Genomic DNA, 56,438 nt, shown 5'->3' with positions numbered 1-56,438 from the left:
TCGCCGGAGCCGGGGAAAACGCATGTGCCGTGCGTCACGTCGCTACGGATGCTCGGGCCCGGGCCGACGCGGTTCCCCGACCATGCGGATGTCGTCGGCGGCCCAGAGCACGAACCGTTCGACCGGCGCCACCTCGTGCCCCGGCGCGGGCCGGAACCGGAAGCGCTTGAGCAGCACGGCCAGGACCAACTGGGCCTCCACCATGGCCGGCCCGGCGCCCTCACAACCGCGCGGCCCCAGTCCGAAGGGCACGTAGGCGAGCCTCGGCCGCCCGGCCGCCTCCTCGGGGGTGAACCGCTCGGGGCGGAAGGCCTCGGGCTCGGGCCAGTAGGCGGGATTCATGTGGATGGCCCAGAACGGATAGAAGACGGTCGTGCCCGCCGGGATCTGGTACGCGCCGAGCCGCAGCGGCTCGGTCGTCTCCCGGGCGCCGTACGGGCCGGGCGGGTAGAGCCGCATCGACTCCTTGAGTACCAGCTCCAGATAGGTCAGGCGCCGCAGATCCGCGAAGCCGGGCGCCGCACGGTCGCCGACCACGTGGTCGAGCTCGGCGGCGACGCGGTCGGCGGCCGCGGGGTGCTGCCCGAGCAGATGCAGCGTCCAGGAGACGGCGACGCCGGTGGTGTGGTGGGCGGCCAGCAGCGTCACCATGACGGTGTCGCGGATCCGGGCGGGCTCCTCCCCGGCCTCGACGAGCGCGCCGATGAGGTCACTGCGGTCCGTACGGCCCCCGGAGCGGTGCGCGGCGATGACGCGGTCGACGGTGGCGCGCAGGTAGGCGAGGGAACCGGCGGCCGACGCCGCGCCCTCTTCGCGGGCCGGGCCCAGGTACGTCGTGAGGACGTCCTCGAAGGCGGCGGTGACCCGGTCCGGGTCCACGATGCCGGCGGCGGCGCCCCCGAGCGCGTACGCGCAGATCATCCGCAGCGACAGCGCGGTGAGGTCCTTCTGGAGCGCGACGGGCCCGTGCCCGGCCCGCTTCGCCCAGCGGTCCGCGAGCTCCGTCGCCAGCGTGGTGAAGTGAGCGAAGTGCCGTTCGTGGGAGGGCCGTCCGGCGAACACCGAGAGCAGCAGCCGCCGCCAGGGTCCGTGCTCCTCGGCGTCCAGCACCTGTAGGTTCCCGGCCTCGCACAGCGGCGCGAGGAACTCGAAGAGCCGCGCGGGCCGCTTGTCGACGTGCGCGGTGGCCTCCAGCAGCACGGGGTCGGCGACGGATACGGCGGTTCCCGCGCCGGGCAGCTGGAACCGTACGACGGGTCCGTACTCCTCATGCAGACGCAGCTGGTAGAGGTGCAGCCCACCCGCCGCCGCGACGGCCCCCACCCCTCCGTCGGCCTCCCGCTCGGGACCAGGGATACGCATGGCTGTGCCTCCTCGCTACGGCGTGGAGCGCCCACTCTGGCAGGCGGAGCCGACGCGGGTCAGCCGGTCGCCCTTGCGGGCGGAGCCCGGCCGTCAGCTCGCGACGAGGCCCGCGCGGAGCTTGGCGACGATCTTGGTGATGAGGCGGGAGACGTGCATCTGCGAGCAGCCCAGCACCTCGCCGATCTGGGTCTGCGTCTGCTCCTCGACGAAACGCAGGTGGATGATCCGGCGCTCACGGTCGTCGAGTTCGGCGATCAGCGGGGCCAGGGCGTGGAAGTCGTCGACGAGGTCGAAGCGGTCGTCGTCGACGCCGATGAAATCGGTCAGGGCCGACTCGGTGTCACCGTCGTTTCCGCTCAGGGCGGCATCCAGCGAGACGGAGGCGTACCCGTTCGAGGCCTTCTGCGCTTCGCTGACCTCGGCCGGGTCCAGCTGCATCAATTCGGCGAGTTCGCTGGTCGTGGGCGTACGGCCCAGGCGGGTGCGCAGTTCCTCGGTCGCCTTGGACAGTTCGATACGTGCTTCCTGGAGGCGCCGCGGCACGTGGACGGCCCAGCTGGTGTCGCGGAAGAACCGCTTGATCTCGCCGGTGATGTACGGGACGGCGAAGGTGGCGAACTCCACCTCACGGGTCAGCTCGAACCGGTCGATCGCCTTGATCAACCCGATCGTGCCGACCTGGACGATGTCCTCCATCTCCTGCGCGCCCCGGTGCTTGAACCGCGATGCCGCGTACCTCACCAGGGACAGGTTGATCTCGATCAGGCAGTTCCGCACGTACTGGTACTCGTGCGTGCCTTCCTCCAGCTCGCCGAGCCGGTCGAAGAAGCGCTTGGAGATCGCTCGCGCATCCCGCGGCGCCACCGACGCCGGATCCAGGTGGCACATACGCTCGACCAGGTCCTGCTCGGTCCGCGTCGTGGCCTGTTCCGTGGTCGTCACGGTGACCATGTGCCCCACCCCTACTTCGTCGTTGATTGTCCGGCTCATCGCGCTTGCCCGGCCGTCGGCCGTCCAAACACGAGGCCTGGGCCAGCGGGGGTGATTGTGATCAGCGCCTCGGTGTGAACGGCTCCACTCGGGACAATCGCTTTCTCCGGCACCCGCATAAGACACGGTCCCGCAAGGCACGGTCCCGCATAAGGCACGGTCCCGCGTAAGACGACACAGACTCGCATGAGCCACAGATGAGAAAGGCGCGCACAGACGTGACGAGCACCGTACGAGGCGTGGCTGGGGCGCTTGGCCTGGGGCGCCTGTGCAAGAGCGCCTTGGCCGCGACCGTCGCCTGGTGGATCGCCCACGATCTCCTGCACGCGAAGTCACCGGCGTTCGCACCGTTCTCCGCTGTGCTGATCATGAATGTGACGGTGTACCAGAGCAGGCCGTGCGCCGCGACCGTCGCCTTCGGGATCGCCCCATCGCTGCACGCGTTCGCAGGTCACGGCGTTCGCGTCGCCACCGGCGTTCTCGCGCTGTGCTGGTCCTGATCGGCTGTGGTCTCGGTGTGCTGGTGAACACGTGCGTCGCCCCGCCGCTGCGCTACCGCGGCGCCGAACAAGGTCTCCGCTCCCTCGCCTGCGAGATCGAGTCCCTGCTGAGCGACATGGCCCAAGGGCTGCGGCACCAGGACGTCAGCGCGCAGCCTGGCGGGCGAACGCGCCGCTCCGTCGGCTTCCACCGGCGTTCCACCGCTACCGGCGCGTCCTCAACGCGATGGAACGCGCCGTCTATCAACTCGTCTCACTCACGCGCAGCCTGCACCAGTGGCGCGAGAGCGAGGAGACCTACACCTACACGCCCGTCTTGCGGGCCTACGCCGACTTCGCGTCCAGCCTCCAGGACATCGCCGGCACCCTCTCCCGACTGGACGCCGATGTCCTGGAGAGCCAGGCCGAACAGGTCTGCCGCCAGTCCGCGACGGCCCAGCGAGCCCTCAAGGACGTCCTCGACGCGGCGCAGGAGCATCGGCTGCCGCTGGCAGACCCCTCCCGGCCCTACGGCGTACTCATCGTCGAGGCCACCCGCCTGATGGAAGAGTTCCAGTACACCGGCGACACGCTGAGAACCACCGCTGCCGGTCCGGAGTGAAGAGGTGGGCGGGCAGAGGGGCTCAAGCGCCATGGGCCCCGGCCCGCCTCCGGTGCCACCGGGCCGCGGCCGGTCCGGCGTATCCGGCGATTGATGTTCGGACGTGTGCTCCGTCTAGGGTGCGTCGGTCCCGCCGCTGCGGCGGCCCATCGACGCAGAGGAAAGCCGGTGATCTCCCAGGCTTCGGCGTCCGACCCGGCACCCGGGCGGAGCCCTGAGGTGGTCCCCGACCGGGATGTGGAGGCGGCCCGCATCACCGCGGTACGCCGCTACGACATCCTCGACACACCGCCCGACGGTGCGTTCGGCCGGGTCGCGGCGATGGCCGGCCGCCTCTTCGACGTGCCCGTGGCCACGGTCACGATCGTCGACAGCGACCGCATCTGGTTCAAGGCCGCCCACGGCCTCGACGGCGTCAAGGAGATCGGCCGCGATCCGGGCCTGTGCGGCTCGGCGATCCTGCGCGATGACGCACTGGTGATACCCGACACACTCAGCGACCCGGTGGCGGCGGGCAATCCGCTGGTCGCCGGAGAGATGGGGGTGCGCTTCTACGCGGCCGCATCCATCACCACTCCGGACGGCCACCGGCTGGGCACGGTCAACGTCCTCGACACCAAGCCGCGCTCGATCACCGAGGACGACATCGCCACCCTGTCCGACCTGGCCGCCATCGTCATGGACGAGATGGAACTGCGGCTGTCGGCACTGCGCGCGCTGCGCGACGAGCAGGAGCGGCGGGCGGCCGAGAGCCGGCACGCCGAGATGGAACGGGCGCGTGCCGAGGCGGAACGCGCGGCGCGGGAGCAGGCGGAGAAGGACAAAGCCGCCATCGCGGCGTTCGCCTCCACTCTCCAGCGCACACTGCTGCCGCCCGCGCTTCCCGTGGGGCCCGGCCTTGAACTCGCCTGCCACTACCACACGGCCTCCGTGCATGACGTCGGCGGCGACTTCTACGACGGCTTTCCCGTCGACGAGGACCGGTGGGCGTTCTTCCTCGGCGACGTGTGCGGCAAGGGCCCGGAAGCGGCGACCGTCACCGCTCTGGCCCGCCACACCCTGCGTGCCGCGGCGCAGATCGATCCGGACCCGGTCACCGTCCTGGGCACACTCAACACCGCCCTGCTCACCGACGTCGCCGCCGGCAGCCGCTTCTGCACCGCGCTCTTCGGCCTCCTGACACCACGGGAGGACGGAGGCTTCACCGTCACCGTCGCCACCGGCGGCCCCCCCCGGCCTACCATGTGCGCTCCGACGACAGCGGCTCCGCCTGGGTCAAGGCGGTACGCCCCAAGGGGGGCATGCTCATCGGCGCCTTCCCTGAGGCTCACTTCGCCCAGAGCACCTTCCGCCTGGCGCCCGGGGAGGGCCTGTTCTTCTACACCGACGGGCTGACCGAGGCCCGTACCGCCCAGGGCACCATGCTCGGTGAGGACGGCCTGACCGGTTTCCTCCACCAGCGCACCGGCCCCCCTGACCGCCACCGCCCTGGTGGACGACGCCGTCGCGCTACTGGCGTCGCTGACCGAGGGGGCCGGTGACGACGTGGCCCTGCTCACCCTGTCCGTACCCGACTCCGAAGCCGCACCCGAGGCCGGTGTCGTCGCCACCGCCTACACCGCCGCCACACCCGAACACCTCGGCCAGGAGTGATGACCGACGTGACCCACACGCTCCGCCTGACAGTTCAGCGTCCCGGCCCCCACGTCGCCATTGCCGCGGTCATCGGCGACGTGGACATGCGGACCGTCCCCTCGCTGCGCACCCAGGCCCTGGAGATCATCCAGCAAGGACCGCCTCATGTGGTCCTGGACCTGGCGCAGGTCGGTTTCTGCGATTCCTCCGGCCTCAGCGCTCTCATCGGGATCTGACACGCGGCCCGAGCGGCGGGCGGCTCCCTCAGCCTCGCCGGCGTACCCGAGCGCCTGATGCGCATGCTCGTCAGCACCGGCGTCGACTCACTTCTGGCCGGCCACGCCACAGTCGCCGACGCGGTCTCCGCCATTACGGGCGCCGTGGGCGCCACGAGCAGCCAATCCGTGTCCGCGAACGGATAAGCAAAACTTCCGTGCCGCCGAGTGAAGACCGTGAACGTAATTCTCGGTCTCTCTCGACGGCACGGAAGCAGGCTTCGTGCGTCGCGGCCGCCCACGGCGTCAGCCATCAGCGGTCGCGCTGAAAAGGGAATTCCCTCGGGCTGTGGTGCGGTCAGTTCCTGCCGATGTCCTTGCCGACGTCCTTGGCCTTCTCCTTGGCCTGGCGGGTGTCACCCTGCGTCTTCTCGGCTCGTCCTTCGGCGGTCAGGCGCTCGTTGCCCGTGACGCGACCGGCGGCTTCCTTGGCGGCGCCCTTGGCCTGCTCGGTCTTCGCCTTTGCCTTCTCGTTGGCGGTCATGTCCGCTCACGCCTCCTTGGCATCGCTGGCACCATTTATGTTCTGCCGTTCATCTGGCCGTTCTGGCGTCAGCCAAACGTCCCGCCCGCATTCGGTTTTTCCAGCGGCGCACCCCATAAAAAGAAGCTCCACTTCTCCGCGTTTGCGGGACTGACTTGAGAGCATCAGCTTGGCCAGGAGGTTGATATCGATGGTTCCCCTGCTTCTGGTTCTTCTTCTGGCCCTGATCCTCTTCGGCGCGGGTTTCGCCTTGAAGGCTTTGTGGTGGATCGCGGTCATCGTGCTGGTGGTGTGGCTGCTCGGCTTCGTGATCCGGCCCGCTGCGAGCGGCGGCCGCAAGGGACGCTGGTACCGGTGGTGAGCCACGCCGTCGACTGAGGACGGCATGGCGCGGCGTGGTGAGGGATAGGCGCCGCTGCCGCCAGAGAGGTGGACCCGGCCTTGGACGGCCGGGTCCCCCTCTCGTCATAGAGGACTCGCTCACAGGGCCGACGCGCGTGGGCGTGGGCGAGGACGTGGACAGGCGGTCGGCGCCCCGGCCCGGCCCGGTGTCGACCGCCGGCGGGAGGGGCGCCCCCCAACCTCCGACCCACGACCCGCGACCCCGACCGCGTCCCGGACACTGGGAAGCGCGCCACCGACTATCAGGGCAGTCGCGACGCGCCTGGATAACGCGCCTGGACCAAACCGTCGAAGCCGCTCCCCGACACCGCCCAGGAAGAACGCCGCTCCCCAACACCGCCCAGGAAGGACTGAGAGGACCACACCCATGAGTGAGCGGGTGCCCGTGAAAGTGCTGCTGCTGTTCGGTGGTCAGGCGGAGATCGTCGCCGATGTGCCGCCGGAGGAACGGTCCGAGCCGGCCCGGTATCCGGCGGTGGAGATCGCGGAGGCCGTCGGCCTGGAGCCCGAGGCGCTGCCCGGCCGGAAGCTCACCGCGTCCGTGGGTGTCGATGACCGCCTGTCGGACTGGCGGCTGACCGACCAGGAGCCGGGCCTCAGCTCCTGAGGCTGCAAAGAGCCCTGCTGGCTGAGCCGCGCATCCCAGGCCACGGGCCGCGGTCCGCAACGTCGTTGCGCGCGACAAACGCGGCGACGTCGACGGTCACCCCCGGGATACTGGTCACCCATGGATGAAGTCGAAGTCGTCGTCGCCCATTCCGAGCGCGCGACCCTGCACGTCGGCGACGTGTTCCTGAAGGTGGACGCCGACCAGGCGCGCATCGACGCCGAGGCGATGACTCTGGCGCCGGTCCCGACCCCGGAGGTCCTGTGGCGCAAGCCGTCCGTACTCGCCATCGCCGCGGTCCCGGGGACGGCGCTCGGCAGCCTGGGCAAACCGTCGACGGCGTCACCGGCGGCGTGGGTCGCGGCGGGCGCCGCCATTCGGAAGTTGCATGACGCGCCATTGCCGCCCTGGCCCGGCCGGGCCAGAAGGGGGCCCGACGAGCTGGCGGCGGATCTCGACGGCGAGTGCGAGGTGCGCGAAGGTGGCAGCGACGGACAGGCCCCGTACGTGAAAGAGCCGGCGTACGTCCTCGACGCGGCGAACGACTCGTTCACGGTGCTGTTCGAGGACGGCGACGGTTGGTCGGTGCGCGAGGGCGGCCCGATGTCGCTGTGGGGAGAGGCCGAGCAGTCGCTCGCGCTGTGGCACGCGGCGGGCTCGCCGGCCGTAACCGAGTTCGGGGTGAGCGTCGAGCCGGACCGCCAACGAATTTGGCTTGAAAACGCCGCCGACGGGCCCAGTTGGTGCCTGCCGGTCGCGCCTGGCTCGTGACGGAACGGCAGAATGCCCTCGCCTCGTGCGCGGGCTGTCGAGGCGCCTGCCGGGCGTAGCGTGTCCGTCCGAGCCGAGGCGCCGAACCCTATGAGACAGAGCGAACCGCCCCGCCCCGCACTGGGAGCGGGGCGGTTTCCATGATCACTGGGGATGGGGAATCTATGTGGACTCCGGGCAGCAGAGAGGCCCCCCGTTCGAATGAACGAGGGGCCTCACACGTGCTCTGACCTGCTATGCAGTTAGTGCCCCCGGCAGGATTCGAACCTGCGACACCCGCTTTAGGAGTGGGATCGAATCCCTGCCGGGGCGTGACTGACCGTTCTGCGTGGTGCTGTTTTGCCTGTTCAGACACTTGTTGCCTTCTCTGACGTGACAGCTTGATCTACCTGATGCTGCCCCGTCCGCTCACGCATCGCTCACGCACCACCAGCCCGAGGGTCAGCGCTTCCGCAGGTCCTCGTGAGGCACGAGAAGGGTGCTGCCTCCCGCCCATTTCGTTCCACACACGTGGCAGATCACGTACCAGTCGTCGCTTGGCGCGCTCTCGTCCATGTGCCCATGCTGGCCGGTCCCAGGGCACTCGTTGGTGATTTCTTCCTGACGCATTGCTTCTCCCCTGTGTCTGGTTGATCAGGCCGCGCCGTCGGCCGCGACAGCGGTGGAGCGGATCGAGTGGATGACGGACACCATCGCGTCCACTTCGGTATCAGGAAAGATCGCCTCGGGGCCGGTCGGCGCAAGCGCGGTGAACGGCGACTCATACAGCGCGTCGACGTCAATGGTGCCGTTACGCGCCAGATAGTCGATCAGCTCGTTGAGGAAGCGGAGCTGGTTGGCCGTGAACGTCTTGCCCTGCTGGAAGGTGTCGAAGGCCAAGGCCGCTGCTTCCCGCTCCAAGCCCGTCAGCGACCGCAGGAAAAGGCCGAGGCCGCCCTTGGCGTCCTTGATGTAGTCGATGTCTGCTGTGGTGCCGAGACCGGCCTCGACGAAGATTTGTTCCAACTGTGACAGGTCAGTGGCGGTGATTTGCTTGTTGCGACGGATCTTCTGGACGGCGAGCTGGTCCTGATGCGTGTTGAGGTAGATACGGATCTTCTGCTCGAAACGCGTGAGATCGGTGCCGATCTCCATGCCGCTGAGCGTGGCAGCGGTCAGCTCGCCGAGCTCGTCCTCAAAGTCGGTGTAGACAATGCTGCGCTTGGTCTTCTCGATCAGCCGGACGAGCCCGCGTAGGCGGCGGCGCATCGTCTCCAGCAGGGGAAGCGTCACGTCCTGCCACCACGCGTCGCCGGCCACTTCGTCGAGCAGGAGCTGCTGGGCCTTGATTGCAGGGATAGTCAGCTGGTCGAGCAGTGTGGACGCGATCTCCTGGACTTGGTCCCGCAGGCGAGTAAAGCTCGGGTCGCCATTCAGAACGGCGAGTTGGAGGCGAAGCGAAAGCAGGTCGAATCGCTTGGCCTCCTCCCCGGTGTCGTCCTTGTCGCGGAAGGCCGTCGGAAGTCCTGATAGGTGATCGACGACTTGGCTGTGCGCGTCAGGCGTGAATGCAAGCCACGCATCGAAGTCCGCGAAGGTTTCAATCTGCTCGCGGTGCGGACGGACCAGGAAGTTGTCCGGATTCATCGCCGTCACCTCGTCGTGCAGGCGTGTAGCGAGGTCCCAGCGCAAGCCCTCATCACTAACCGTGCCATCGGACTCTGGCCGTACGGCAGACTCCGTCGCCTCTTGGCCAGGGTCTTCTGCCCCGTCGAGGGCGAGGAGCAGGTCGGCGCGGCGTTCGAAGATCCGCTGGCTCAGGGAGGGGGCGACCCTGCCTTCAGCGCGCATCAGGTTCTGGTTGAAGAACTCGATGTTCTGGCACAGGTCAAAAACCAGGAAGCCGTCTTTGCTCCGGTTCGGGCCGAACAGGTCGGGTGCAAGGCGAGTGCCGCGACCGACCATCTGCCAGAACTTGGTCTTGGACCGCACCAGCTTGAAGAAGACCAGGTTGACGACCTCAGGCACATCGATGCCGGTGTCCAGCATGTCCACGGAGATGGCGATCTGGGGAAGTTCCGCAGCATCGGTGAACTTGTCGATGAGGCTCTGGGCGTACTCGGTGCGGTAGGTGATGACCTGAGCGAAGGCGCCCTTGAGGTGCGGGTAGTTCTTGTCGAACCGCTCTGCGATGAACTCCGCGTGGCGGTTGTTGGCGGCGAAGATGATGGTTTTGCCGAGCTTGTCGCCACCGTCGACCTTCAGGCCATGAGTCATGAGGGTCTGCAGGACCTTGTCGACGGTGTCGGCATTGAAGAGGTACTTGTTCAGTTCCTCTGTGGTGATCTCGTCAGGGATTTGCCCATCCTCGCTCCACTCCGTCTCGTCCCATTTCTCCTTGTCCTCGTCGGAGAGGTCGTCGTACTTGATGCCGCCCCTCTGGAACTTCAGCGGGACATCAACAGCACGCGGCGCCACCAGGTAGCCCTCAGCCACCGCCTCGTCCAGGCTGTAGACATCAGTGGGCACGCCATCCTCAAGCTCGAAGCGGCGATAGGTGTTCCGGTCGACCTCGTCCTTAGGCGTCGCTGTCAGGCCAACAAGGAGTGCGTCGAAGTAGTCGAAGATCGCACCATATCGCTGGTAGATCGAGCGGTGTGCCTCATCGATGACGATCAGGTCGAAAAAGCCAGGGCCGAAGGGACGGCGGCCCGCAGCGTCGGTCTGATCGATCAGATTCATCATCGTCGGATAGGTGGAGACGAATACCCGTGCGTTGGGGTCCTTCTCCTCCAGCAGGTTGACGACGGGGGCACCAGGCAGATGCTTCTTGAACTCGTTGGTGGCTTGCTTGACCAAGGCGGTGCGGTCAGCGAGGAAGAGGATGCGTTTGGCCCAGTTTGCGCGCATCATCAAGTCGCTCAGCGCGATTACGGTGCGGGTTTTTCCGGATCCAGTTGCCATCACGAGCAGGGCGTGGCGCAGTGAGTCCTTTTCAAAGGAGTCGGCAATCCGTCTTATTGCACGGGACTGGTAGTGGCGGCCGGCGATCTGCTCGTTGATCGGCATCTTGGCGAGGCTTCGGCGGCTGGCTCGCCGTTGGACCAAGAGACGAAGTTCATCCTTGGTGTAAAAGCCTTGCACCTGACGGGGAGGGTACCTGAGGTCATCGAACAAGTAGGTGCGGTAGCCGTTGGTGTAGAAGATCACCGGCCGCTGCTTGAACTGATCTTCCAGGGCCTTGGCGTAGACGGTCGCTTGATACTTGCCCTGCTGGGGGTCGCGGGTGGTTCGCTTGGCCTCAACGACGGCCAGAGGCTTGCCGTCGTCGTCCCACAGGACGTAGTCAACCTTGCCCTTGCCAGAGGGCGCGGCCGCGGGCGGCAACCCAGTGACCGGGTACTCGCGGTCCTTCGGCTGGTCCAGGTCCCAGCCAGCCTCCTTGAGAAGGAGGTCAATAATCAGGGTGCGGGTCTGGGCTTCGTTGTAGTCGTGTGTGTCCGGCTGTGCCTCGTTAGCGACCTTGGCTGCCTTGATCTGTGCGCGCAGCTCGGCGATCTCTGCATCGAGATCCTCGTTCTTCTTTCGCTCCGCGATCAGCGCGGCATCCTGCTCAGCGTGCTTCTCTGCCTGGGCCTTCAGCTCGGCCTGCTTGGCGATGCGCACCTCTGCGGGGACTGGCCGAGGTATCAGCGTTGTATCGAAGGCGAGTGTGGACGGAGGCAGCTTGGTCTGATCGCGGGTGTAGGTGCGGGCCATCCAGTACAGGACGTGGAAAAGCTCAGCGAGCGTGCGCACCGCGTCCTGAGGAGTGATGGGGGTCTTGCGGTGCACCGCGATGTTGCCTTGCCGACGGATCACATCCATTTTTGCCCGCACCGCTGGGCCGGCCACCCGTACTAACGTCGGCTCGGCAATCAGTGCGGCTAGATCACGTCGATACGGCAACCTAAGCGTGTCGTCGGCCTCGAACAGCCACGCCACCGCGAGTTCCAACACCCGGCGCACGTAAAATGCGGATGCCCTCGGGTCCGCGTATGCCAATCGCTCGGCGTGTATCGCCTCACGGTGCAGTTCTGGCCACTCGGCCTTGAGGAACTCAAAGTTGCTCACGGGGAGACCTTTCACGGGCGGGCGCGGTCGAAAACGGTGCGCTACGGCTCAGGGTGGCTCGACATTTAGGTGGCGCGCGGGAGGTCCCCGGAGGGAAGCTCGCTACGAAACGTGCGATTCCGCAGCGAGGCAAACAACGAGTCAAGCGCGTCTAGATGTGCAATATGTGAACCTTGAAGTTCACGACCTCGGGCAATTCGCCTCTCAAACTCCTCTTGGAATTGCATGGGCGGGCACGGAACATTGAGGGATCGAACATCATCAAAATTCAGGCCGGCCTTCACGGCTTGACGATTTCTGCCCAGGATCCTCTCGCGTCCCAGAGGGCTTTCCAGGAATGCCGACAAGAAATGTGGATTCAGCTTTGATGATCGGAGAATTGACAGGTGCTGATTGATGAATGCTTCGCCAAGTCCATCAGGGATTACGGCAGTGCGTCCAAGGTCTGCTGTAATGCTCAGCAACACGTCACCAGATTGGACTCGAGTGCGGCGAGCCTCTGCGGTATCGGGAGGGATGACGTACGCGACATCATCCATTAGAAGTTCCCCGTCGCGCACATTCTGAATTCGAAGAAAAAGACTCCCGGGATTATCTGTGTAGTGGGCAGCCCAGCCGCGCGATCCGCTAGTTAGAAACTCAAGCATTTCCCCAAGATGCTTCTGGGGCCACTTTTGAGAGATCTCTACCCGATTGCCGAACATCTCGGCAAAGATTGACTGCCTAAGATCGCTCAGGAGTTCTACCGCCTCGCGGCGCTTGCCTCGTAGTGCTTCGACGTGATCGAGAATTCGGACAACGCGGCGCTGCTCACTCACAGGCGGGAGGGGAATGTGAAAATTCATCAGATTCCCGATCGGAAAATTATCCGCCGTAGTTGCTCGAACCCATTGTAGAATAGTGCTAGACCGCTCTTTGATGAAATAGGCCAAGTAATTTGGATCCAGATCCTCGGAGCAGATCAGTGCCTTCATGTCCTGATTGATCGCTACAGGACGCTCGCTAATTGCTACTGGGACTGTGTGCTTCAATACGCCGGATCGAACGACGACGAGGACAGAATGTGCTGGAGCTAGCCTGGCTGTACTATTCTCCAATCCTGGCTTTGTAATGCGCACCTGGGAGTCGCTGATCTTCCAGCGTTTCATATCCTTAGGTGTAACCCAAGGGATATCTCCTCCATAAAATTCGGGATTACTGCGAGTTGGTGTCCCGCCGCCAATTGCGCGAGTGACGTGTCCAATTGGGACGGTAGGCCACTTGGTCATCCCAGCATCTCCCTCAGCTCATTCATCCCCTGTCGGATCTCTTTTTCAATCCGGTCCAGCTCGTCCATGATTTCATTCGGCGGGCGGTGCTTGACCTCCTCGTGGACGATCTCCTTGTACCGGTTGAGGCTCAGGTCATATCCCTGGGCGGCGATTTCGGCCTTGGAGACGCAGAAGCTTTGCTCGGTCCGGACTCGTTCCTGCTCGCTGCCATTGCGGCGTCGCCAACGGGCAAGTACGTCGGGCAGGTTGTTCTTGGCATGCTCGTCCTCGCTTAGCGCACCGTTGCTGACGAGGGGGCCAAGCTTGTCTTCTCCTAGCAGCGGTGCCCGCTTGTCGTCTAGGCTCCAGCCGTCTGCGGTGACCTCGTAGAACCAGACGTTGTCCGTGCCGCCGCTGTTGGTTTTGGTGAAGAACAGGATCGCTGTGGAGACTCCTGCGTACGGCTTGAAGACGCCAGCCGGTAGCTTGACCACGGCGTCCAACTTGTGGCCATCGACGAGCAGTTTCCGCAGCTCCTTGTGCGCTTTGCTGGAACCGAACAGCACCCCCTCCGGGACAATGACCGCGGCCCGGCCACCGGGCTTGAGTAGGCGCAGGAAGAGGGCGAGGAACAGCAGTTCGGTTTTCTTGGTCTTGACGACCTTCTGTAGGTCGGCTGCTGTCGCGTCGTAGTCGAGGCTGCCAGCGAAGGGTGGATTAGCGAGGATGAGGGAATACTGATCGGCCTCGGCCGATGCGTTCTCAGCAAGCGAATCGCGATAGCGGATGTCGGGATTTTCGACCGAGTGCAGCAGCATGTTCATACTGCCGATGCGGAGCATCGTCCTATCGAAGTCGAAGCCGTGGAACATTTCCTCGTTGAAGTGCTGCCTTCGAGTCGGCTCGAACAGTGCCTCTCGGTGCGTGCGCTCGACGTACTCGGCGGAGGCCACCAGGAAGCCGGCTGTTCCGCACGCTGGGTCGCAAATTTCATCACCGGGCTGTGGAGCCATCATCTCTACCATTAGTTGGATGATGTGCCGGGGGGTGCGGAACTGGCCGTTTTGCCCAGCCGTGGCGATCTTGCTGAGCATGTACTCGTATAGATCGCCCTTGGTGTCCTTGTCACCCATGTCGATGCCGTTGATCATGTCGACGGCCTTGGTGAGCAGGTTCGAGGTCGTGATGGTGAACCGTGCGTCCTTCATGTGGTGTGCATAGGTAGACTCTTCGCCACCCAGAGCGCGTAGCCAGGGGAAGACACCGTCGCGCACCCTGGTGAGCATGTTCTCGGGGGACTCGTTGATGAACACCGACCAGCGCAGGACTTGGGTGTCGTCCGAGTAGATCGGGTTTTCGACGGGCCGCCCAGTGCGATTGGCTCGGTTCTCCTTGGCCTGCTCCAGGATGTCGAGGCGCCGGATGAACATCAGGTAGGTGATCTGTTCGATGACCTCCAGCGGGTTGGAGATACCTCCTGACCAGAAGGCGTCCCACAGTCGGTCGATCTTGCTCTTCAGCTCACCTGTAATCACGGATGCAGGCTAGCGCAGCCCACTGATGAGGGCGGGACACTCGCAAGATCATGAGCGTATGGCAGGCCGGGATGCTACGTGAGCCCAAGACGAGCCGTTCCTTTGCAGCTGGCGCAGCGGGGCCTGTCAGCGCGGCAATCTTGAGGAGACGGATGCCAGCGGGCGTCGGCTGTCTCCAGCGAATCCGGGTGGTTCCTTGCAGGACTGCTCAGCGGATGGCACGGATCATCACGGTGAGGACTGGCGAGGCCGGTGACGGCTGGCTTTGCCCGATGTCCCCGTATCCCCACGACTTGTAGAGCGCGTGGACCTTTCCGTCCCCGGCAGCCGAGTTGACCATGAGCGTCACGTACGGCTCGTTGCGGGTGGCGAGGAGGGCGTCGTGGATGCGGCGGGCGGTACCCGTCTTCCGCCACGTCGGCCGGACGCCGATCTCCTTCAGGGCCACAGCCGGGCGCTCGGTGTACTTCTCGGCCGGTGTCGGGCTGGTGCGCTGCCAATAGCGGTCACCGTGCTCGATGGTGTTTCCGTAGGCGTAGCCAACTGGTTGTCCGTCCGCGTACGCGAGGACAGCCACGAACCCAGGCTCGGTGCCGTGTCGGTCCAGGCGTTCGCCGAAGGCGGTGACCGCGTAGTTCGGCAGGTGGAGGAGCGGGGCGCGCACTTCGGCGTACACGTCGAGGAGGTCCCCGCGGGCGGTGTCGAGGGTGGTGAACGTGCGCAGTTCAATGGCGGGCGCTGTGGTCATGCGGCCATCCTCCAGGTGGCGGTGTGCTCGGTCCAGGTCTGCACGGTGGAGCTGCCGGGCGCGGTGGCCCGTAGTGCGGCCCCGAACTCCTGCAGCATGCGCGTGACCCGGGCGTGCTGGGTGGCGGCTTCGGCGGGGACCTTCATCGCGGTGGCCGTGGCGGCGTCGGGGGCGCCTTGGGCGAGCTGGGCGTGTGCGAGCCGGGTGGTGGCGATGGCGCGGGACCGGATCATGTGGGGCCGGAGGGCAGACAGGCAGCGGTGTGCGTGGTACTCGGCGGTCGAGTAGTCGCCGAGCGCCAAGTTTGCGGAGAGGGCCAAGGAGTCCAGTTCGGCCTGGTCGTAGAAGGCGAGCATCCACACCGGCCGGAAGTCGGCGGAGTCGGCGCGCAGCATGGCGTCCTGCGCCTGCTCGAATGCACGGCGGGTGCTGGTGCGGTCCTGTGCCGTGCCTTGGATGGCGCCCTGGCGGGCCAGGCCGAGGGACGCGAACAGGGGGTCTCGGCGGATGAGGTGCAGGTTGCGGGCGACGTCGTTGGCGGCAAGCGCGTCGGCGGGACGGCCCATGTGGCGGTACATGGTGCCCGCGTGGCTCCAGATGCGGAACTTGATCGCCTGGTCGCCGGACATCTCGGCGAGGGCCTGGGCCTCGCGCATGTGCGCCTTGGCGACGTCGTAGCGTCGGCCGTCCATGGCGGCCCACATCGCGGAGGAGCGGAAGGCGGCTGCGGAGGCGTAGAGGTTGCTGCGTACGCGCTGGGTGGCGCTGCCGGCGTTCTGGAGGTTGAGTGCCTCGTCGGCGAGGGCGGCGGCTCGCTGCTCGATGCCGAGTTGTCCGCCGTGGCGGTGGTCGCTGGCGATGATCTCGGCGAAGCGCTTGTTGAGGCGGTTGACGTCGCTCATGCCGATACGGCGCGGCGATGCGGTGCCGGGAGCTGCTGCTGCTGCGGCCGCCGCTGCGATGCTGCCGACGAGGGTGCGGCGCTTCATGTCGGGGTCCTCCTGCTGCGGTGGGGCCGGGGTGGACGAAGGCCGGCTCCGTGGCACGAACCCTAAAGCGACGGCGGGTAGTCCGGTGACGTCCTCAAGTGCCTTGCGGGCAGCTGACTTTGGCCATGTGACCCGGCCCGCTTTCCATGCCCGGACCGATGAGCCGTCGAGTCCTCCAGGGCGCCCGGTCAACCGTTCAATGGCCCTGTTCACTGCCTCGGCGAGGCTGTTGGAGCTGTAGCCGTGTTCGGTCATCCACGCCTCAAGAACGGTGTTGCGGGTGGTGTCCATGCGGGCACGGTAGCCCGCGCGATCCCCACCCGCCAGGTAAAGGAGAGGCCAAAACGTCCTAGGCGAGTCCGTCCGCTGAGTGCCTGAACGCCCTAACCAACCTGTGTGGAAAGGGAGTTGTCTGGGTGTTGGTCGCCCGCCGCGCCCCACCGTGCGGGCGGCTGTTGACGGCCCGGCCCGCCCCTGAGGTTCCCCCGCGGGGGCGGGCCGGGCGCCGAGACGACACGAAGGCTCCACCCCAATGACGAGTCTGAGAACACCAGTTGAGGCCCTCTCCGTCGGCCACCCCACGTACAGCCAGACCTTCCCGTGCGAGCCGTCCACGGCCGAGATCGGTCGCGAACTCGTCCGAGATGTCCTCGGTGTGTGGCACCTCGATGACCTCGCCGATCGTGCGGCGCTGATCGTGACGGAGCTGATCGCGAACGCCTCCAGGCACACTCCGTGTCCCGAAATCCGCCTCACGGTTGGGAGGCCGAGCGCAGCACGACTGCGTGTCGGTGTCGTGGACCGGGAACCATCGCGTCTGCCCATACTCAGCCAGGCGGCTGACGACGACGAGTCGGGGCGCGGGCTGCTCCTCGTCGATGCTGTCGCCGACCGCTGGGGCTACGACCTGCACGGCTCGGACAGAGGCCCTTGGGGCAAAGAGGTCTGGGCGGAGCTCCGTACCGAGGGCGGCAAGTGAGCATCCCGGCCACGGCACCCTCGCCCCTTCCGGATCTCGCCCGACTCCGGCCCGCCAGCAGATGGCCATGGACTGCACCCTCTGCGCCTGGCCGCTCGGAACGAGCGGTCGACGGCTTGGCGAGATACGCCAACCGGGGCCTGCCGTTCCAGCGCCGGGCCTGCACTTCCAACTGCCAGGCCGCCAGATCGACCATCTCGACCAGCTGAGAAAGGGGACGTCCTTCCATGCAGTGGCCGTGGATCACCGGTGATTGCTGGCTCGGCTGCGGACGTACCGGAGTCCTGGTGATCTGGCTCGGCCCGGTGCAGTGGGACGGGCAGCACGCCCCCTTCTACGCGTGTGAGCCGTGCCTCGATCGCCTCAAGGCCCAGGCGCTCGTCTACTTCATGGAGCGGCGACCGGCATCCGCTTGATCAGCCTCCCGGCACACGACTTCCCGGCGTGAGGCAGGCACTTCGCGAGGACTTCCTACGCGGAGTACGTCCCCTCGCGCCGGGCGGCCAGGAGCCGTCGGGGAGCAGCCGTCTGGCAGCGCTCCCGTGGCGGCACCTGGTGGGCGCTCCAGCCCAGAAACACCACAACGATTACGAGGAGTTGAAGCATGACGCGCAGCACCGTAGTTCCCAGCCGCACCGAAGTACGCCCGCAGATCCCTGGGGCGTCGGACGGCTTCGACCTGGATGTCTCTCTCGTCGAGATCGCCGACCCGGCTGGCCTGGTCAACCTGACCGACGACAACTGCGGGTCCACCTGCGGCGCCTGCACCACCAACGTCGCCTGACCCGGACCCAGGTCACCCAGGGCTGGTGCCGCCGCGTCTCCGCGCGGCGGCACCAGCCGCCCGCCCCCTCACCCACGGAGGTACTTGGTGGTTGCTCCGCCTGCAGCGTTCCGCACCTGTTCCACTGTTCTCGTGCGCGCCGTGGCCCGGCCCGCGCTGCCGATTCCTCCATGCCCTGACCTCGATGACCGCTCGCCCAGTGGTTCGTCTGCCCGTGTGGCGTGGCTGCGCGCGGTCTGGGCGGACAGGGATGTCGCCGAGGCCCTCCGGTACTCCAGCCCGGTCCTGGCCGCGCAGGTAGGGGCTCTGTGTACGGCTGAGCATCCCGCCCGTCGGGATGTGCAGCGCGCGGCGCTGTCCGTGGCCCGCTACCTGCTGCGGGCCCAGCACCGGGCGACACCCTTCGGCCTGTTTGCCGGCGTGGCCACCGCGGCGTTCGGTCCGCAGCCGCGGGCCGACTGGGGCGAGGAGCATGTGGCCGTCGGCCGGGCAGGGGCGGAGTGGTTGGCGGCCCTGGTCGCACGGCTGGAGTCATGCCCGGTCCTCCTCGAACGGCTGCCCGTCGTCATCAACAACACCGTGACGTACCGGGGGGACCGGCTCATCGTGCCCTTCCAGCCCGACGTCCAGGACGACCGGACTCGCGCGGTCGAGGCGTCTTTGGCCCTGACTGGACCGGTGCGCGCGGTCCTGGCCGCGACCCGGGCGCCGATTCGGTTCGGCACCCTCGTGGACAAGCTCCAGGCGGAGTTCCCCGAGGCCGGTCCCGAGAAGGCTCGTCAACTGCTGGCGGAGCTGATCCGGCGGCGGGTACTGATCACGGGCCTGCACGCTCCGAGCACCGAGACCGATGCCCTCGGGTATCTGGTGGGCCAACTCGACGCGATCGACGCTGGCAGCCTCGCCCCGGTCGCCGAGACCGTACGCGAACTCCACGCCATCCGGGCGGGCCTGGAGGAGTGCGCCACGCACGGTGGCCGGGACAGCGTCGCGGCGCGGATGCGAGACCTCGTCCCGGGCCTGCGTCGCCACCCCGTCGCGCTCGACCTCCGCCTGGATGCGCGGCTCGTTCTGCCGGAAGCGGTCGCCCGAGAGATCGAGCGCGCCGCTCTCGTCCTGACCCGATTGAGCATCCGCCCGTACGGGACCGCCGCGTGGAACGACTACCACCAGCAGTTCTACGAGCGCTACGGCATCGGCACGATGGTGCCGCTCGCAGAGGTCGTCGCGGACAGCGGCACCGGCTATCCCGACGGCTACCCGGGCGCTCCGGCCGACGCACGCAGACCCCGCGTCTCCGCTCGGGATGACGCCCTCGTACGACTGGCTCAGGCCGCCGCGCTCGACGGCCGTGACGAAGTGATCCTCACGGACGAACTGATTGACGCCCTGGACATGGGTCCCGACGAGCCTCGGCTGCCGCCGCACCTGGAGATCGGGGTGCGAGTGCATGCGGCCAGTCTGGAGGAGTTGCAGCGCGGGCGGTTCCGGCTGGAGGTCGTGAGCGTGTCCCGTGGCGCCGGCGTCTCCACGGGCCGGTTCCTCAGCGTGCTGGCCCCCGCCGACCGGGATGCCCTGGGCGCAGAGCTTGCCGACCTCCCGGCCGCAGACGGCAACACCGTGCCCGCGCAGCTCTCTTTCCCGCCTCTGCTCCCCGAGAGCGTCCACGTCACTCGCGCCCCACAGGTCCTGCCCACTGTGATCAGCCTTCAGGAGCACCGCGTCCCGCAGGACACCGTCCTCACCCCGGAGGACTTCGCTGTGGGGTGTGACGGCCGGCGCATGTACCTCGCCGTCCCTGAGCGAGGCCACCGCGTGGAGGTCGTTGGAATGCACGCGCTGAACCTGCGCACCCACACCCCACCACTGGTGCGGTTCCTCACCGAACTGTCCCGCGCCCAGTGCGCGCAGGTCACCGTCTTCGACTGGGGCGCCGCCGCGGCGATGCCGTTTCTTCCACGTCTGCGGTACGGCCGGACAGTACTGGCACCGGCACGCTGGAGGCTGGAAGCGTCCGAACTGCCCGGCCATGCCCGCCCTCGGACCGAGTGGGATGCCGTGTTCAGCGACTGGCGTGCCCGGCGGAGGCTGCCGCGCCGCCTCCATCTCGTTGAAAACGATCGACGTCTCTTCCTTGACCTCGACGAGGCCGGCCACCGTGCGCTCCTGCGTCGACACCTCGACCATTCGCGCCTGGCCGTACTAGTCGAGGCCCCGGAACCAGAGGCGTACGGCTGGTGCGGCGGGCGAGCCCACGAGGTGGCAGTTCCGCTCAAGGCGACCCGACCGCCGACGTGGCCACCGCTGCCCGCCCCCAGCCGGACCCGTGCCCTGTCTGCGGCCCAGCTGCAGACGCCTGCCTCTTCCACAGTTCTTCTGGCCGCCCTGTACGGTGGCCCCCGCCGCCAAGGCATGCTGCTCTCACAGCACTTGCCCGGCCTCCTCGAACAACTGGGCAACCCGCCGTGGTGGTTCATCCGCTTCCGTGACCCGGACCAGCACCTCCGCGTACGCATCGCCCTCCCTGACCCGGAAGCCTTCGCCGACACGGCCCGAACGGTGAGTGCCTGGGCCGATGAGCTGCGGTGCGTCGGCTTACTGGCCGATCTCCGCTATCCCACCTCTTACCGCGAGATGGGACGCTGGGGCTCCGGCATCGCATGGGAGGCGGCCGAGGAGGTCTTCCGGGCGGACTCGCGCGTCACCCTGGCCCAACTCACGCAGCCACAACGTCCCGGACAACGCACGCTGGTAGCGGCCCACACGGTCGCCATTACCTCCGCGTTCCTCGGCAGCACCGCAGCCGGGATGCGATGGCTGATCGACCACATCCCTCCGACAGCCCCCGCTCCGGTTCCGCGCCCGCAGTTCACCGACGCCGTACGGCTCGCCGACCCGAGCGACGACTGGGTGGCGCTGCGCTCTGTCCCGGGCGGGGACGCCATCGTGTCGGCATGGGCTGACCGAGATACGACGCTCGCCGCGTACCGGCCGCACCTGCCCGGCCCGGACACCCAGGGCATCGCCGTCGACGACGTCCTGACCTCCCTGCTGCACGTCCATTTCGTGCGCCACGTCGCCGTGAACTTTCCGGAGGAGGAGGTGTGCCTCTACCTGGCGCGCGCCGCCGCCCTGGCCTGGACCGCCCGCACCAAGGGGAGGGCCTCGTGACCGCCCACCCCATGCTCGGCTTGGTCCACGCCATCGCCGCCCGGCTCGCCGACCCCGACACCGTGCCCCTCGGCTTCAGGACGCTGTCCTCGGACCGGCAGCACCTTGCTTACGGCCCGCCCGGAATCGCGCTCCTGCACATCGAGCTGGCCGCGAGGGGCCTCGGCCCGTGGCACCGCGCCCACGACTGGCTCGCCGCTGCCTCCCGGCACCCGCTCACCAGCGGCCCGGACAGCCACCTGTTCTACGGAGTGCCCGCCTTCGCCCACGCCCTGACCTGCGCCGCCGACTACCTCCCCGGCTCTTACCAGCGCGCCCTCGACGCGATGGACGGACAGATCGCAATCGACGTCGGACGCCGTCTCGACGCCGCACACCGCCGCATCGACGCCGGACGCCTGCCGCAGCTCGCCGAGTTCGACGCCATCAGGGGCCTCACCGGATACGGCGCCTACCTACTGCGCCGAAACCCCGGCAGTTCCACGATGCGCGCCGTTCTCGACTACTGCATGCGCCTCACCGAACCGATCACCCACCATGGCGAGACCCTGCCGGGCTGGTGGACGGAGACCGGGCCCTCCGGCAGCCCGGACGACCGATTCCCCGGCGGACACGCCAACACCGGCATGGCGCACGGCATCGGCGGTGTGCTCGCGTTCTTGGCCCTCGCCGCTCGGAACGGCTCCGTGACTGACGGGCACCACGCGGCACTGCACACCATCCTGACCTGGCTGGACCGCTGGAAGCAGAGAGCTGACGGCGGACCGGTCTGGCCGTACTGGGTCACTCAGGACGAGCTGCGGACGGGGCATCTCGCCCCGTCCGCGCCCCGGCGGCCGTCCTGGTGCTACGGCACCGCCGGCCTCGCCCGCGCCCAGCAACTTGCCGCGCTCGCTCTCGGCGATACCAGCCGCCAGATCGACGCGGAGTCCGCGCTCGTGGCTGCCCTCACCGACCCCGAGCAGCTGAAGGCCACGACGGACAACGGCCTCTGCCACGGGTTCGCCGGCCTCGCCCACGCCGCCGCACGTACGGCAGACGACGCCCACCCCTCAACCGCGGGGAAACTCCGCGCCGCGATCCCGGCCCTCCTGGCTGCAGTCACCCCACCAGACACTGACCCCGAACTCACGACCACAGCGCTCATCCATGACCACGAAGGCGGCCCCGGCCTCCTCGACGGCGCCGCCGGCACAGCCCTGGCCCTCCTTGCGCCCAGCACCGCCGCACCACCCCGGTCCGCCTGGGACGCATGCCTCCTCATCGTTTGATCCACCGACCGAAGGACCCTTATGCCTCCCGACCGCTGGCAGCAGCACAACATCACCTTCGTCGACCGCGAGATGGCACGGCGCACCATCGCCGAACGCCTCGGTCCCGCCCTGATCGAGGCCGAGGCCGACGGGCAGCTCACCGGCTGGTGGTTCATGAACAAGCAGCCCTGGCCGCTGCGTTACCTCGCAGACAAGCCCTCACCAGCCGTCGAGTCGCTCCTGAGCGATCTCATCGGCAACGGCGTGGCCGTGTCATGCCTGCCCTGCGTCTACGAGCCCGAGACGGACGCTTTCGGCGGCCCCGAGGCTATGGACGCAGCCCACGAACTCTTCCACAGCGACTGCCGCCACCTGCTCACCTACCAGCCGAGCCCGATGCACTTGGGACGCCGGGAGACCGCGGTCCTGCTCGCGAGCGCCATGATGCGCGGCGCCGGACTCGACTGGTTCGAACAGGGCGACGTATGGGCGAAGGTCGCAGCTCTTCGATCGGTCACCAATCCACCACACCCCGAACGAGCCGCCGAACTGATCACGCCCATGCAGAAGTTGATGACCGCGGATGTCCGCAGCCTCTGCCGCCCTAACGGTCCACTGCACAGGTATGACGAGTGGGTCACCGCCTTCGAACGGGCCGGAGCCACGCTCGCCGACCTCGCAGCCCGCGGCGCCCTCACCCGCGGCCTGCGCGCCGTCATAGCCCACCACGTGATCTTCCACGCCAACCGCGCCGGTCTTCTCCGGGACGACCAGAGCGCCCTGTCCCACATCGCACGAGAGGTAGTCATGGGAACGAGTGACCACACCGAGTCGCCCACCGAGGCAACGGCCGACATCGATAGCGTCAGCGTGGTGAACACCGACACGATCACCACCCCCACGGCGGACGCCGAGCGCCTCCGCAACGCACTGGTCGACCAGCTCCACGCGGACGGGCACGCCCGCACGCCTGCCGTCGAGACCGCGTTGCGGACCGTGCCCCGCCACGTGTTCGTGCCCGACGCGTCACTCGAAGACGCCTACGCCAACGCACCCGTACACATCAAGTACGACACCGACGGCACCTCCATCTCCTGCGCCTCCCAGCCAGGCGTCGTCGCCCTCATGCTGGACCAGCTCGAAGCTCAGCCCGGCGAACGCATCCTCGAACTCGGCGCCGGCACCGGCTACAACGCCGGTCTCCTCGCCCACCTGGTCGGCGAGAACGGACACGTGACCACCCTCGACGTCGACGACGACCTCGTGGAGGGTGCCCGCGCGCACCTCGCCGCCGCCGGAACCACCAACGTCGAGGCCGTGACCCGCGACGGGGCACTTGGCTACGCCGAAGCAGCGCCGTACGACCGGATCATCGCCACCGTCGGCGCGCACGGTGTACCGCATGCCTGGCTGCAGCAGCTCGCACCCGGTGGCCGGCTCCTCGTCCCCCAGCGTCTCAAGGGCACCGTCTCCCGCTCCATCGCCTACGAGCAGCGCGACGGCCGGTGGGTGTCCTTCGGCAGCGAGATGAACACCTTCATGCCGCTGCGGAGGGGCATCGCCGACGACGACCGCCGAGTGATCCCGCTCAGTACGGACGGCGCCGTACGGCTCCAAGCCCCCGCCGGGCTGAGCATCGACGCCGATGCCCTCGCAGGCGTGCTTGACCAGCCGCGTACCGAGAAGTGGACCGGTATGACGGTCCGCGCCATGGAGTCACCGGAGTGGATGGAACTGTTCGTCACCTGCTCCCTGCCCTCAGGTCTGATCCGGATGCTGTTCCCCCAGAGCGCCAAGGGCACGCTGCTCACTGAGGACCCCTACCCCTCGTCGACCGCGGTCGTCGACAAGGGTGCCGTCACCTACCTCGCCCGGCGCCTGTCGAAGGAGAAGACCCCCGAGGGCGACAAGCTCTGGGAATTCGGCGTCATCGGCCACGGCCCCGGCAGCGACGAGCTGGCCGCGAAGGTCGCCGACGCCATCCGCACCTGGGATCGCGACTACCGCGACCGTGAGGCCACGTTCGAGATCCAGCCCCTTGACGCCCCCGAGATCGAGCAGCGCCCCGGTCCCTTCGCCCTCGACACCCCGCTGAACCGCATCGTCGTCGACTGGCGATGACGCCCCACCCCTAGCGGACGGTGCCCGTCGGCACACGACTGGCGGGCACCGCCGCCTCAGCAGTCCTCACTCTCGACCCGGGGGATCCATGGACCCGCACGGCCTCACAGCCCAGCGCTTCCCGCTCGTCGCCCGATTCCGCCCCGCCTGCCTGCCCCTGCCTGAACGCGTACGCGCACTTGTCGACCTGGCCGACACCGCAGTGAAGAAGGCCGACCAGGGGCTCGCATCGGCCGTCTACAACCAGGCCGCGCTCATCGCCTCCGACCTCGACCTCCCCGACCTCGCCCGCGAGATGTGCCGCCAGCACGCCGCCGCCTATCTCCACGCCTGCCCCCTGCCCGGCATGAGCGCGATCCGAGGACTGGAACCGGTCGTCAACCTCGCCCGCCTCCAGATCCGCGCCGGCCACGCCGAGGAGGGGCGCCAGCGACTCCTCGACCTGTACAAGGCCGTCGAGACGGGCACAGCGGCACGGTTCGAGGGCGTCAACGTCCCTGCGGACCTCACAGCGACCGGCGAAGGCCGCCGGGAAGTTCGCGCGTGGCTGTGGCGCGTCCTCCTCGCCGACGGCACGCGCACCCTCACCACGGAGGGGCGATGGGCCGAGGCCATGGCGCACATCGAAGCCCACCATGGCATCGGACAGCGGATGCTCGACGGTCGGCAGGTCGCCGTACTCACCGCCCTCGTTGCGAACGACACGGCAGGGGCGGCTGGTCTCCTCGCCGACACGATGCCCGGCGACCCGTGGGAGCAAGCCGTCACGGCATGCCTGACCGTCCTGTGCCGCCGCGACGCCGGGCAGCCGATCGACAGCCACCTGGCCGACCTGCTCACGACCTACTCCGGACGGAAGGCCGAACCCGGGATGACCGTATTCGACACCCGCCTCGGACTTACCGTCCTCGACGCGATCGGTTCCGCCGAGGCGCTCGCCGCGCACCGCATCGTCGAGGACCTCCACCGCAGGACGACGGACGCCGAGGACGGCTACGCGGCCCGCGAGAACTTGGCTCACCCTCTGTTCACCGAGATCGCCACGGACCGGCAAGTGCAGGACTGTCGCGCGCTGGTGCGCGCCTGTGCCCTCGGCACAGCGGTCCTCCCGGACGAACTGCGAGGAGAACTGACGTCGGCTCTGCGCGCCAGCGACAGCGTGATCCGGGAAAGCCTCACACGTTCCTCCGATCCCGGACGAACGCAACCCCTACGGGCCTGACGGTGCCTATCGGCGCTGTCGGCGCTGCTGTTCGGTAGGCGTCGTAGCAGTCGACGGAAACTGACCGTCGTGGGTCTGCCGGACGCGGACCGAGGCTGCGAGGGTGGAGCGGCGACGGGCGGCTTCGGCTCGCCGATTGGGTGCCGGGTTGCAGCCGGTGTGCTGGATGCGGGTGATGAGCACGCGGGCGGGCTGTCGTGCGGTGGTCAACTCGCGCTGAGCCGCGGCTTCCCGAAGGAGTTGGTGGGGTTGGTGGCCGCGGGCTTCGGCGTCGGCGAGGACGGTGGCGAGCGCGGGCCAGGCTGGGTCGGTGAGGATGCGCTCGGCGTGGTCGGGGACGGCTGCCCGTACGTCGCCGGCCAGAATGCGGCTGGCTTCATCCCTGAGCGGTCGGGCTGTGAGTCCGGCGAGCGTCGGGGCGAGGGCCAGGTCGGCGGCCGTCTGGAGGTGCTGGACGGCCTGGCGGGCGGCGTCGGCCTGGTGGGCGTGGTGCTTTGCTTCGTGCCAGCGCGCGGCGACGATGGTGGCCCAGACGAGGGCTGCGACCAGGGCGGCGAGTGCGCTGCCGTCGGGGCCGGTGGCGGTGTGGACGATGTCGCGTGCCGCGCTGCGCAGGACGTGGGCGGCGCGGTCTTCGGCCCGGATCTGGGAGCGCTGGGCCCGGGCGAACGCCTTTGAGGCGACTTGGAGTTCGGCCTGCAGATGGGCGGGTGCCGTCTGGGCGGTGGCTTCGAGGAGTTCGCCGAGGGCGGTGATGTGGGCTTGGGCGTGGGAGTCTTCGGCGAAGTCGGTGTGGAGGGTGTCGAGTGCGTCGGTGGCTTGGTGCCACGGGGTGCTGGGGTGGTTGCGGCGGGCGGTGGGGTGTTCTTCGGGTCGGCTGGATTCGAGGCGGGCCTTGATTTTGGGCAGGGAGAGGTCGGGGGAGATCTTGCTTCCGGGGTGGTAGATCTGCTCGCCGGCCTCGTTGACGTCGCCGGGGCGGCCGGCGGCGTAGCCGAGGAGGTCGCCTGACGGGCCGCGCCGGATCTGAACCTCAACGCCGCTGGCTTCGAGGTAGGCGACAAATTCCTCGGCGCTGGTCACATGGGGGATGGCGGCACGGATGCGGTCCTGGAGCCACTCGGCGCTGGGCTGGTCCCAGCCGAGGCGTTCGGCCTTGTGCATCTCCGCCTGAGTCGGGCGACGGCTTCCGGTTCCGTCCCCCTTCTTCAACTGCCGTAGCCCGTAGTCCTTCTCGATCGCGCGGCACTCGTCACCGACGCGCACGCCGCTGCCGTGGAGTTTGGGACGGCAGCCGTCTTCGCGGACGGTGGTGGCGAGGATATGGATGTGGTCATCCGCGTGCCGTACGGCGATCCAACGGCAGCCCAGATCATCACCGGTCGGCGCGATACCGGCCGCTTCAACGATGCGCTGGGCGATCTCGCCCCACTCGGCGTCGGAGAGGTAACGGTCCTCGGGGGCGGCACGGACCGGGCAGTGCCACACATGGTCGGTGACCTGTTTGCCGAACTCGCCGTTGCGCAGCCGCACGGGCTCGTCGAGGTGGCGGGCGAGTTCGGTGAGGGTGGCGTTCTCGTCACGGCCAGGGTCGGGCATGCCGAGCATCGCGAACCCCGCCACGATGTGCGGATCGAGGTGCTCGTCGTGGCGGCCTGGGCCGTAGAGGTAGGCGAGCAGTCCGCGGGTGTTGGACCCGGCCGGTTTGATGGCGGCGATCACGCGGCTGCCTCCGTCTCCGGGTCGGCGGGCCGGCGCAGGGCTTCGGCGATCAGCTCCAGCAGCTGGTGGAGTTCGGTCAGGCGTTGTCGGATGTCGGGTGGGGTGTGGTCGCTGTTGAGGGCGCGGGCGATCTGGTTGACGTTGACGCCGATCCGGTTGAGCTGGCGCAGGACCTGGGCGCGGAAGACGTGGGTGCGGCGGCGGTCCTCGGACAGGGGCAGGTTCGCGGTGAAGTGGCCGGTGATGAAGGCGAGGACGATGTCGGCGGCGAAGCCCGAGTCACCCCTGTAGCCGTGCTCGGCGGCAGTCTCCTGGAGGCGGGTGTGCTCGTCGCCGGTGAAGCGCAGCGGGCCGACGCGCACGACGCGCTTGATGCCGGTGAAACGGCGGATCGTGGGCTGCGCGCTCTTCACGACAGGCTCACCGCCGACGCTCTCGGCGATGTCGGCGGCACGTACGCGGCGCAGAGTCTCGCACTGGAGGGTGTGGAGCATGTCCTCGTCGGAGCCGCCCTCGGCCCCGACGCCCTGGCCTGGCGCCCCCTGGTGCTGGGCCGTCTCCGCCACCCCCGGGGCGGAGACCACCGAAGACCGGCCTTCAGTCGGACTCGGGGTACTACTGGCTCCGCCCGGGGCAGGTCGTCCGAACGCGCGCCGCCAACGGTCCATCAGCGTAGGCGACTTCGTCAGCGGCAGCGGCTCATCGGGGACGTTCTCGGGGGCGAGCGGGTTGTGAGTCATGGACGGTTCTCCAGAGCGGGGTGGGGAGGGCGTGCGGGGCACGGCGGAGATCAGGCGGAGTTCGGACGGCTGCCGCCTCATCCACAGGTGGGGGCGATCGCGCGATTCTTGGGAGGCGGTATGGCGGGCCGGGTGACCGGAAGGGTTCCGGTCACCCGGCAGCGGTTGCGGTCAGCCGCCGGACCGATCGGTCTCGACAACGGCATCGGGCTCGGCCCGGAGGATCTCCATCACCTCGGTCAGCCGCTTACTGCCGACCGTCAGCCCTTTGTCCTCAACCGCCGTCCGCACGACGGCCCGGGTGAGCTTGCCCTGCTCAGCGGCAGCGGCCCGGCCGATCTCCACGAGTTCCTCAAGGGGCGCCCCGGGCGGACGGCCACCGCGCACCTTGCCCGCCGCAGCGGTGGCGGGCGGTTTCGGAGACTGGACGGATACAGCGGCCGACAGCCCAGCGGCCTGGACGGGCTCAGTCAATAGCTCGGCAGGCCCGAAGCGCCCGGCCGGAACTTCGCCGGACCGGCCGACCGCGATGGCCGGTGCCTCGGCGAGGTGGACGGATGTGGTGGCCGACGGTTCCGGCACCTGCACCGAATCGGGGCCTGAATGGTCGACATCAGGCTGTGCGACGAGTTCGTGGATCTGCCGCATCAGCACGCCGAAGGCCACCATCGCGGCGGCCGGGGGAACCGCGGCGACCACGTAGTCGAGCAATGGGACGCTGCCGGCGTCGCGCGTGCCGGTCACCCCGGCCACGTTGAGCCCGATGGAGCCGAATGATCCGATGGCGGTGATGCCGATGGCCCACGGGTCGGTGACGCTGCGCAGGCCCGCGCGGAGCATGAGGAGTTCGCCCGCGACGATGAACGCGTCCAGCGTCGCGGGCCACGCCCATCGGCGGATCGGAGAGTCGTGGAGTCCGTGCTGGGCGGCGACCTCGGCCAGGTGGGCGTAGGACAGCCAGAACGCACCGGCGGTAAGGGCCACGATGACGATGCCGGCCGCGCGGAGCACGTACTGCTCCGCGGGGAGCTTCGCCTTCGCTGGTTGCTTCTGACCGGGCTGGTCGCCGCGCGGCGGGCGGTCTCGGCGACGGGACATGAGAGGGACCTTCAAGCGGGGTACTCCTGGCGTAGTGTGGTGCGTATTTGCCGTCTTGGCCGTTGCAAGCGCAGGTCACAGCGGGTACGGCAACCGCCTCGGCCTTCCGTCCTGGCGTGTGCCGCCGACGTCGTGTTCCGAGTCGGAACACGACGTCGGCGCATCCTGGCGGGCCTGGTGCCGGCGTGGCCGTGCCCCGGGCCGGGACGGTGGCGTTGCGTCTTCCGTCCCGGTGGGCGGTGCTGTGACCTGCGCTGATACGGCAGGACGGTGAGGGACGGCGCAAGACGGATGCGGGCGGCGTCTTGGCGGTAGGGCTGCGATGGCGGATCGCGTTGCCGTCTTGGCCCCGGTTGCCGTCTTGCCGGTATGCCGTGTGACCTGCGAGATCACGGCAGGGACGGCAGGGACGGCAACAAGGGGGCGGGGTTCAGCCCGCGTCGAGTTCGCAGGGCAGGGCGTTCACTCAGTGAACGGCGGGTGGTTCACCGGGCGTGCCGCCTGGGGGTCCACTGAGTGGACGGTGGGGCAGTACCGGCTCCAGGCATCCAGGAACTTGTTGCGCATGTAGCCCTTGCGCTGGGTCCGGTCGGCCATGCGCACGTTGCCGGGCCTGATCTCGAACTCGCGCAGCATCCTGCCCAGTTCACGGGCGGTCAGCCCGCCCCGCCCCCACTCCGCCCACGGCGCCTCCGCGTCCTGGCGCAGGTGATGGAGGAGTTCCTCGGTGGACAGACTGTCCACCTCACGCTGGGCGTGGAAGACCCGGCGGATGTCGGCAAGGATCCGCGCTCCGCTCGGGTGGTCCTCCTCGGCCGCCACTTCGGCGGCGACCATCCGCGCGCACGCGAGGCGCGCCAGGCGGGGCCAGCGCCCGCCGGCGAGGTCGGCGACGATGGCCAGGGGTTCCCAGGTGTCTGCGGCGCGGTCCTCGACGGGCATGTCCGGCTCCAGGTTTGCGGCGTCGTCCAGCAGGGGCCTGGCCCACGCGGCGATGCGGTCGCGCAGATCGTGCAGGGCCGGGATGTCGCGGCGGGAGCGGAAGGGCTTGACCTTCTCGCCCTCGGCCCGGCGCCGCATGCGGATCACGACCGACCGGTCCATGACCGTGTCGGGCAGCTCGCCGATTCCCGCGATGGCCGCCATAGCGAAGGTCGCGAAGCGGTGCGGGGTGTGGTCGTTGCCCACGACCCGGGTCACGTACCGCCCTCGCTGGTGGCCGGCGTTGAGCAGGCCGCGCGTCTCCTCGTTCTTCTCCGCGACCTTCGGGCCGAAGATGGTGTCCGCCTCGTCCACGAGGAGCGTGGGCGGGTTGTCCTCGGAGATCGACCGGAAGATGGCCGCCGGGGTGGTGTTGATGGTGAGCATCGGTTCGTGGACCGTCTCGGTCAGCACGTCCAGCAGCCGCGACTTGCCGCACCTCTTCGCCGGGCCCACCACCGCCAGGCGCGGGGCGTGCTGCCACGCGGGCTGCAGGTGCGTCGCTGCCACCCACAAGGTGATCGCGTCGAGGGCCTCCTGGGAGGGCGGGATCACGAACTGGGCGATCTGCCCGCGCAGTTCGTCCAGCAGCTCGGAGCCGTACGTCGGCTCCGCATCGGATATTTCCTCCGGCCCGCTCGGGGTCTTCGCCTCGTCGGTGCTGCGGGCGTCCGCATCACTGCTGGGGCTCGGATCGGCGTCGTCGGCCTGCGTGGCGTGCAGGTGGGCGCCGGGTCGGCCGGGGATGGCCGCTGCGGGCCAGTTGGCCTGCGCGGGGCTGGAATAGGGTTCGGGGTTCTCGGGTTGCACTCGGCAGCTCCTCGTCTGGCGGTGGCGGGCTCGCACGCCCTTGCCGCCGGGTTGGTTCTTCCAGGGCCGTTCGGGGTTGCTCGGGCCTCCGGCGTCGCACCGCCGGGGGCCCACCCTCTTCTCGTGAGCGTTCGGTGATCGCGAGGGAACACGGACCGTACGTCCACGCCCCGGCAACAGTCCAGCGTTTCTGTGTCAGCTCAGCGCAGAACGGTCTGCTATGGTTCCCCGCTCTCACGCGGCCAGGCCCAGCAGGGCCAACAGGTCCGCGGTCACCACCCGGTAGGCGTTGCCCAGTCGCAGCACCTTGCACGGGTACTGGCCGCGCTTCGCCAGCTCGTACCCCTTGCTTCGCCCGAGCCCCAGCGCCCGGTTGCCTGTCTCCAGGTCAACGGCGGCGGGAAGCTCCAGCAGCTCCTCGCGGCTCTGCCCTTCACCCGGCAGACGAGTTCGTTCTCGCGCATGCGCGCTCCATCCATGACTGAGCCCTCGGCGAACACGGCGATCGCGCTCGTCTCCAGGTCATGGAATCAACGGTAGGCAAGTTAATGTGTCTGCATGACACAACGCCGTTTGGATGCTGGAAGGGACAGGGACGAGGACGACGTCCCGGAGTGGGTGGACCAAGTGATGGCCACCGTGGCCGCCGAGGTCCGCAGACGAAGGAAGGAGTTGCACATGAGCGCCCAGGACCTGGCCGACCGCTGCGAGGAGATCGGCCACCCGATCCCGCGCAACGTGATCGCCAACATGGAGTCCGGCCGCCGCGCCAACCTGCCCCTGGTCGACGTCATCGTCCTCGCCGAAGCCCTGGACACCTACCCGATCTGCCTGCTCTACCCCGTCGGCTACGTCGACCGAGTCCAGCGCCTCCCCCTGCAGCACTCCGAACGGACCTGGGATGCCATGCGCTGGTTCACCGGCGACAGGGAGGAGCTCGGCAGGGAAGACGCCATGCTCCGGTCCTTCCGCGCCCACATTCGCCACCAGCGCGCCGCCCTGGCCGCCCTGAAAGGCGAGAAGCACGAGCGCTGGAAAGCGGAGACGGCACCCAACAAAGCCGAACGCGAGGAAGCCCTCCTCGCTCAAGCCGACTACGCGGAAAGGGCGTTGGAAGCCAAGTACCGGCTTCGCAGCGCCCGCGCCTTCATCCGCGAAGACGCCGGCACACCACCGCACCTGCCGCCGGAACTCGCCGATGTCGACCCACCCGAAACCGCCCCCAACACCACCGAGGAGAACGATCTTTGAAGGGTTCCACCCACCGCCGCTGCTACTGCCGCGACCCTCACACCGGCAAGCCGCTCGGCAAGAAGTGCCCCAAGCTCTCCAGCCGCAAGCACGGCTCGTACTCCATACGCCAGGAACTCCCGCCCCGCGAGGACGGCACCCGCCGCTCCTTCAGCCGCGCCGGCTACGACTCCCTCAAGGTCGCCCAGGCCGACCTCGACCACGTGCGCGCGCTCGTCGGCCTGGCCGACGCCGACGACTCCGAGGGCCTGGCCCAGATAGCCGAGTTGCTGGAGAAGGTGGCCGACGAGAAGGCCCCGCTGCCGAACATCGAGGCGACCCGCAGGCGCCTCAGCCACGGCTTGGACCTGACGAGCAGGCTCACGGTCGGCGAGTGGCTGGACATGTGGCTGGCGGGCAAGAAGGGGCGAAAGAGCGCCATCAGCCGCGACGAGAGCAACATCCGGGTGCACCTCAAACCACGGATCGGGCATTACCGGCTCGACCGCCTCCGGGTCGCCCACCTGTCGGAGATGTTCGAGGCCATCGCCGAGGCCAACGTCGAGATCGCCGAAGGCAACGCGGCCCGCCGCAAGGCGTTCGAGGACCTCGCCGAGATCCCCTGGAAGGGCCGCGAGCCCCGAGCCCGCCGCAAGGCGATGAAGGCGGCCATCGCCGAGATGGAGCCCTACCGCCGCATCGTCGGTCCGGCCACACGCCAGCGCGTCCGCTCCACCCTGCGGGCCGCACTCAACGCCGCGATCGCCCAGCAGCTCATCACCTTCAACCCGGCCGCCCACGTCGAGTTGGAGGCGGGCAAGCGACCCAAGGCCCTCGTATGGACCGAGGAACGCATCCTCCACTGGAAGCGCACCGGCGAGAAGCCGTCGTCCGTGATGGTCTGGACGCCGGAGCACACCGGCCTCTTCCTCGACCACGTCGCGGATGACCGCCTGTACGCGCTGTTCCATCTGATCGCGTTCCGCGGTCTGCGACGGGGCGAGGCGTGCGGCCAGAAGTGGACCGACACCAACCTGGACGCCGGTCTCATCACTGTCGCCAAGCAACTCGTCGTGGACGGCTGGGAGGTGTACGAGGACGACCCCAAGACCGACGCCGGCGCGCGGACCATCGCGCTCGACTCCGACACGGTCCAGGCCCTCAAGCGGCACCGCGCCCAGCAGGACAAGGACCGTAAGGAGTGGGAGAACGCCTGGGTGGAGACCGGACGCGTCTTCACCAAGGAAAACGGCGAGATGCTCCACCCCGCCAACGTCACGCGACGGTTCATCGAGCTGTACGAGGAGATCGACCTCCCGCCGGTCCGGCTCCACGACCTCCGCCACGGTGCCGCGACCCTCGCCCACGCGGCCGGGGCCGACCTGAAGGACATCCAGGAGATGCTCGGCCACTCCTCGATCACCATCACGGCCGACACCTACACGAGCCTGCTCCCCGAAGCGGACCTGGCGATCGCCGAGGCCGCAGCCCGGCTCGTCCCGCGCGCCCGCGCCACCTCCGAAAACAGCGCCCCCGAAGCGGAGGCCAAGCCCGACGACGCGGAGCATCCCGGCCGGGAGTCCGTGCCGGATGATGCTGATCCGTCAGGAGCAATCTCGGAGATCAACTCTCCGTCCGCTCACGCACCGCTCACGCAAACGGCCCCGGACGAGGAGTCCGAGGCCGAGTAGGAGCCCTCCCTGGGGGAGAAATCCCAGGTCAGAGCGGTAACGCGTTGTGCCCCCGGCAGGATTCGAACCTGCGACACCCGCTTTAGGAGAGCGGTGCTCTATCCCCTGAGCTACGAAGGCGAGGCATGGTGGCGCCGCTCGGGTGGAGTGCGTCACCGCCGTCAGTGTAGCGGGTGGTCATTTCGGGGCCGGGGTTGTTCCGGGGTGCTGTGGGTTACTCGATGACGAGCTCGACGGGGATGTTGCCGCGCGTGGCCTTGGAGTAGGGGCAGTAGGCGTGGGTCTTCTTCAGGAGGTCCTCGCCGGCGGGGCCCTGGAGGTGGTCGGGGAGTTCGGCTCGCATGACCACCGCGAGGCCGAAGCCGCCGTCGGTGTCCTTGCCGATGCTGACCTCGGCGGTCACCGAGACGTCCGATACGTCGATCTTCTCCTGGCGCGCGATGCTGCCCATCGCGCTGGCGAAGCAGGCCGCGTACCCCGCGGCGAACAGCTGCTCGGGGTTGGTGCCCTTGCCGTTGCCGCCGAGGGCGGTGGGGAAGCCGAGCGGCAGGTCGATCTGGCCGTCGGAGCTGACGGCGCGGCCCTCGCGGCCGTTGGCGGTGGCTACGGCGGTGTACAGCGCGTCCATGGTGCGTCCCTCTTCCTCGGCGGGCGAGCAGCTCCGCGGCTTCGCGGTGGCTGCTCTGCGGATTGCACTAGTAGTAGAGCACGTAATTTAGTTGTGTGCAACTTAATTGTGAGGGATGTTGTTGTACGCTGTGGGTATGGAGAACGCATCCGTTGGCGCCACTGACGACCTGACCGCCGGCCAGGACTTCCTTCGGCTCGATCACCAGGTCTGCTTCTCGCTGCACGCCGCCGCCCGCGCCTTCAACGGCGTCTACCGCACCGCCCTCAAGGACCTCGGGCTCACCTACCCCCAGTACCTCGTGATGCTCGTGCTCTGGGAGGACGGCGAGCTGCCCGTCAAGAAGATCGGCGAGCGGCTCCGGCTGGACTCCGGCACGCTCTCGCCGCTGCTCAAGCGGCTGGAGGCGGCCGGGCACGTCGAGCGGCGGCGCAGTGTCGCGGACGAGCGCTCCGTCTCCGTACGGCTGACCCCGCAGGGCACCGACCTGCGCGAGAAGGCCCTCGCCGTGCCGCGCGCCATCGCCGAGTCCACCGGGCTCTCGCTCGACGAGGTGCGCGACCTGCGCTCCCGGCTCAACAAGCTCACCGCCGCGCTCGACGGAGGGACCGAGGACGCGTCGGACGGAGGCGCACGTGACTGCGTCCGGTGAGTGGCGGCAGCGCGCCGTCGCCGACGAGACCGCGGCGTTCGTCGCCCTTCTCGACGGTGCCGACCTCTCCGCCCCCGTGCCCGGCTGCCCCGGGTGGACCCTCCTCGACCTGGTCCGGCACACGGGAGGCGTGCAGCGCTGGTTCTGCGTACTGCTGCGGCAGGGCGTCCAGGAGCCGCCGAGGACCCGTGACGTCGAGCTGCGCCTGCCCGAGCGCCTCGACGCGTACCCCGCGTGGCTCGCGGCCGGCGGGGAGGAAGCCGCCCGGACCTTCGGCGGGATCGACCCGGACGCTCCGATGTGGGCCTGGGGCGCCGATCCGCACGCCCGGTTCTGGGTGCGGCGCATGCTGTACGAGACGCTGGTGCACCGCACCGACGCGGAGGCCGCCCTCGGGCTGCCGTCCGTGATCGACCCGGCGACCGCCGCCGACGGCGTGGACGAGTTCCTCGTCAACCTGCCCTTCGCCACCCCCTTCGCCCCCGGCGTCGCCCGCCTCCGCGGCGCGGGTGAAGTCATTCGCTTCCGCGCCACCGACACCGGCCATGACTGGTACGTCCAGTTGCGCGCCGACGGTTTCGGGCTCATCGCTGCCGGCGTCCACCAAGGCGCCCACCAAGGCGTCCACCAGAGCGCGCACGAGGGTGCGCACGCCTCCATTCACGCCCCCGCCGCCGACCTCCTGCTACTTCTCTACGGGCGCCTCGACCGTGCCGCCGACGCCTTCGCGGTCGCCGGTGACCAGCGGCTGTTGACGCACTGGTTCGACAGCTCCGCCTTCTGACGGCACGGCGCGGCACCGAGGCCACCGACGACCCCCTGCCGGCCCGCCCGCCGGTGTGTTACCTTGCGGAGAGCACGTTCGTACGTCCCATCGGGACGCCCGTGCCACGTTTTCTCTCCCGGTTCCGGGATCTCACTCAGAACAGACCATGCCGGTTCTCGGCAGAGCGTTCGGTTTTCCGGTCTGCTTCGTCTCTTCCCTCACTGCTCCTCACGCAGCAGTTCCCTCACCCGTCGTACGGGGCGTGTTCACACCGCCCCGCCGGGCCGCCTCCCGCGCATGTCCGCGAAAGGACCCACACCCATGACCCTCACCCACACCGCCCCGAGCACTACCGCAGCCGCCACCACAACCCGTACCGCCGCAACTCCCCTCATCTGCAATGGGGTTCTCGACATCGCCCGCGACGGCCGTGGATTCCTCCGCGGCGCCGGCTGCCTGCCCGCCTCCGACGACGTCCAGGTGCCCGCGCCGCTCGTCCGCCAACTCGGCCTCCGCAGCGGCGACTTCGTCGAGGGAGAGTGCGCGGGGCGGGCCCGTACGCTCACCGGCACGCACCGCGTCAACGGCCGGGTTCCCGAAGCCCTGCGCGGACGGCGACGGTTCGGGGAGCTGACGCCGCTGCACCCCCGCGAACGGCTCACCCTGGAGACCCCGGGCGGCGCGCTCGCCGGGCGGCTCGTCGACCTCGTCGCGCCCGTCGGCAAGGGGCAGCGCGGCCTGATCGTCGCGCCGCCGAAGACCGGCAAGACCGTACTGCTCCAGCAGATCGCGGCGGCCGTCGCCCGGAACCACCCCGAGTGTCATCTGATGGTCGTCCTCCTCGACGAACGCCCCGAGGAAGTCACCGACATGCGGCGCTCGGTCCGCGGCGAGGTGCTCTCCTCGACCTTCGACCGGCCCGCCAAGCAGCACATCGCCCTCGCCGAACTCGCCGTGGAGCGGGCCAAGCGCATGGTCGAGGACGGCCGCGACGTCGTCATGCTCTTCGACTCGCTGACGCGCCTGTGCCGCGCGTACAACAACGCGGCCGCGAGCGGCGGCCGCACCCTCAGCGGCGGCGTCGACGCGGCGGCGATCCAGGGGCCCAAGCGGCTCTTCGGCGCCGCGCGCCTCGCCGAGGAGGGCGGCTCCCTGACGATGCTCGCGACCGTCCTCGCGGAGACCGGATCCCGCGCCGACGACTACTACTTCGAGGAGCTGAAGGGCACCGGCAACATGGAGCTGCGGCTCGACCGCACCCTCGCCGACCGGCGCCTCTTCCCGGCCGTCGACGTCACGCCTTCCGGCACGCGCAGGGAGGAACTGCTCGTGCCGCGCGATGAGTTGACCGCCGTACGCGGGCTGCGGCGCGCCCTGCAGGGCAGGGACAGCACGAGCTCTCTGGAGACGCTGCTCGACCGGCTCAAGAAGACTCCGGACAACGCCGCGTTCCTGCGGCAGGTGCAGCAGACCGTGCCGGGGGCCGGCTCGGCGAACGGCGCTACGGCCGCGTGACGTGCACCCGGTAGTGGCCCTCGCCGTTCACTTCCGCCACCGTCACCCGCACCCCCGACTCGCGGTCGGTGAAGGTCTCGCCGGGGCCGTAGGGCGCGTCGGAGAGTTCGGCGTGGACGTTGGGCCTGCGGGTGCAACCCCCGCTGTCGGCGGTCGAGTCGGCGACCGTGACCGGGCCGTGGCCCGTGTCGACGTTCGCGTCCACGCGGTAGACGAGGACGCCCGGCTTGCAGACCGCCTCGTCGTTGCCGCCGGGGGTGCGGACCTCGACCGCGTACCCCGTCTTCTCGCTGAGCGGGACGAAGGCGAGCTTCGTGCCGCCGGAGCGGGCCAGCGGGGTCAGGAGGTGCTCGGTGGTGCCGGCCTTCGCCGCGCAGCTGACCTGGTCGTCGTCGAGCCAGCCCAGCTTCCACTTGTGCCAGGCGAGCAGGTCGTTGTTGGCGCCCCAGTCCTCGCTCATGATGTCCCAGTGGCCGACCGCGCCGCCGCCCTCGTGCGTGTAGAGGTCGGGCAGGCCGAAGACGTGGCCGTTCTCGTGGGGCAGGACGCGGTAGCCCGTCTCGTGGTAGCTGCCCGAGCCGTCGTCCTGGCGGCTGTAGACGAAGGACGCGTTGGCGACGGGCACGCCGTCCGCGACCGGCGCCTCGTGGTTGCCCGCGAAGGTCACCGACAGGACCGTGTCGAGCGCCGAGGGGCCCGCGTTCGGGGTGACCAGGACGTTCACGAGGTCGTACGCACGGAAGTCCACGTCCGGGTCGGCGGCCGCCACGATGTCCTCGACGAGTTCGCGGTAGCCGGGGTCGAAGGGGGCGCCGCGCTCTATCCCGTACTTCGCGAAGGGCTTGGGCATCCGGAGCCAGTCGGGCACTGGGGACTCGGGGCGGTAGTCGAGGCGCCCGTAGGAACTGGTGCGGAACCACTGCGAGGTCTGCGGGAAGAACTCCGCGAGACGGTCCATCGCGCTGCCCTCGCCGGGCGCGTCGGAGAAGTCGACCATGAGGTTCAGGGCCCGGACGGTGCCGGTGGAGCGTGAGTAGCCGGGCTGTGTCGGTACGCCCTCCGACATCTGTACGCCCATCGTGCCGCTGATCATGCACGGGCCGAGCGTGGCGCTTCGGGCCATCGACACCGATCCCGCCGCGCTGGGCGAATCCTCCATCAGGCGTCCGGTGCTCGCCGAGGTCGTGACCGCGAGGGCGAGTGCCGTGACCGACGCGAGGGCCACACTGCGGCGGGTGGCGGATATCCGTCGCCACATCGGCTGCTGCATACGTGGGCCTTCCACTCCGCGGCAGCCGCCGGTCCTGGCTGCACCCTGTTCGATCACCCTGTGTCGGGGGGTGCGCGGGCGCTCGCTGGGTGCGACCGATCGTGGGTTTTTCCGGCCGCGAGGTGTGAGGCAGGTCACATCATGAAGGGCTCGTTCGGGGAAATATCCGGGGACTGCCTCCCCGTTTAGACCTGTGTCCGCGCGAAACGGGGAACTACTCCCCGCATCGCACCGGATCACCCGAAGACCACTGACCCGCAGCTACCGATCAGAGGAGGAGCCGTGGAGGCCGCCACCGCCCCGCAGCGCCGAGCCACCCGCCCGCGGGCCGACGCCCTGCGCAACCGGGAGCGGATCGTCGCCGCCGCGCGCGAGATGTTCGTGGAGTACGGACCCGACGTACCCCTCGACGAGGTCGCGCGCCGGGCGGGCGTCGGCAACGCCACGGTGTACCGCCACTTCGCCGACCGTGCCGAACTGGTGCGCCAGGTCGTCCTGTCGGTGACCGACTGCGTCACCGTCCACGCCGAGCGGGGCATCGCCGCCGCGGACGCCGACGAGAGCGCGGCCTTCGACGCGCTGCGCACCTTCGTGCACGCGGCGGCCGACGAGCGCATCGGCGCCCTGTGCCCGATGCTGTCGGCCGGCTTCGACCCCGACCACCCCGACCTGCTCGAAGGCCGCGAACGCCTGGAGCGGGCCATCGAAGGCCTCATGGAGCGGGCCCGCGCCGCGGGACAGCTGCGCACCGACATCGACGTCGGTGACCTGATGATCGCCCTCTCCCAGCTCGGGCGGCCGCTGCCCGGCACGGCCTGCCCGAACATGGACCGCTTCGTCCACCGCCATCTCCAGCTGTTCCTGGACGGCCTGATGACGCCCGCCCGCTCGGCGCTGCCGGGGGAGGCGGCGACCCTGGAAGACCTCCGGCGACGCTGACCACTTTCGAACAACATCGACTTTTGCACCGCATAAACCTTTCATGCGGCGTTAACCCATTCGCACCGCATCAACCTTTCATGCGGTGTTAGCCCTTTCGTACCGCATCGACTTTTCGTACGGCATCAGCCCTTTCGTACCGCTAGGTGGCCCCATCCATGTCTGAAACATCCGGAACGGATCCGAGGCGCTGGAAAGCCCTCGTCTTCATCGCGCTCGCGCAGCTGATGGTCGTCCTCGACGCGACCATCGTGAACATCGCGCTGCCCTCCGCCCAGGAGGACCTCGGCATATCCGACGGCAACCGCCAGTGGGTCATCACGGCCTACGCGCTCGCCTTTGGCGGCCTGCTGCTCTTCGGCGGCCGCATCTCCGACCTGTGGGGCCGCAAGCGCACCTTCGTGACCGGCCTCATCGGCTTCGCCGCGGCCTCCGCGCTCGGCGGCGCCGCGACCGGCGAGGCCATGATGCTCGGCGCCCGTGCCCTCCAGGGCGTGTTCGGCGCGCTGCTCGCGCCCGCCGCCCTCTCGCTGCTCGCGGTGATGTTCACCGACGCCAAGGAGCGCGCCAAGGCCTTCGGCATCTACGGCGCGATCGCCGGTGGCGGCGGCGCCGTCGGCCTGATCCTCGGCGGTTTCCTCACCGAGTACCTGAACTGGCGCTGGACCTTCTTCGTGAACATCCCGTTCGCGGTGGTCGCCGCCCTGGGCGCGTACTTCGTCATCCGTGAGCCGGCCGGCGGCCGCAACCGCTCGCCGCTCGACATCCCCGGCGTGGTCCTTTCGACCCTCGGCCTGGTCGCGCTCGTCTACGGCTTCACCCGCGCCGAGTCCAAGGGCTGGTCGGACTCCGTGACGGTCACCATGTTCGTCGCGTCGGTCGTGCTGCTCGCCGCGTTCGTCCTCACCGAGGCCAAGGTCAAGTCGCCGCTGCTCCCGCTGCGCGTCCTGACCGAGCGCAACCGCGGTGGCGTCTACCTCTCGCTCGGCCTCGCCGTCATCGCGATGTTCGGCCTGTTCCTGTTTCTCACGTACTACCTGCAGATCGTCGAGGGCTACTCCCCGGTCAAGACCGGCTTCGCCTTCCTGCCGATGATCGCGGGCATGATCGTGGGCTCCACGCAGATCGGCGCCCGCCTGATGACGCGGGTCCCGCCGCGGCTGCTGATGGGCCCGGGCTTCCTGCTCGCCGCCGTCGGCATGCTGCTCCTGACGCAGCTCGAGGTCGGCTCCTCGTACACCGGGCTGATCATGCCGGCGCAGCTGATGCTGGGCCTCGGCATGGGTACGGCGTTCATGCCCGCCATGTCGCTCGCCACGCACGGCGTCGAGGCCCGTGACGCCGGTGTCGCCTCCGCGATGGTGAACACCTCGCAGCAGGTCGGCGGCGCCATCGGTACGGCCCTGCTGAACACCATCGCCGCCTCCGCGACCTCCGCGTACATCGCGGACCACGCGGCCGGTGCCGCCAACCCGAAGCTCGTCCAGGCGCAGGCCATGGTCGAGGGCTACACCAGCGCCATCTGGTGGGCGGTCGGCATCCTCGTGGTCTCCGCGGCGATCGCGGCGACGTTCATCAACACCGGCCACCAGGGCGGCCCCGCGGCCTCCGGCGACTCGGCGGAAGGCGTCGAGGACGAGGTGAAGATCCCGGTGCTGGCCCACTGACCTCCTTGGTCAGGACCTAACTGACCTCCTTGGTCAGGATCTAGCGGAGCCAGGGGAGGTCCGCCCCGGCCTCCTCCGGCTGAAGTCCCTCGGCGACGATCGTCATGATCTCGCCGAGGGACTTCTGCTGTTCCGGGGTGAGCCGGTCGAAGAGGGCCTGGCGGACGGCCGTGACATGGCCGGGGGCGGTCCTGCGGAGCACCTCGAAGCCCTCGTCGGTGAGGATCGCGAGCTGGCCCCGCTTGTCGGACGGGCAGTCCTCACGGCGTACCCAGCCACTCTTCTCCAGACGGGCGACGGCGTGCGAGAGGCGGGACCGGGTGATCTTCATGATCTTGGCCAGTTCGGTCATCCGCAGCCGCCGCCTGGGGGCGTCGGACAACTGGACCAATAGGCCGTAGTACATGTGCGGCATGCCCGCGTCGCGCTGGAGCTGACGGTCGAGGAAGTCGTCGAGAAGCGTGGTCGCCTGAAGGTAGACCCGCCAAACGCGCTGCTCGTCGCGGTTCAGCCAGTTCGGCTCGCCGTCCGGGAGAGGAGTGGGTGCCATATCCATGTACCCCACTGTACGAGGCCGCTCCTTGAATTTTGAACAAACCGCGCGTACGTTTGCGTCGAGTAGCTTGAGAGTTCAAGTAAATCGCCGGAGGCGTGTGATGACCCGTATGCCCGCCCTGTACCTCAGTCACGGCGCGCCGCCGCTCGCCGACGACCCGCTGTGGCCCGCCGAGCTGGCCGCCTGGTCGGCTCAGCTGCCGCGCCCCCGAGCGATCCTCATGGTCTCCGCCCACTGGGAAGAGGCCCCACTGGCCCTCGGCGCCACCGAGACGCTGCCGCTCGTGTACGACTTCTGGGGCTTCCCCGAGCACTACTACCAGGTGACGTACGCCGCGCCGGGCGCCCCCGAACTCGCCGCGTCCGTACGGAAGCTGCTGCGCGCGCCCGGCGTACCCGTCCAGGACGTGCCGGACCGGGGGCTCGACCACGGCGCGTACGTCCCGCTGGTCGAGATGTATCCCGAGGCGGATGTCCCCGTCCTCCAGATCTCCCTGCCCACGCTGGATCCGCGCCGCCTCATGGACATCGGCCGCAGGCTCGCGCCGCTGCGGGACGAGGGCGTGCTCGTCGTCGGCAGCGGTTTCTTCACGCACAACCTGGCCGCGCTGCGGCAGGGCGGCGTCCCTGCCTGGTCGGCGGAGTTCGACGCCTGGGGGCGGGAGGCCCTCGACGCGGGCGACGTGGACGCGCTGCTCGACTTCGGGCACAAGTCGCCGGCCGGGCGGCTGGCCCACCCGCGCACCGAGCACTTCGCCCCGCTCTTCGTGACGCTCGGCGCCGCCGACGCCCTGGGGGACCTCGGCGGGCAGCGCAGCGTGATCGACGGTTTCTGGATGGGGCTGGCGAAGAGGTCGGTACAGTTCGGCCAGGGCGGGCGCCCCTCCTGACCGAACGGCGCACCCAGGTCGCTAACGGAGCGGCTCTCCCAGCTCGATCGCCCGCAGGGCGGCGGCCAGGGCCTGCTCGTCGCCCACGTCCAGCGCCGTGTCCGTCAGCTTGATGACGTGTTCGTCGCCGTGCGCGAGGGCCCGCTCGAAGACCTCCTCGGCGGTGAAACTGCCGGGCGGGTCGCACGCCACCGGGGCATCCGGCGCGTACATGGCGGTGACCGCCGCCGACGCCGTCCACGCCGCGCGCAGGCTCGGCACCCACAGGGCGCGGGGGAGCACGGGCAGGGCGCGCAGCACGGCGTTCGGCGCCGTCGCCGCGTGTACGAGCATCACCTCGTCGCCGTGGCCGTGCGTGGCGTACCGGTGTGTGGCCGCCCGCACCAGCTCCGTCAGCCTGCGCCGCGCCTCCTCGGGGCCGTCCACCGAGGCGGCCCACACCGGCAGCGCCCGGACCCGGCCGAGGCGGGCGGGGAAGCCGCCGTCCGTCCGGTCCGCGAGGGCGGCACCGCGTCCAGGGCGGCGGCCGCGCTCTCGGCGCCCGGCAGCGCGGCGAGGCCGGTGACGGGTGGTGCCGGGCGGCCCAGTAGCCGAGGCCGTGCGCGAGCTCGGCGAGGCGGGCGCGGTCGCGCCGCCCGCCTCCAGGGTGCGCACGGCGTGCCCCACCCGGATCACCGGGTGCGTGGAGCCCCCGTACATCCCGGGCAGCAGCCGCGGCCACCAGCGGGCGAGCACCTCGCGCCAGGGGTGCGCGCCGAGCTCCCTGCCGAAGTACGCGATCCAGTCCGCCGCGCGGCGCGGGTCCCCGAGCGCCGCGCGCCAGTCGGCGTCGGTGACCGGCTCGACCCCGGCGGGAAACTCCTCCAATTTCGGGGCGTACAGATCGAGCCACTTGTGGACCGCCTCCGGCCGCCCGCGCGCGGCCAGTGCCTCGACGGCCATCGGGGCGTGGTTGGTGAGCCGCCCCTGCCGCTCGGGCCCGCGGGTGTGCAGCCGCTCCAGTGCCTCGTCGAGGATGCCGGTGGTGTCGGTGGCGGTGTCGGTGTCGGTGTCGGTGGCGGTGTTGGTGTCGGTCTCGATGTCCGTGCCGGGACCGGTGCCGATGTCGGTCATGCGGGGACGGTAGGCCGTCGGCCGGGCGTCCCGTAACGGCCCGGCGACCTAGGTCCGCGGGCCGAGAGGACGCTCGTACCAGGCGACGTCCCAGTACCGCCCGAACTTCCTGCCCACCTCTTCGTACGTCCCCACATGACGGAACCCGAAGCGTTCGTGGAGGCGGACCGAGGCCTCGTTCGGCTGGGCGATCCCGGCGTAGGCGCGGTGCAGGTCCTCGCCCTCCAGGGCGGCCAGGAGCTCCTTGTAGAGCAGCGTGCCGATGCCGCGCCCTGCGGCGTCGGGCGCGCAGTAGACGCTGACTTCCACGGATGTTGCATAAGCGGGGCGAGGCCGGAAAGGGCTACTGGTGGCGTACCCGAGCAGCCGGCCCGGGCGGGCCCCGGGATCCCGGTCCTGAGCAACCAAGAGGCGGTGAGGGCCGTCTTGGGGGTGGGAGAGCAGCCAAGGGCGGCGCTCTTCGGGCAGGAAGGCGACGGTGTCGAAGGTGACGGCCGTCTCACGTACATAGTGGTTGTAGAGCTCGGTGAGGGCGCTCAGGTCGCTCTCGACTCCCGGCCTGACCTGCACCTCTGTACGTCCGGACAGCATGTCCCCGCCCTCTGTCTCCCCTTGTGGCGCGACAGGGTACTGCACCGTCAGGAAAAAAGATGCGCGGCATGGGAATTCTGTCCGGATTCCAGTCGTTGTTTCCATCGGATGCAGGGCACCCGAGGGTGTGCCATCCGCCACAGAGGCCCCAGAACACAAGACCGACCAGGACCCTCCCAAGGGCGGCGAACAAGCCGTCCAGGGGAGACCCCAAACCGCAAGGGAGCACGCATGGCAACCCGTGCCGTCGCCCGTCGCAAGTCCGCCTCCGGCGAGACCGACGCGGCACGCAGTGTTCGCGCCGTAGGCGGGGAGATCGCCGACCGCGACCTGGTCGGCATGTACCTCGACGAGATCGCGCGTACGCCGCTGCTCGACGCCGCCAAGGAGGTGGAGCTGTCGCAGGTCATCGAGGCGGGCGTGTATGCCCGCAAGATCCTGGACGGCGAGGTCGGGGACAGCAAGGTCACCGCGGACCGCGAGGAGCTCGAAGCCCTCGTCGCCGACGGTGAGCGGGCCAAGGACGTCTTCATCCGCTCGAACCTCCGCCTCGTCGTCGCGGTCGCCCGCCGCTATCCGCGCAGCGGCCTGCCCCTCCTCGACCTGATCCAGGAGGGGAACGCGGGCCTGGTGCGCGCCGTCGAGAAGTTCGACTACGCCAAGGGCTTCAAGTTCTCCACGTACGCCACGTGGTGGATCCGCCAGGCCATCACCCGCTCGATAGCCGACCAGTCCCGCACCATCCGCCTCCCCGTCCACCTGGTGGAGGAGCTGGGCCGGATCCGCCGAGTCCAGCGCGAGTTCAACCGCGAGCACGGCCGGGAGCCGGAGCCCGCGGAGATCGCCGCGGAGCTGTCCTCGACGCCCGAGCGCGTCATCGACGTCCTGGACTGGGCCCGCGACCCCGTCTCGCTGAACATGGGGGTGGACGACCAGGGCGACACCCAGTTCGGTGACCTCCTGGAGGACACCTCGGCCGTCTCGCCCGAGCAGTCCGTCCTCTCGCTGCTGCGCAGCGAGGAGCTGGACGGCCTGCTCGGCCGCCTCGACCAGCGCACGGCCTCCATCATCAAGATGCGGTACGGCATCGAGGACGGCCGCGAGCGGACGCTGACCGAGGTCGGCAAGGAGCACGGGCTGACCCGCGAGCGGATCCGGCAGATCGAGAAGCACGCGCTGCTCGAGCTGAAGAAGCTGGCGCGGGACACGGGGTTCGACGCGGCGGCCTGACCTCGCGCCGCCGCGCGTCACCCCCGGGCGCTGCCGCCCTTTCCCCCCGCCCGCGTCAGTCGGCCGCCCATCTCCGTGAGGCAGTCCAGTAGCTCCGGGGGGCCGTGGGCCGTGAAGTCGCAGTCGGTCAGCGCCAGGCGGACCGCCAGCCACTCCAGGGAGTCCGTAACCGTGCCGCGCAGCCGGCAGTGGTGCTCGTGAGGGGCTGGGAGGGGCTCCACCGTGCCGAGCGCCGAGGGCAGCCGGGCCACGACGAACTCGGCGGGCGCGGCGAAGGTCACGTCGACGTCGTACGACTGCTGCCCGCGCCAGACCGACTGGCGGATGAACTCCGCGGCGTCCCCCTTCGGCAGCTCCCGCGGCACGAACCGTGCCCCCGTGGCGAACGGCTCGGCCACCCGGTCCACCCGGAAGGTCCGCCAGTCCTCGCGGTCGATGTCGTACGCCACGAGATACCACCGCCGTCCCGTGGAGACCAACCGGTACGGCTCGGTCAGGCGGCGTGACTCCGTGCCGTCGCCGGAGCGGTAGGAGAACCGCAGGCGTTCGTGGCCCGCCGCGGCCGACGCCATCACCGTCAGCGTCTCCGGCGCGATGCTCGCACCGTCCCCGCTGGTCAGCGGCATCGTCGCGGTCTGCAGCGCGGAGACCCGGTGGCGCAGCCGCGCGGGCAGGACCTGCTCCAGCTTGGCGAGCGCCCGCACCGACGCCTCCTCCACGCCCTCCACCGCGTGCCCCGCTCCAGCCCGCAGCCCGACCGCGATCGCCACCGCCTCCTCGTCGTCGAGGACCAGCGGCGGCATGGCCTTGCCCGCGACCAGCCGGTAGCCGCCGAGGGCGCCCTGCGATGCCTGCACCGGATAGCCCAGGTCCCGCAGCCGGTCCACGTCGCGCCGCACCGTGCGCCGGCTCACCCCGAGCCGCTCGGAGAGTTCGCTGCCGGGCCACTCCCGGGGCGTCTGGAGGAGCGAGAGCAGTTGCAGCAGCCGGATGGGGGTCTGCGCCCCCGTCGCCCCCGTCATGCGCGCGCCCGAGACGGCGTCGTCAGGCCCAGAGACGGCATCGGCATCCTCATCGGACCCAGGATCATCTTCATGCGACCCAGGATGCCGCCAAATAGGAACTGTTATGACCTACATGGCTTCTACTCTCCCGGCATGAGTTCTTCCACCACCCCCGTGCCCGAAGCCCCGCCGGAGGCGGACCGACGACGTTGGTTCGCCCTGGCCATCGTGATGACCGCCGCTTTCATGGACCTCGTCGACGTCACGATCGTCAACATCGCGATCCCGTCGATCCAGCGGGACGCGGGCGCCACGTACAGCCAGATCCAGTGGATCACCGCGGGTTACGCGCTCGCCTTCGCCGCCGGACTCATCACGGGTGGGCGGCTCGGTGACATCCACGGCCGCAAGCGGCTCTTCCTGATAGGAATCACCGGCTTCACCGTCGCCTCCGCGCTCTGCGGCTTCGCCGTCAACCCGGAGATGCTGGTCGCCTCCCGCATCCTCCAGGGCGGCATGGCCGCGCTGATGGTGCCGCAGGTGCTGTCCATCGTGCACGCGACCTTCCCCGCCCATGAGCGAGGCAAGGTGTTCGGGCTCTTCGGCATGATCGTCGGGCTCGGCGCGGTCTCCGGGCCGCTGCTGGGCGCGCTGCTCACCGAGTGGAACATCCTCGGCCTGGAGTGGCGGCCGATCTTCCTCATCAACCTGCCGGTCGGCATCGTCGGCCTCGTCCTCGGCCGGAAGTTCATCACCGAGTCCAAGGCCCCGAAGGCCCTCAAGCTCGACCTCGTCGGCGTCGTACTGGTCACGCTCGGCATGCTGATGCTGGTCTACCCCCTCACGCGGGGCCGTGAGCTGGACTGGCCGGCCTGGGGCTTCGTCATGATGGGCGGCTCCGTCGTCGTCTTCGGCGCCCTCATCGCGTACGAGAAGTGGAAGACCGCCAAGGACGGCTCGCCGCTGGTGGAGCTGTCGCTGTTCAAGGTGAAGAGCTTCGCCGCGGGCATCGCCGTGCAGACCGTGTTCGGTGTCGTGATGGGCGTCTTCTTCCTCGTCTGGACCATGTACATGCAGGCCGGCCTCGGCTGGAGCGAGCTGCGCGCGGGTCTCACCGGGGTGCCGTTCTCGATCGCCGTCTCGGTGGCCGCGGGCCTGTCCGTGCAGAAGCTGGTGCCCCGCTTCGGGCGCAAGGTGCTCCAGACCGGGGCGCTGACCATGGCCGCGGGCCTGCTGGTCTACATCTGGGAGGCGGACCGGTACGGCGCGGGCATCACGTCCTGGCAGATGGCGCTGCCGCTCGTCGTGATGGGCCTCGGCATGGGCCTGATCGTGGCGCCCCTGACGGACGCGGTGCTCTCGGAAGTACCGCGCGAGCACGCCGGTTCGGCCTCCGGGCTCATCAACACCGTGCAGCAGATGGGCACCGCGCTCGGCCTCGGTCTGGTGTCGGTGGTCTTCTTCGGGGTCATCGACGAGCGGGTCCCGCGGAGCCGCATCCCGGCGGAGTTCACGGCCGGGTTCCAGAACGCGCTGTGGTGGGTCGCGGGCGTGCTTGTGATCATCTTCCTGCTGATGTTCGCACTCCCGGCGAAGCCGAAGCAGCACGTGGAGGGCGGCGCCGAGGCGCCGCCCGCGGACGCCGTCCCCCGAAAGGAACCGGCACTGACCCCCTGACGCGGGCCTCCCCGCGCCCCACAAGGGGCGCGGGGAACTGAGCAGCGTGGCGCTGGACTTGCCCCGTCAGGGGCGCGGGGAACTGCGCGCGCAACCCCCGACGGCCGGCAGCCGAGAGGAATCCGCCACCGGGCTCGTGTCCCGTCAGCGTGGCGCTGGACTTGCCCCGTCAGGGGCGCGGGGAACTGCGCACTCAACCCCCACGACCCGCAGAGCCCCAGCCCTCCGCAACCAAGAAGCCCCGCAGCCAAAAACCCCGGCAGCCGAATAAACCGCCCAGCCCAGCGGAGCGCTACCGCTCGGCCTGCACCGCCGTCACATCCAAGGACTCCAGCACCGCCTTCGGATCACCCCCCTCGGCCACGGCCTCGCCAACACGCTCCCGCACGGCAGCCCTGACCTCAGGCCACGAGCCGAGGTTCGTCGGCTGGAAGCGAGCCTGCGGCATCTGGTCGATGAAGTCCCACATGGGCCGCTGCCCAGGGTCCTTGCGCAGCGCGTCGGACGCGGAACCGGTCACCGGCAGCGCGGACTGACCGCCGCCGTACGCCACCGCGGACTCGCTGCCGTACAGGTAGCTCAGAAACATGCCGCACTGCTCCCGCCGCCCGTTCCGCTTGAACGCCATCAGCCAGTCGTTGAGCCCCACCGGCGGCGCGGCACCGCCGAGCTTCTTGGGGAACGGGGCGTGCGCGTAAGGGAACTTGGCCCGGTCCGCGGCGCCCATCAGGACCGGGTGGGCGATCATCATGCCGATCCGGCCGCGCAGGAACTGGGCGTACGCGTCCGTCCTGGTGAGCTTCGCCGGGTCCGGCCCCGCGAGCCCCTGGGCGACGAGGTTGTCCCGCAGCCAGGTCAGGGTGTCGATGTTGCCGGGGCTGGCGAAGTCGTAGCCGGTGAGGCCGGAGTAGCCGCCACCGTCCGCGAGCAGCCAGGCGAGCGCCTCGTCCTCGGCGGCCTCGGGGCCGAGCTGGAGGCCATAAGGGGTGGGCACGCCGAGCGCCTTCAACGCCTTGGCCACGTCGTGCAGTTCGGCCCAGGAGCGGGGCGCCTTGACGCGGGCCTGCTTGAAGAGGGCCTTGTTGTAGAAGAGCCGCGGGGTGCTCGCCAGGAAGGGCAGGCCGTACTGGACACGGTCGACCATGCCCGCCTCCGCGTAGGAGCGGATGAAGTCGCCTTCGGTGCGGACGTCGAAGAGGTCGTCGGCGCCGTAGAGCCGGTCCTCCTCGGCGTAGGGGGCGAAGAAGTTGGACTGCGCGATGTCCGGGGCGTCGTCGTCCTTCACGCGCCGGGCGAGCGTCTGGTCGAGCTTGGCGAACGGGACGCGTTCCAGGGCGACTTGGACGTCCGGGTGTGCCTTCTCGAAGGCGGCGACGACCTTGTCCCACTGGTCACCGATCGAGGAGCCGACGCTGTCGTCGTAGCTCGCGACGAGGAGCTTGAGGGGCGTGTCGGTCGCCGCGGAACAGGCGGTGAGACCGGCGGTGCCGAGCGCGGCGGCACCGCTGAGGCCGACCGCGTGGAGAAGGAACTGCCGACGACGCACCGCTGCTGCCACCTCTTGCCTCTACGGATCTACGGATCTACGGATCTACGGGTGTACGGGTCCACGGGTCCTGCCGGAATCGCGCCGCGGCCGCCAGGTGGCAGATTCTGCCACAGGGGCAGTACCTGACCGTGAGCCCCCCGAGGTGGCCGTGCTGGCATAACCTGCCCGACATGCCCCCCCGTTCACAGCCGTCGCAGCCGGCCCAGGCATCACAGCCGCCCCCGCAACCGTCCCCGCAGCCCTCGCTCACCGAGCGCCGTAAGACCGAGACCCGCCTCGACATCGCCCGCACGGCGGCTTCGCTCTTCGCCACGGACGGGCTCCGTGCCACCCGCGCCGAGGACATCGCCCGGGCCGCGGGCGTCGCGCCGCGCACCTTCTACCGCTACTTCGCGACCAAGGAAGAGGCGGTCGCCCCGCTCTTCACTGCGGGCGCCCAGCAGTGGGCGGAGGCGGTGCGGCAGGCACCGGACGGCCTCCCGGTGCCGGACGCGCTCCGCCACGCGGTGGCCCACACGCTCGCCCCCGGGGACGCGGGAGCCGCGGAATCCCTGGAGTGGGTGCGCTCCCTGCTGCGGATGTCGGAGCAGAGCCCGGCGCTGCGCGCGGTGTGGGCGGACACCTGTCACGCCTCCGAGCAGACGCTGCTGGGGGTCCTCGTGGAGCGCGCGGGCGGCGGTGGACCGTCCCTGGAACTGAGCCTGGCGGCAGCCGTCGCGAGCGCGGCGGTGCGGGTGGCCGTCGAGGCATGGGCCGCCGGCGACGCCTCCGCCGACGGACCCGAGGGACCGGCCGCGCTCGCGGCCCGCGGCCTGGAGACGCTGCGGACGTTCCCCTGGCCGTAGGGAACCGCGGCAAGTCCTCCGGAGTCCGTTTGTGCCCACATCACGCCCGAAGCCGTTTACTTTCCCGGAATCCGGCCGTACTCTCCGAGTGAAACCACAAGCTCGGGCATTCGGCGGAGGCAAACGGACATGTACGCACCGGAGCGGCAACAGGAGATCCTGCGGCTCGCGCGGGACGGCGGGCGGGTCGACGTGCTGTCGCTCGCCGAGGAATTCAAGGTCACCGCGGAGACCATCCGCCGTGATCTGAAGGCCCTGGACCGCGCCGGGCTCGTGCGCCGCGTGCACGGCGGGGCCATCCCGGCCGGGCGTCTCGACTTCGAACCGGACCTCGCCGAGCGCGAGGGCACCGCCGCCGACGAGAAGGACCGCATCGCCCGCGCGGCCCTCGCCGAGCTGCCGGCCGAGGGCAGCGTCGTCCTCGACGCCGGGTCGACCGTCGCGCGGCTCGCGGCGGCCCTCCCCCTGGAGTCCACGCTCACCGTCGTCACGCACAGCCTGCCGACCGCCGCCCGCCTCGCCGACCACCCCGGCATCCAGCTCCACCTCATCGGCGGCCGGGTCCGGCAGCGTACGCGCGCGGCCGTCGACGCCTGGGCCCTGCGCGCGTACGGCGAGATCCGCGCCGACGTCCTCTTCCTCGCCGCCAACGGCTTCTCCGCCGAGGCCGGGCTCACCACCCCCGACCTCGCCGAGGCCGCCGTGAAGCGCGCGGCCGTCGCCGCCGCCCGCCGGGTCGTCCTGCTCGCGGACTCCGCCAAGCACGGCCAGGAACACTTCGCCCGCTTCGGCGACCTCACCGACGTGGACCTGCTCATCACCGACACCGGTCTCGACCCCGAAGACGCCGCCGCCATCGAGCGGGCCGGCACGGAAGTAGCACGCGCATGAGCACGGAAGCAGTCGGTACGCGCATGATCCTCACCGTCACCCCCAATCCCTCTCTCGACCGCACCTACGAGGTCCCCTCCCTCGGCCGCGGCGAGGTCGTCCGCGCCACCGGCGACCGCATGGACCCGGGCGGCAAGGGCGTCAACGTCTCGCGGGCCGTGGCGGCTGCGGGCGTCCGCACGGTCGCCGTGCTGCCACTCGGCGGCGCCCCCGGCGCGCTGGTCGCGGCGCTCCTCGACGAGCAGGGCATCGAGGCGGCCCCGGTGCCGGTGGCCGGGCAGACCCGTTCCAACATCGCGGTCGCGGAGCCGGACGGCACCCTCACGAAGATCAACGCTCCGGGGCCCGAACTCTCCGAGGACGAGCGCGAGGCGCTGCTCACCGCCGTCGGCGAGCGGTCGGCCGGCGCCGAATGGGTCGCCTGCTGCGGCAGCCTCCCGCGCGGCCTCGCCCCTTACTGGTACGCCGAGCTGGTGGCCCGCGCCCACGCCGCGGGCGCCCGTATCGCCCTGGACACCTCGGGCCCGGCCCTGCTCGCCGCGCTCGCCGAGCGCCCCGACGTCGTCAAGCCGAACGCCGAGGAGCTCGCCGGAGCCGTCGGCCGCCCCCTCACCACCGTCGGCGACGCGGTCAAGGCGGCGGAGGAGCTGCGGGAGCTGGGCGCGCACGCCGTGCTCGCCAGCCTCGGCGCGGACGGCCAGCTCCTGGTCGACGGCTCGGGCGCGTACTTCGCGAGCGCCCCCGTCGACGCCGTACGCAGCAACGTGGGCGCCGGTGACTCCTCCCTGGCCGGTTTCCTGATCGCGGGCGGCACGGGGGCGCGCGCCCTCGCCTCGGCCGTGGCGCACGGCGCGGCGGCAGTCCAGCTGCCGGGCAGCGTGATGCCCTCGCCCGCCGACCTGCGACCCGAGGCGGTCACCGTGACGGCCGAGGTCCCGCTGGACCGCGTACTGACGGAGCCCGCCTCATGAACCGCCCCCACGCCCACGGAACACAGCCAAGGAGCCCGCGATGACCGACATGATCACCGCGGATCTGGTCGACCTCGAACTCGACCTGTCCGCCGAAACCAAGGAAGCCGCGGCCCGCTCCCTCGCCGAGCGGATGGTGGCCCTCGGGCGGGTGAGCGACCTGGAGGGGTTCCTCGGCGACGTCGCGGCCCGCGAGGCGCAGATGCCGACCGGCCTGGACGGCGGCATCGGCATCCCGCACTGCCGCAGCGCACACGTCACCGAGCCGACCCTGGCCTTCGGCCGCTCGGCGCGCGGCATCGACTTCGGGGCGCCGGACGGCCCGGCCGACCTGATCTTCCTGATCGCCGCCCCGGCGGGCGCGGACGACGCCCACCTGACGATCCTGTCGTCGCTGGCCCGGCAGCTGATGGACGCGGAGTTCACCGACGCCCTGCGGTCCGTGTCCGACCCGGCCTCGGCAGCGGCGCTGATCAACGGCGACGAGCCCGCCCCCGACGCAGGACAGCCGTCCCGGGAGGAGGCCACCGAAGAGGCTCCCGAAGAGGCTCCCGAAGAGGCTCCCGCCTTCAGGATCGTCGCCGTAACCTCCTGCCCCACGGGCATCGCCCACACCTACATGGCCGCGGAGGCACTGGAGAACGCGGCCCGCGAGGCAGGCGTCGAACTCGTGGTGGAGACGCAGGGCTCCGCCGGGTTCGCCCGTCTCGACCCGGCGGTCGTCGCCGCCGCGGACGCGGTCGTCTTCGCCCACGACGTCCCCGTACGCGACAAGGAACGCTTCGCCGGGAAGCCGACCGTCGACGTAGGGGTGAAGGCGGGCATCAACCGCCCCGCGGCGCTCATCGCGGAGGCCCGCGAGAAGGCCGCCCGCGGCGAGGTCACCGTGGACGCCAAGTCCCCGAGCCCGGTCGACGGGGCAGGGGAGAGCGGCGACGGCTACGGCACCAAGCTCCGCAAGTGGCTGATGTCGGGCGTCAGTTACATGGTGCCCTTCGTCGCCGCGGGCGGCCTCCTGATCGCCCTCGGGTTCGCCATCGGCGGCTGGAAGATCGACAAGGCGCCGTCCGTCGCCGAGCACTTCATCTGGACGGACCACACCAGCTGGGCCGCGCTGCTCTTCCAGATCGGCGGGCTCGCCTTCGCCTTCCTGGTCCCGGTCCTCGCCGGCTACATCGCGTACGGAATGGCCGACCGGCCGGGCCTGGTCCCCGGCTTCGTGGGCGGCTCGGTCGCCGTCACCATCAACGCGGGCTTCCTGGGCGGTCTCGCCGCGGGCCTGATCGCGGGCGCCGTGGTCCTCGGCATCCAGCGGGTACGCATCCCGACCGTGCTGCGCGGCATCATGCCGGTGGTGGTGATCCCGCTGATCTCCTCGGCGGTGGTCGGCTTCCTGATGTTCCTCGTGGTCGGCAAGCCCATCGCGTCCCTCCAGAGCGCGCTGACCGACTGGCTGGAGGGCCTCTCCGGCGCCAACGCGATCATCCTCGGCGTCATCCTCGGTCTGATGATGTGCTTCGACCTCGGCGGCCCGCTGAACAAGGTCGCGTACGCCTTCGCGGTCGGCGGCCTCGCCCACCCGACCGACGGCAGCCTCAAGGTCATGGCGGCGGCGATGGCGGCCGGCATGGCGCCGCCGCTCGCCATGGCCCTCGCGACCACCGTCCGCGGCCGCCTCTTCACCAAGACCGAGCGGGAGAACGGCAAGGCGGCCTGGTTCCTCGGCGCCTCCTTCATCACCGAGGGCGCCATTCCGTTCGCGGCCGCCGATCCGCTGCGCGTGATCCCGGCGTCCATGGCGGGCGGCGCGGTCACCGGCGCCCTGTCGATGGCCTTCGGCTGCACGCTGCGCGCCCCGCACGGCGGCGTCTTCGTGGTCCCGCTGATCGGACAGCCGCTGCTCTACCTCGTCGCGATCGCGGCCGGCGTCTGCGTCTCCACGGCCGTGGTGGTCGTACTCAAGGGCGCCCGGAAGACGGCGCCTTCGGGCAGCGGGACCGAGACGGGGGCAGAGACGGGGGCCGCGGCCGAGGCCGCCGACACGAAGCGCGTACCGACGGCCGCGTGACACGGGATGTCTGCGACAGGGGAGATGTGCGACTTGCGTCACTTCGGGACCTAAGCCCTATAACCCCCCTGTCGTAAGTCCTGTGCGCTGTTGTCTACTGGGCCGCATGCTCCAGGATGTCTCGATCGTTCAGCAGATTGGCGTGGCCGCGCTCGCCGTGGCGACCGTGGCCTGGGCCGTCGGCCTGGTGCGGGTGATGCGCAGGGAGCGCCCCGGCGTGGAGACGTGGCGTCAGGCCCAGGGCCTCCGGGCCCTTCCGGGCCAGCAGGGCCCGCCGCGCGCGGAGGCCGTGGAACTCACCGCGGACGAGCGGGCAGCCTTCGCCGGTCTCGTCCGGCAGTTCGGGAAACGACACTCCTAAACGGTCGGCCGGTCGGCCGGTCGGCCGGTCGGCCCGTCGGTCGGTCGGTCCGCACGTCGCGGATCCCGCCGCACCGCTAACCCGCCGCCGCGTTCCTGGCCCTGCGCTCCATCGCGGCGCGGGCCGCCTCCTCGGTGACGTACACCTCGCACATGTGGCGTCTGTCGGGGGTGAGGGTGTGCTCGACCTCCCAGAGGCTGATCTCGCCGCCGTCGAAGAGCAGGAACGCGTGCTCGTAGAGCGAGAAGCTCAGACGAGCCTCGCCGCTCAGGCCGGGGCGGCCGAAGGCCTGCGTTATCTGGTGCGCGAACGCCGCCCGCAGCAGGCGCGCGATGTCCTCGCCGGGGAAGTCGCCGTCCGGGTTCTCCGCGCGGCGCAGCAGCCGCCGCGCGTGGTCCGCGGAGTCGTCCGGGACGTACGTGTGGCGGGGGCCGGGGTCGGCGGACATGTGGAACATGACGGGCCGGCCGCAGGCGGGCGGGTCGGGCGGCAGCGGAAGCCGCGAGGTGGCGACGCCCGCCTCCTCCTCGTCGGCGTAGAGCTCGTACGTCGGGGCGCTGCCCGGCGTGGTGTTGTGGACGAGCTCCCAGAGCGTGAGCACGGACGCGTCGGCCAGCAGCCAGGAGTGTCTGTACGTCTCGCGGTGCAGCCCCGCGCTGTGGTGCGCGGAGTGCAGGGAACTGTCGTGGGCCAAGGCCGAGTCGAGGCGGCGGATCACCTCGTCCGGCAGGTCGAAGGAGTTCAGGGCGCGGCCGAGGAGTCGCTCGAGGTGCTCCTCCGGAGAGTGTGGCTCGGGCGACTCGGGTGGCTCGTACGCCGTTTCGTACGGAACGCTCAAGGCTTCTCCCGGCGTTGCTGCATGTCACCTGGTGAGTGCATACCGTAGCCCCTGGGTCCGACATCATGCCCGGGAACGGGAAAACGCGCGAGCCACGAGGGAAGTTCCCCCGTGGCTCGCGCGGTTGGGGGGCGGCGGGGCCGCCCGGAGGTGGGTCAGACCGCGCTGCCCGCCGTCCACTCGCTCCACGACATGTTCCAGCCGTTGAGGCCGTTGTCGGGGGCGATCGTCTTGTCGGGGGAGCCCTTGACCGTCACGACGTCGCCGATGAGGGAGTTGTTGTAGAACCAGGCACCCATGGTGTTCGGGTCGCCCGCACCGCGCGCGTCCTGGAGGCCGACGCAGCCGTGGCTGGTGTTGGCGCTGCCGAAG

50 protein-coding genes, 1 tRNA gene and 3 pseudogenes (1 of these 54 cut by a window edge) are annotated in these 56,438 nt (G+C 69.6%); 31 read left to right on the top strand and 23 right to left on the bottom strand.

The genetic code is table 11. From position 1 onward, the window contains the following. Positions 1-42: 42 nt before the first annotated feature. Together KKZ08_RS16550 and KKZ08_RS16545 are read right to left on the bottom strand one after the other, a co-directional pair. Complete coding sequence (locus KKZ08_RS16550; RefSeq protein ID WP_223775187.1) at positions 43-1,362, bottom strand: cytochrome P450; 1,320 nt, start codon at positions 1,360-1,362, stop codon at positions 43-45. Between the two features lie 93 nt (positions 1,363-1,455). Further along, positions 1,456-2,253, bottom strand: coding sequence for a SigB/SigF/SigG family RNA polymerase sigma factor (locus KKZ08_RS16545; RefSeq protein ID WP_223779082.1), 798 nt, complete (start codon positions 2,251-2,253; stop codon positions 1,456-1,458). A 341-nt stretch (positions 2,254-2,594) separates the two neighbouring features. Between KKZ08_RS16545 and KKZ08_RS16540 the strand changes: the two genes are divergently transcribed. The 6 genes and pseudogenes from KKZ08_RS16540 to KKZ08_RS16520 all read left to right on the top strand — a co-directional run bounded on the left by KKZ08_RS16540 (position 2,595) and on the right by KKZ08_RS16520 (position 5,327). After that, positions 2,595-2,855, top strand: coding sequence for a hypothetical protein (locus tag KKZ08_RS16540; RefSeq protein ID WP_223775186.1), 261 nt, complete (start codon positions 2,595-2,597; stop codon positions 2,853-2,855). A 226-nt stretch (positions 2,856-3,081) separates the two neighbouring features. Further along, entirely contained in the window at positions 3,082-3,456 is a 375-nt protein-coding gene (locus KKZ08_RS16535; RefSeq protein WP_223775185.1) for a hypothetical protein, read from the top strand. Positions 3,457-3,549: 93 nt separating this feature from the next. Next, positions 3,550-4,650, top strand: a pseudogene (locus KKZ08_RS38655) (SpoIIE family protein phosphatase); the annotation flags it as partial. A gap of 50 nt (positions 4,651-4,700) precedes the next feature. Next, the gene (locus tag KKZ08_RS38650; RefSeq protein WP_263303346.1) at positions 4,701-4,997 is read left to right on the top strand and encodes a serine/threonine-protein phosphatase; all 297 of its coding nucleotides are present in this window, start codon (positions 4,701-4,703) and stop codon (positions 4,995-4,997) included. Continuing rightward, entirely contained in the window at positions 4,948-5,109 is a 162-nt protein-coding gene (locus KKZ08_RS16525) for a hypothetical protein (protein WP_223779377.1), read from the top strand. The genes KKZ08_RS38650 and KKZ08_RS16525 overlap by 50 nt, the downstream gene beginning before the upstream one ends. Then, a complete protein-coding gene (locus tag KKZ08_RS16520) occupies positions 5,109-5,327 on the top strand; it encodes an STAS domain-containing protein (protein ID WP_223775184.1) in 219 nt (72 codons plus the stop codon). The genes KKZ08_RS16525 and KKZ08_RS16520 overlap by 1 nt, the downstream gene beginning before the upstream one ends. A gap of 337 nt (positions 5,328-5,664) precedes the next feature. On the opposite strand, the gene KKZ08_RS16515 is transcribed toward KKZ08_RS16520, so the two are convergent. Then, positions 5,665-5,850, bottom strand: coding sequence for a CsbD family protein (locus KKZ08_RS16515; protein ID WP_223775183.1), 186 nt, complete (start codon positions 5,848-5,850; stop codon positions 5,665-5,667). Between the two features lie 190 nt (positions 5,851-6,040). Between KKZ08_RS16515 and KKZ08_RS16510 the strand changes: the two genes are divergently transcribed. The 3 genes and pseudogenes from KKZ08_RS16510 to KKZ08_RS16500 all read left to right on the top strand — a co-directional run. Continuing rightward, positions 6,041-6,211, top strand: a complete 171-nt coding sequence (locus KKZ08_RS16510) for a hydrophobic protein (protein WP_223775182.1) — start codon at positions 6,041-6,043, stop codon at positions 6,209-6,211. 408 nt (positions 6,212-6,619) lie between these two features. Next, complete coding sequence (locus tag KKZ08_RS16505; RefSeq protein ID WP_223775181.1) at positions 6,620-6,859, top strand: hypothetical protein; 240 nt, start codon at positions 6,620-6,622, stop codon at positions 6,857-6,859. Between the two features lie 120 nt (positions 6,860-6,979). After that, positions 6,980-7,435: pseudogene (locus KKZ08_RS16500) on the top strand (aminoglycoside phosphotransferase family protein); the annotation flags it as partial. Between the two features lie 828 nt (positions 7,436-8,263). Here KKZ08_RS16500 and KKZ08_RS16495 read toward each other — a convergent pair. From KKZ08_RS16495 to KKZ08_RS16475, 5 genes are all read right to left on the bottom strand, one after another. Further along, entirely contained in the window at positions 8,264-11,722 is a 3,459-nt protein-coding gene (locus KKZ08_RS16495; protein WP_223775179.1) for a DEAD/DEAH box helicase family protein, read from the bottom strand. A 65-nt stretch (positions 11,723-11,787) separates the two neighbouring features. Further along, positions 11,788-12,990, bottom strand: coding sequence for a restriction endonuclease subunit S (locus tag KKZ08_RS16490; protein ID WP_223775178.1), 1,203 nt, complete (start codon positions 12,988-12,990; stop codon positions 11,788-11,790). Next, a complete protein-coding gene (locus KKZ08_RS16485) occupies positions 12,987-14,507 on the bottom strand; it encodes a class I SAM-dependent DNA methyltransferase (protein ID WP_223775177.1) in 1,521 nt (506 codons plus the stop codon). Before KKZ08_RS16485 ends, KKZ08_RS16490 begins: the two co-directional genes overlap by 4 nt. A gap of 208 nt (positions 14,508-14,715) precedes the next feature. Further along, the gene (locus tag KKZ08_RS16480) at positions 14,716-15,255 is read right to left on the bottom strand and encodes a GNAT family N-acetyltransferase (RefSeq protein ID WP_223775176.1); all 540 of its coding nucleotides are present in this window, start codon (positions 15,253-15,255) and stop codon (positions 14,716-14,718) included. Then, positions 15,252-16,535, bottom strand: coding sequence for an XRE family transcriptional regulator (locus KKZ08_RS16475; RefSeq protein ID WP_223775175.1), 1,284 nt, complete (start codon positions 16,533-16,535; stop codon positions 15,252-15,254). The genes KKZ08_RS16480 and KKZ08_RS16475 overlap by 4 nt, the downstream gene beginning before the upstream one ends. 241 nt (positions 16,536-16,776) lie before the next feature. On the opposite strand from KKZ08_RS16475, the gene KKZ08_RS16470 reads away from it, so the two are divergent. From KKZ08_RS16470 to KKZ08_RS16440, 7 genes are all read left to right on the top strand, one after another. After that, positions 16,777-17,223 (top strand): ATP-binding protein, encoded by a 447-nt coding sequence (locus KKZ08_RS16470; RefSeq protein ID WP_223775174.1) that lies wholly within the window; start codon positions 16,777-16,779, stop codon positions 17,221-17,223. 227 nt (positions 17,224-17,450) lie between these two features. Then, positions 17,451-17,639, top strand: a complete 189-nt coding sequence (locus KKZ08_RS16465) for a hypothetical protein (protein ID WP_223775173.1) — start codon at positions 17,451-17,453, stop codon at positions 17,637-17,639. A gap of 188 nt (positions 17,640-17,827) precedes the next feature. Further along, positions 17,828-18,007 (top strand): FxLD family lanthipeptide, encoded by a 180-nt coding sequence (locus KKZ08_RS16460; protein ID WP_016825826.1) that lies wholly within the window; start codon positions 17,828-17,830, stop codon positions 18,005-18,007. Positions 18,008-18,223: 216 nt separating this feature from the next. Next, positions 18,224-21,178, top strand: a complete 2,955-nt coding sequence (locus tag KKZ08_RS16455) for a lantibiotic dehydratase (protein ID WP_223775172.1) — start codon at positions 18,224-18,226, stop codon at positions 21,176-21,178. Then, on the top strand, positions 21,175-22,449 hold the full coding sequence (locus KKZ08_RS16450; RefSeq protein WP_223775171.1) for a lanthionine synthetase C family protein: 1,275 nt from the start codon (positions 21,175-21,177) through the stop codon (positions 22,447-22,449). Before KKZ08_RS16455 ends, KKZ08_RS16450 begins: the two co-directional genes overlap by 4 nt. Before the next feature lie 21 nt (positions 22,450-22,470). After that, a complete protein-coding gene (fxlM, locus tag KKZ08_RS16445) occupies positions 22,471-24,552 on the top strand; it encodes a methyltransferase, FxLD system (protein ID WP_223775170.1) in 2,082 nt (693 codons plus the stop codon). A gap of 88 nt (positions 24,553-24,640) precedes the next feature. Then, positions 24,641-25,774, top strand: a complete 1,134-nt coding sequence (locus KKZ08_RS16440) for a hypothetical protein (protein WP_223775169.1) — start codon at positions 24,641-24,643, stop codon at positions 25,772-25,774. Between the two features lie 6 nt (positions 25,775-25,780). On the opposite strand, the gene KKZ08_RS16435 is transcribed toward KKZ08_RS16440, so the two are convergent. The 5 genes from KKZ08_RS16435 to KKZ08_RS16415 all read right to left on the bottom strand — a co-directional run bounded on the left by KKZ08_RS16435 (position 25,781) and on the right by KKZ08_RS16415 (position 31,569). Then, positions 25,781-27,496, bottom strand: a complete 1,716-nt coding sequence (locus KKZ08_RS16435; protein ID WP_223775168.1) for a relaxase/mobilization nuclease domain-containing protein — start codon at positions 27,494-27,496, stop codon at positions 25,781-25,783. After that, positions 27,493-28,062, bottom strand: a complete 570-nt coding sequence (locus tag KKZ08_RS16430) for a MobC family plasmid mobilization relaxosome protein (RefSeq protein ID WP_223779081.1) — start codon at positions 28,060-28,062, stop codon at positions 27,493-27,495. The genes KKZ08_RS16435 and KKZ08_RS16430 overlap by 4 nt, the downstream gene beginning before the upstream one ends. A 345-nt stretch (positions 28,063-28,407) precedes the next feature. Then, positions 28,408-29,334: a DUF2637 domain-containing protein gene (locus tag KKZ08_RS16425; protein ID WP_223775167.1), complete on the bottom strand. Its 927-nt coding sequence runs from the start codon at positions 29,332-29,334 to the stop codon at positions 28,408-28,410. A gap of 462 nt (positions 29,335-29,796) precedes the next feature. Beyond that, positions 29,797-31,125 carry a DUF3631 domain-containing protein gene (locus KKZ08_RS16420; protein WP_223775166.1) on the bottom strand — a complete coding sequence of 443 codons (1,329 nt, stop codon included), beginning with the start codon at positions 31,123-31,125 and terminating at the stop codon, positions 29,797-29,799. Between the two features lie 234 nt (positions 31,126-31,359). Further along, positions 31,360-31,569 carry a hypothetical protein gene (locus KKZ08_RS16415; RefSeq protein ID WP_223779080.1) on the bottom strand — a complete coding sequence of 70 codons (210 nt, stop codon included), beginning with the start codon at positions 31,567-31,569 and terminating at the stop codon, positions 31,360-31,362. A 114-nt stretch (positions 31,570-31,683) separates the two neighbouring features. Between KKZ08_RS16415 and KKZ08_RS16410 the strand changes: the two genes are divergently transcribed. Both KKZ08_RS16410 and KKZ08_RS16405 read left to right on the top strand, forming a co-directional pair. Further along, complete coding sequence (locus KKZ08_RS16410) at positions 31,684-32,376, top strand: helix-turn-helix transcriptional regulator (protein ID WP_223775165.1); 693 nt, start codon at positions 31,684-31,686, stop codon at positions 32,374-32,376. Further along, complete coding sequence (locus KKZ08_RS16405; RefSeq protein ID WP_223775164.1) at positions 32,373-34,046, top strand: site-specific integrase; 1,674 nt, start codon at positions 32,373-32,375, stop codon at positions 34,044-34,046. Before KKZ08_RS16410 ends, KKZ08_RS16405 begins: the two co-directional genes overlap by 4 nt. A gap of 47 nt (positions 34,047-34,093) precedes the next feature. Here the strand turns inward: KKZ08_RS16405 and KKZ08_RS16400 are convergent. Both KKZ08_RS16400 and KKZ08_RS16395 read right to left on the bottom strand, forming a co-directional pair. Beyond that, a tRNA-Arg gene (locus tag KKZ08_RS16400) sits at positions 34,094-34,166 on the bottom strand. A gap of 94 nt (positions 34,167-34,260) precedes the next feature. Further along, on the bottom strand, positions 34,261-34,674 hold the full coding sequence (locus KKZ08_RS16395) for an organic hydroperoxide resistance protein (protein ID WP_223775163.1): 414 nt from the start codon (positions 34,672-34,674) through the stop codon (positions 34,261-34,263). Positions 34,675-34,810: 136 nt separating this feature from the next. On the opposite strand from KKZ08_RS16395, the gene KKZ08_RS16390 reads away from it, so the two are divergent. The 3 genes from KKZ08_RS16390 (at position 34,811) to rho (ending at position 37,607) form a co-directional block, all read left to right on the top strand. Further along, on the top strand, positions 34,811-35,326 hold the full coding sequence (locus KKZ08_RS16390) for a MarR family transcriptional regulator (protein ID WP_223775162.1): 516 nt from the start codon (positions 34,811-34,813) through the stop codon (positions 35,324-35,326). Next, complete coding sequence (locus KKZ08_RS16385; protein ID WP_223775161.1) at positions 35,310-36,110, top strand: maleylpyruvate isomerase family mycothiol-dependent enzyme; 801 nt, start codon at positions 35,310-35,312, stop codon at positions 36,108-36,110. The genes KKZ08_RS16390 and KKZ08_RS16385 overlap by 17 nt, the downstream gene beginning before the upstream one ends. Positions 36,111-36,413: 303 nt before the next feature. After that, complete coding sequence (gene rho, locus KKZ08_RS16380; RefSeq protein ID WP_223775160.1) at positions 36,414-37,607, top strand: transcription termination factor Rho; 1,194 nt, start codon at positions 36,414-36,416, stop codon at positions 37,605-37,607. Here the strand turns inward: rho and KKZ08_RS16375 are convergent. Beyond that, the gene (locus KKZ08_RS16375; protein ID WP_223775159.1) at positions 37,594-38,877 is read right to left on the bottom strand and encodes a M6 family metalloprotease domain-containing protein; all 1,284 of its coding nucleotides are present in this window, start codon (positions 38,875-38,877) and stop codon (positions 37,594-37,596) included. The genes rho and KKZ08_RS16375 overlap by 14 nt on opposite strands. Positions 38,878-39,159: 282 nt before the next feature. Here KKZ08_RS16375 and KKZ08_RS16370 point away from each other — a divergent pair, with 282 nt between their 5' ends. Together KKZ08_RS16370 and KKZ08_RS16365 are read left to right on the top strand one after the other, a co-directional pair. Next, positions 39,160-39,816, top strand: coding sequence for a TetR/AcrR family transcriptional regulator (locus tag KKZ08_RS16370; RefSeq protein WP_223775158.1), 657 nt, complete (start codon positions 39,160-39,162; stop codon positions 39,814-39,816). A 158-nt stretch (positions 39,817-39,974) separates the two neighbouring features. Then, positions 39,975-41,483, top strand: a complete 1,509-nt coding sequence (locus tag KKZ08_RS16365) for an MFS transporter (RefSeq protein WP_223775157.1) — start codon at positions 39,975-39,977, stop codon at positions 41,481-41,483. 40 nt (positions 41,484-41,523) lie between these two features. Here KKZ08_RS16365 and KKZ08_RS16360 read toward each other — a convergent pair whose 3' ends face one another. Next, complete coding sequence (locus KKZ08_RS16360) at positions 41,524-42,039, bottom strand: MarR family transcriptional regulator (RefSeq protein WP_223775156.1); 516 nt, start codon at positions 42,037-42,039, stop codon at positions 41,524-41,526. 109 nt (positions 42,040-42,148) lie between these two features. Between KKZ08_RS16360 and KKZ08_RS16355 the strand changes: the two genes are divergently transcribed. Then, positions 42,149-42,928 (top strand): class III extradiol ring-cleavage dioxygenase, encoded by a 780-nt coding sequence (locus KKZ08_RS16355; RefSeq protein WP_223779079.1) that lies wholly within the window; start codon positions 42,149-42,151, stop codon positions 42,926-42,928. A 21-nt stretch (positions 42,929-42,949) separates the two neighbouring features. On the opposite strand, the pseudogene KKZ08_RS16350 reads toward KKZ08_RS16355, so the two are convergent. Together KKZ08_RS16350 and KKZ08_RS16345 are read right to left on the bottom strand one after the other, a co-directional pair. Beyond that, positions 42,950-44,032 (bottom strand): annotated as a pseudogene (locus tag KKZ08_RS16350) (questin oxidase family protein). 57 nt (positions 44,033-44,089) lie between these two features. Beyond that, positions 44,090-44,632: a GNAT family N-acetyltransferase gene (locus KKZ08_RS16345; RefSeq protein ID WP_223775155.1), complete on the bottom strand. Its 543-nt coding sequence runs from the start codon at positions 44,630-44,632 to the stop codon at positions 44,090-44,092. A gap of 231 nt (positions 44,633-44,863) precedes the next feature. On the opposite strand from KKZ08_RS16345, the gene KKZ08_RS16340 reads away from it, so the two are divergent. Then, positions 44,864-45,862: a sigma-70 family RNA polymerase sigma factor gene (locus tag KKZ08_RS16340; RefSeq protein WP_223775154.1), complete on the top strand. Its 999-nt coding sequence runs from the start codon at positions 44,864-44,866 to the stop codon at positions 45,860-45,862. Positions 45,863-45,879: 17 nt separating this feature from the next. Here KKZ08_RS16340 and KKZ08_RS16335 read toward each other — a convergent pair whose 3' ends face one another. Beyond that, complete coding sequence (locus tag KKZ08_RS16335; protein ID WP_223775153.1) at positions 45,880-46,884, bottom strand: WYL domain-containing protein; 1,005 nt, start codon at positions 46,882-46,884, stop codon at positions 45,880-45,882. A 135-nt stretch (positions 46,885-47,019) separates the two neighbouring features. Here KKZ08_RS16335 and KKZ08_RS16330 point away from each other — a divergent pair, with 135 nt between their 5' ends. Further along, entirely contained in the window at positions 47,020-48,543 is a 1,524-nt protein-coding gene (locus KKZ08_RS16330) for an MFS transporter (RefSeq protein WP_223775152.1), read from the top strand. Between the two features lie 292 nt (positions 48,544-48,835). On the opposite strand, the gene KKZ08_RS16325 is transcribed toward KKZ08_RS16330, so the two are convergent. After that, positions 48,836-50,089, bottom strand: coding sequence for an extracellular solute-binding protein (locus KKZ08_RS16325; RefSeq protein ID WP_223775151.1), 1,254 nt, complete (start codon positions 50,087-50,089; stop codon positions 48,836-48,838). Positions 50,090-50,262: 173 nt separating this feature from the next. On the opposite strand from KKZ08_RS16325, the gene KKZ08_RS16320 reads away from it, so the two are divergent. From KKZ08_RS16320 to KKZ08_RS16300, 5 genes are all read left to right on the top strand, one after another. Beyond that, positions 50,263-50,937, top strand: a complete 675-nt coding sequence (locus KKZ08_RS16320) for a TetR family transcriptional regulator (RefSeq protein ID WP_223775150.1) — start codon at positions 50,263-50,265, stop codon at positions 50,935-50,937. A 129-nt stretch (positions 50,938-51,066) separates the two neighbouring features. After that, positions 51,067-51,828 carry a DeoR/GlpR family DNA-binding transcription regulator gene (locus KKZ08_RS16315; protein ID WP_223775149.1) on the top strand — a complete coding sequence of 254 codons (762 nt, stop codon included), beginning with the start codon at positions 51,067-51,069 and terminating at the stop codon, positions 51,826-51,828. A gap of 23 nt (positions 51,829-51,851) precedes the next feature. Beyond that, positions 51,852-52,799 carry a 1-phosphofructokinase gene (gene pfkB / locus KKZ08_RS16310; RefSeq protein ID WP_223779078.1) on the top strand — a complete coding sequence of 316 codons (948 nt, stop codon included), beginning with the start codon at positions 51,852-51,854 and terminating at the stop codon, positions 52,797-52,799. Between the two features lie 40 nt (positions 52,800-52,839). Continuing rightward, positions 52,840-54,867 (top strand): fructose-specific PTS transporter subunit EIIC, encoded by a 2,028-nt coding sequence (locus KKZ08_RS16305; protein ID WP_223775148.1) that lies wholly within the window; start codon positions 52,840-52,842, stop codon positions 54,865-54,867. 106 nt (positions 54,868-54,973) lie between these two features. Next, on the top strand, positions 54,974-55,228 hold the full coding sequence (locus KKZ08_RS16300) for a hypothetical protein (RefSeq protein ID WP_223775147.1): 255 nt from the start codon (positions 54,974-54,976) through the stop codon (positions 55,226-55,228). 76 nt (positions 55,229-55,304) lie between these two features. Here the strand turns inward: KKZ08_RS16300 and KKZ08_RS16295 are convergent, their stop codons facing one another. Together KKZ08_RS16295 and KKZ08_RS16290 are read right to left on the bottom strand one after the other, a co-directional pair. After that, entirely contained in the window at positions 55,305-56,066 is a 762-nt protein-coding gene (locus KKZ08_RS16295) for a DUF6227 family protein (protein ID WP_223775146.1), read from the bottom strand. Between the two features lie 155 nt (positions 56,067-56,221). After that, a protein-coding gene (locus KKZ08_RS16290; RefSeq protein ID WP_223775145.1) for an Ig-like domain-containing protein crosses the window boundary here: on the bottom strand, positions 56,222-56,438 show its 3' portion. 1,001 nt of this gene lie beyond the right edge of the window; only the last 217 of its 1,218 coding nucleotides appear in the window; its start codon lies off the right edge, out of view; the stop codon is at positions 56,222-56,224.

The organism is Streptomyces sp. 135 (genome assembly GCF_020026305.1).
Classification (GTDB): Bacteria; Actinomycetota; Actinomycetes; order Streptomycetales; family Streptomycetaceae; genus Streptomyces.
The sequence above is the reverse complement of the archived record's forward strand: the minus strand, read 5'-3'. Positions and strand labels throughout refer to the sequence as shown.

What these genes read in the sequence shown, in the direction of transcription:
- KKZ08_RS16355 (WP_223779079.1), top strand. Translation starts at nt 42,149, where the DNA reads ATGCCCGCCCTGTACCTCAGTCACGGCGCGCCGCCGCTCGCCGACGAC.
- KKZ08_RS16550 (WP_223775187.1), bottom strand. Translation starts at nt 1,362, where the DNA reads ATGCGTATCCCTGGTCCCGAGCGGGAGGCCGACGGAGGGGTGGGGGCC.
- fxlM (WP_223775170.1), top strand. Translation starts at nt 22,471, where the DNA reads ATGCCTCCCGACCGCTGGCAGCAGCACAACATCACCTTCGTCGACCGC.
- KKZ08_RS16300 (WP_223775147.1), top strand. Translation starts at nt 54,974, where the DNA reads ATGCTCCAGGATGTCTCGATCGTTCAGCAGATTGGCGTGGCCGCGCTC.
- KKZ08_RS16345 (WP_223775155.1), bottom strand. Translation starts at nt 44,632, where the DNA reads ATGCTGTCCGGACGTACAGAGGTGCAGGTCAGGCCGGGAGTCGAGAGC.
- KKZ08_RS16535 (WP_223775185.1), top strand. Translation starts at nt 3,082, where the DNA reads ATGGAACGCGCCGTCTATCAACTCGTCTCACTCACGCGCAGCCTGCAC.
- KKZ08_RS16410 (WP_223775165.1), top strand. Translation starts at nt 31,684, where the DNA reads ATGACACAACGCCGTTTGGATGCTGGAAGGGACAGGGACGAGGACGAC.
- KKZ08_RS16510 (WP_223775182.1), top strand. Translation starts at nt 6,041, where the DNA reads ATGGTTCCCCTGCTTCTGGTTCTTCTTCTGGCCCTGATCCTCTTCGGC.
- KKZ08_RS16360 (WP_223775156.1), bottom strand. Translation starts at nt 42,039, where the DNA reads ATGGATATGGCACCCACTCCTCTCCCGGACGGCGAGCCGAACTGGCTG.
- KKZ08_RS16460 (WP_016825826.1), top strand. Translation starts at nt 17,828, where the DNA reads ATGACGCGCAGCACCGTAGTTCCCAGCCGCACCGAAGTACGCCCGCAG.
- KKZ08_RS16475 (WP_223775175.1), bottom strand. Translation starts at nt 16,535, where the DNA reads ATGGACACCACCCGCAACACCGTTCTTGAGGCGTGGATGACCGAACAC.
- pfkB (WP_223779078.1), top strand. Translation starts at nt 51,852, where the DNA reads ATGATCCTCACCGTCACCCCCAATCCCTCTCTCGACCGCACCTACGAG.
- KKZ08_RS16315 (WP_223775149.1), top strand. Translation starts at nt 51,067, where the DNA reads ATGTACGCACCGGAGCGGCAACAGGAGATCCTGCGGCTCGCGCGGGAC.
- KKZ08_RS16330 (WP_223775152.1), top strand. Translation starts at nt 47,020, where the DNA reads ATGAGTTCTTCCACCACCCCCGTGCCCGAAGCCCCGCCGGAGGCGGAC.
- KKZ08_RS16480 (WP_223775176.1), bottom strand. Translation starts at nt 15,255, where the DNA reads ATGACCACAGCGCCCGCCATTGAACTGCGCACGTTCACCACCCTCGAC.
- KKZ08_RS16515 (WP_223775183.1), bottom strand. Translation starts at nt 5,850, where the DNA reads ATGACCGCCAACGAGAAGGCAAAGGCGAAGACCGAGCAGGCCAAGGGC.
- KKZ08_RS16465 (WP_223775173.1), top strand. Translation starts at nt 17,451, where the DNA reads ATGCAGTGGCCGTGGATCACCGGTGATTGCTGGCTCGGCTGCGGACGT.
- KKZ08_RS16320 (WP_223775150.1), top strand. Translation starts at nt 50,263, where the DNA reads ATGCCCCCCCGTTCACAGCCGTCGCAGCCGGCCCAGGCATCACAGCCG.
- KKZ08_RS16545 (WP_223779082.1), bottom strand. Translation starts at nt 2,253, where the DNA reads ATGTGCCACCTGGATCCGGCGTCGGTGGCGCCGCGGGATGCGCGAGCG.
- KKZ08_RS16470 (WP_223775174.1), top strand. Translation starts at nt 16,777, where the DNA reads ATGACGAGTCTGAGAACACCAGTTGAGGCCCTCTCCGTCGGCCACCCC.
- KKZ08_RS16425 (WP_223775167.1), bottom strand. Translation starts at nt 29,334, where the DNA reads ATGTCCCGTCGCCGAGACCGCCCGCCGCGCGGCGACCAGCCCGGTCAG.
- KKZ08_RS16395 (WP_223775163.1), bottom strand. Translation starts at nt 34,674, where the DNA reads ATGGACGCGCTGTACACCGCCGTAGCCACCGCCAACGGCCGCGAGGGC.
- KKZ08_RS16340 (WP_223775154.1), top strand. Translation starts at nt 44,864, where the DNA reads ATGGCAACCCGTGCCGTCGCCCGTCGCAAGTCCGCCTCCGGCGAGACC.
- KKZ08_RS16520 (WP_223775184.1), top strand. Translation starts at nt 5,109, where the DNA reads ATGACCGACGTGACCCACACGCTCCGCCTGACAGTTCAGCGTCCCGGC.
- KKZ08_RS16440 (WP_223775169.1), top strand. Translation starts at nt 24,641, where the DNA reads ATGGACCCGCACGGCCTCACAGCCCAGCGCTTCCCGCTCGTCGCCCGA.
- rho (WP_223775160.1), top strand. Translation starts at nt 36,414, where the DNA reads ATGACCCTCACCCACACCGCCCCGAGCACTACCGCAGCCGCCACCACA.
- KKZ08_RS16335 (WP_223775153.1), bottom strand. Translation starts at nt 46,884, where the DNA reads ATGACGGGGGCGACGGGGGCGCAGACCCCCATCCGGCTGCTGCAACTG.
- KKZ08_RS16390 (WP_223775162.1), top strand. Translation starts at nt 34,811, where the DNA reads ATGGAGAACGCATCCGTTGGCGCCACTGACGACCTGACCGCCGGCCAG.
- KKZ08_RS16305 (WP_223775148.1), top strand. Translation starts at nt 52,840, where the DNA reads ATGACCGACATGATCACCGCGGATCTGGTCGACCTCGAACTCGACCTG.
- KKZ08_RS16365 (WP_223775157.1), top strand. Translation starts at nt 39,975, where the DNA reads ATGTCTGAAACATCCGGAACGGATCCGAGGCGCTGGAAAGCCCTCGTC.
- KKZ08_RS16490 (WP_223775178.1), bottom strand. Translation starts at nt 12,990, where the DNA reads ATGACCAAGTGGCCTACCGTCCCAATTGGACACGTCACTCGCGCAATT.
- KKZ08_RS16505 (WP_223775181.1), top strand. Translation starts at nt 6,620, where the DNA reads ATGAGTGAGCGGGTGCCCGTGAAAGTGCTGCTGCTGTTCGGTGGTCAG.
- KKZ08_RS16375 (WP_223775159.1), bottom strand. Translation starts at nt 38,877, where the DNA reads ATGCAGCAGCCGATGTGGCGACGGATATCCGCCACCCGCCGCAGTGTG.